This is a genomic window from Arthrobacter sp. K410C, assembly GCF_059090105.1.
This window is the reverse complement of the sequence record NZ_JBNHFJ010000007.1, coordinates 1-56,268: the sequence shown is the minus strand read 5'-3', so window position 1 is coordinate 56,268 and position 56,268 is coordinate 1. Positions and strand designations below refer to the sequence as shown.

51 protein-coding genes and 1 pseudogene (1 of these 52 only partly in view) are annotated in these 56,268 nt (G+C 66.9%); 21 read left to right on the top strand and 31 right to left on the bottom strand.

All coding sequences use genetic code 11. The features are described 5' to 3' along the window. Together AC5RU7_RS11955 and AC5RU7_RS11950 are read right to left on the bottom strand one after the other, a co-directional pair. Positions 1-138 carry the 5' end (the start) of a GNAT family N-acetyltransferase gene (locus AC5RU7_RS11955; protein WP_494052401.1) on the bottom strand. It extends 357 nt beyond the left edge of the window, so only the first 138 of its 495 coding nucleotides appear in the window; the start codon lies at positions 136-138; its stop codon lies beyond the left edge, outside the window. Beyond that, the gene (locus tag AC5RU7_RS11950; protein WP_494052400.1) at positions 135-1,004 is read right to left on the bottom strand and encodes a ribokinase; all 870 of its coding nucleotides are present in this window, start codon (positions 1,002-1,004) and stop codon (positions 135-137) included. Before AC5RU7_RS11950 ends, AC5RU7_RS11955 begins: the two co-directional genes overlap by 4 nt. A 151-nt stretch (positions 1,005-1,155) precedes the next feature. Between AC5RU7_RS11950 and AC5RU7_RS11945 the strand changes: the two genes are divergently transcribed. Next, a complete protein-coding gene (locus AC5RU7_RS11945) occupies positions 1,156-2,598 on the top strand; it encodes an MFS transporter (RefSeq protein WP_494052399.1) in 1,443 nt (480 codons plus the stop codon). 36 nt (positions 2,599-2,634) lie between these two features. Further along, positions 2,635-3,642, top strand: coding sequence for a nucleoside hydrolase (locus AC5RU7_RS11940; protein WP_494052398.1), 1,008 nt, complete (start codon positions 2,635-2,637; stop codon positions 3,640-3,642). Positions 3,643-3,676: 34 nt separating this feature from the next. Here AC5RU7_RS11940 and AC5RU7_RS11935 read toward each other — a convergent pair whose 3' ends face one another. The 3 genes from AC5RU7_RS11935 to AC5RU7_RS11925 form a co-directional block, all read right to left on the bottom strand. Then, positions 3,677-4,444: a VldE C-terminal domain-containing protein gene (locus AC5RU7_RS11935; protein ID WP_494052397.1), complete on the bottom strand. Its 768-nt coding sequence runs from the start codon at positions 4,442-4,444 to the stop codon at positions 3,677-3,679. Positions 4,445-4,452: 8 nt separating this feature from the next. Continuing rightward, positions 4,453-5,235 (bottom strand): GntR family transcriptional regulator, encoded by a 783-nt coding sequence (locus tag AC5RU7_RS11930; protein ID WP_494052396.1) that lies wholly within the window; start codon positions 5,233-5,235, stop codon positions 4,453-4,455. Positions 5,236-5,380: 145 nt separating this feature from the next. Then, positions 5,381-6,922, bottom strand: a complete 1,542-nt coding sequence (locus AC5RU7_RS11925; protein WP_494052395.1) for an alanine/glycine:cation symporter family protein — start codon at positions 6,920-6,922, stop codon at positions 5,381-5,383. A 265-nt stretch (positions 6,923-7,187) separates the two neighbouring features. Here AC5RU7_RS11925 and AC5RU7_RS11920 point away from each other — a divergent pair, with 265 nt between their 5' ends. Next, on the top strand, positions 7,188-7,829 hold the full coding sequence (locus AC5RU7_RS11920) for a class I SAM-dependent methyltransferase (RefSeq protein WP_494052394.1): 642 nt from the start codon (positions 7,188-7,190) through the stop codon (positions 7,827-7,829). Positions 7,830-7,886: 57 nt separating this feature from the next. After that, positions 7,887-8,366 carry a hypothetical protein gene (locus tag AC5RU7_RS11915; protein WP_494052393.1) on the top strand — a complete coding sequence of 160 codons (480 nt, stop codon included), beginning with the start codon at positions 7,887-7,889 and terminating at the stop codon, positions 8,364-8,366. A 20-nt stretch (positions 8,367-8,386) separates the two neighbouring features. On the opposite strand, the gene AC5RU7_RS11910 is transcribed toward AC5RU7_RS11915, so the two are convergent. Both AC5RU7_RS11910 and AC5RU7_RS11905 read right to left on the bottom strand, forming a co-directional pair. Then, positions 8,387-9,190, bottom strand: coding sequence for an alpha/beta fold hydrolase (locus tag AC5RU7_RS11910; RefSeq protein ID WP_494052392.1), 804 nt, complete (start codon positions 9,188-9,190; stop codon positions 8,387-8,389). 59 nt (positions 9,191-9,249) lie between these two features. Beyond that, positions 9,250-9,636 carry a TfoX/Sxy family protein gene (locus tag AC5RU7_RS11905; protein ID WP_494052391.1) on the bottom strand — a complete coding sequence of 129 codons (387 nt, stop codon included), beginning with the start codon at positions 9,634-9,636 and terminating at the stop codon, positions 9,250-9,252. 282 nt (positions 9,637-9,918) lie between these two features. On the opposite strand from AC5RU7_RS11905, the gene AC5RU7_RS11900 reads away from it, so the two are divergent. Next, on the top strand, positions 9,919-10,122 hold the full coding sequence (locus AC5RU7_RS11900) for a cold-shock protein (protein ID WP_009372930.1): 204 nt from the start codon (positions 9,919-9,921) through the stop codon (positions 10,120-10,122). A gap of 140 nt (positions 10,123-10,262) precedes the next feature. Here the strand turns inward: AC5RU7_RS11900 and ctaD are convergent, their stop codons facing one another. Further along, positions 10,263-12,011 carry an aa3-type cytochrome oxidase subunit I gene (ctaD, locus tag AC5RU7_RS11895; RefSeq protein WP_494052513.1) on the bottom strand — a complete coding sequence of 583 codons (1,749 nt, stop codon included), beginning with the start codon at positions 12,009-12,011 and terminating at the stop codon, positions 10,263-10,265. Positions 12,012-12,135: 124 nt separating this feature from the next. After that, positions 12,136-12,870 carry a FadR/GntR family transcriptional regulator gene (locus tag AC5RU7_RS11890; RefSeq protein ID WP_494052390.1) on the bottom strand — a complete coding sequence of 245 codons (735 nt, stop codon included), beginning with the start codon at positions 12,868-12,870 and terminating at the stop codon, positions 12,136-12,138. A gap of 189 nt (positions 12,871-13,059) precedes the next feature. On the opposite strand from AC5RU7_RS11890, the gene AC5RU7_RS11885 reads away from it, so the two are divergent. The 3 genes from AC5RU7_RS11885 (at position 13,060) to AC5RU7_RS11875 (ending at position 15,987) form a co-directional block, all read left to right on the top strand. After that, positions 13,060-13,605: a gluconokinase gene (locus AC5RU7_RS11885; RefSeq protein ID WP_494052389.1), complete on the top strand. Its 546-nt coding sequence runs from the start codon at positions 13,060-13,062 to the stop codon at positions 13,603-13,605. 35 nt (positions 13,606-13,640) lie between these two features. After that, complete coding sequence (locus tag AC5RU7_RS11880; RefSeq protein ID WP_494052388.1) at positions 13,641-15,044, top strand: GntP family permease; 1,404 nt, start codon at positions 13,641-13,643, stop codon at positions 15,042-15,044. Between the two features lie 118 nt (positions 15,045-15,162). Next, positions 15,163-15,987, top strand: coding sequence for an SDR family NAD(P)-dependent oxidoreductase (locus AC5RU7_RS11875; RefSeq protein WP_494052387.1), 825 nt, complete (start codon positions 15,163-15,165; stop codon positions 15,985-15,987). A 123-nt stretch (positions 15,988-16,110) separates the two neighbouring features. Here AC5RU7_RS11875 and AC5RU7_RS11870 read toward each other — a convergent pair. Continuing rightward, positions 16,111-16,293 (bottom strand): annotated as a pseudogene (locus tag AC5RU7_RS11870) (hypothetical protein); the annotation flags it as partial. Between the two features lie 440 nt (positions 16,294-16,733). Next, positions 16,734-18,140 (bottom strand): aminotransferase-like domain-containing protein, encoded by a 1,407-nt coding sequence (locus AC5RU7_RS11865; protein WP_494012189.1) that lies wholly within the window; start codon positions 18,138-18,140, stop codon positions 16,734-16,736. Here AC5RU7_RS11865 and AC5RU7_RS11860 point away from each other — a divergent pair. Together AC5RU7_RS11860 and AC5RU7_RS11855 are read left to right on the top strand one after the other, a co-directional pair. Beyond that, entirely contained in the window at positions 18,139-19,074 is a 936-nt protein-coding gene (locus AC5RU7_RS11860) for a DMT family transporter (RefSeq protein WP_494052386.1), read from the top strand. The genes AC5RU7_RS11865 and AC5RU7_RS11860 overlap by 2 nt on opposite strands. A 31-nt stretch (positions 19,075-19,105) precedes the next feature. Next, positions 19,106-19,726 carry an FMN-binding negative transcriptional regulator gene (locus AC5RU7_RS11855; protein ID WP_494052385.1) on the top strand — a complete coding sequence of 207 codons (621 nt, stop codon included), beginning with the start codon at positions 19,106-19,108 and terminating at the stop codon, positions 19,724-19,726. Between the two features lie 15 nt (positions 19,727-19,741). Here the strand turns inward: AC5RU7_RS11855 and rlmC are convergent, their stop codons facing one another. After that, positions 19,742-20,869 carry a 23S rRNA (uracil(747)-C(5))-methyltransferase RlmC gene (rlmC, locus tag AC5RU7_RS11850; RefSeq protein ID WP_494052384.1) on the bottom strand — a complete coding sequence of 376 codons (1,128 nt, stop codon included), beginning with the start codon at positions 20,867-20,869 and terminating at the stop codon, positions 19,742-19,744. A gap of 242 nt (positions 20,870-21,111) precedes the next feature. On the opposite strand from rlmC, the gene AC5RU7_RS11845 reads away from it, so the two are divergent. Both AC5RU7_RS11845 and AC5RU7_RS11840 read left to right on the top strand, forming a co-directional pair. Continuing rightward, positions 21,112-22,548, top strand: a complete 1,437-nt coding sequence (locus AC5RU7_RS11845; protein ID WP_494052383.1) for an amino acid permease — start codon at positions 21,112-21,114, stop codon at positions 22,546-22,548. Positions 22,549-22,695: 147 nt separating this feature from the next. Further along, entirely contained in the window at positions 22,696-23,466 is a 771-nt protein-coding gene (locus AC5RU7_RS11840) for an IclR family transcriptional regulator (protein ID WP_494052512.1), read from the top strand. A gap of 11 nt (positions 23,467-23,477) precedes the next feature. Here AC5RU7_RS11840 and AC5RU7_RS11835 read toward each other — a convergent pair whose 3' ends face one another. The 3 genes from AC5RU7_RS11835 to AC5RU7_RS11825 are packed head-to-tail and all read right to left on the bottom strand — an operon-like array spanning position 23,478 to position 25,525. Further along, a complete protein-coding gene (locus AC5RU7_RS11835) occupies positions 23,478-24,242 on the bottom strand; it encodes an IclR family transcriptional regulator (protein ID WP_494052382.1) in 765 nt (254 codons plus the stop codon). A 39-nt stretch (positions 24,243-24,281) separates the two neighbouring features. Next, positions 24,282-25,034 carry a cyclase family protein gene (locus AC5RU7_RS11830; protein ID WP_494052381.1) on the bottom strand — a complete coding sequence of 251 codons (753 nt, stop codon included), beginning with the start codon at positions 25,032-25,034 and terminating at the stop codon, positions 24,282-24,284. Then, positions 25,031-25,525, bottom strand: coding sequence for a hypothetical protein (locus AC5RU7_RS11825; protein WP_494052511.1), 495 nt, complete (start codon positions 25,523-25,525; stop codon positions 25,031-25,033). The genes AC5RU7_RS11830 and AC5RU7_RS11825 overlap by 4 nt, the downstream gene beginning before the upstream one ends. Positions 25,526-25,580: 55 nt before the next feature. On the opposite strand from AC5RU7_RS11825, the gene mmuM reads away from it, so the two are divergent. Both mmuM and AC5RU7_RS11815 read left to right on the top strand, forming a co-directional pair. Then, on the top strand, positions 25,581-26,540 hold the full coding sequence (mmuM, locus tag AC5RU7_RS11820; RefSeq protein ID WP_494052380.1) for a homocysteine S-methyltransferase: 960 nt from the start codon (positions 25,581-25,583) through the stop codon (positions 26,538-26,540). An 87-nt stretch (positions 26,541-26,627) separates the two neighbouring features. After that, positions 26,628-27,122 (top strand): hypothetical protein, encoded by a 495-nt coding sequence (locus tag AC5RU7_RS11815; RefSeq protein ID WP_494052379.1) that lies wholly within the window; start codon positions 26,628-26,630, stop codon positions 27,120-27,122. Positions 27,123-27,144: 22 nt separating this feature from the next. On the opposite strand, the gene AC5RU7_RS11810 is transcribed toward AC5RU7_RS11815, so the two are convergent. Further along, positions 27,145-27,696, bottom strand: coding sequence for a dihydrofolate reductase family protein (locus tag AC5RU7_RS11810; RefSeq protein ID WP_494052378.1), 552 nt, complete (start codon positions 27,694-27,696; stop codon positions 27,145-27,147). A 209-nt stretch (positions 27,697-27,905) separates the two neighbouring features. Here AC5RU7_RS11810 and AC5RU7_RS11805 point away from each other — a divergent pair, with 209 nt between their 5' ends. Further along, complete coding sequence (locus tag AC5RU7_RS11805; RefSeq protein ID WP_494052377.1) at positions 27,906-28,367, top strand: hypothetical protein; 462 nt, start codon at positions 27,906-27,908, stop codon at positions 28,365-28,367. A 17-nt stretch (positions 28,368-28,384) separates the two neighbouring features. Here AC5RU7_RS11805 and AC5RU7_RS11800 read toward each other — a convergent pair whose 3' ends face one another. The 4 genes from AC5RU7_RS11800 to AC5RU7_RS11785 form a co-directional block, all read right to left on the bottom strand. Then, positions 28,385-29,293: a GGDEF domain-containing response regulator gene (locus AC5RU7_RS11800; protein WP_494052376.1), complete on the bottom strand. Its 909-nt coding sequence runs from the start codon at positions 29,291-29,293 to the stop codon at positions 28,385-28,387. Continuing rightward, positions 29,290-32,289, bottom strand: a complete 3,000-nt coding sequence (locus AC5RU7_RS11795; RefSeq protein ID WP_494052375.1) for a hybrid sensor histidine kinase/response regulator — start codon at positions 32,287-32,289, stop codon at positions 29,290-29,292. Before AC5RU7_RS11795 ends, AC5RU7_RS11800 begins: the two co-directional genes overlap by 4 nt. A gap of 143 nt (positions 32,290-32,432) precedes the next feature. After that, positions 32,433-34,622 carry a sensor domain-containing protein gene (locus tag AC5RU7_RS11790; protein ID WP_494052374.1) on the bottom strand — a complete coding sequence of 730 codons (2,190 nt, stop codon included), beginning with the start codon at positions 34,620-34,622 and terminating at the stop codon, positions 32,433-32,435. A 166-nt stretch (positions 34,623-34,788) separates the two neighbouring features. Continuing rightward, on the bottom strand, positions 34,789-35,058 hold the full coding sequence (locus AC5RU7_RS11785; protein ID WP_494052373.1) for a GlsB/YeaQ/YmgE family stress response membrane protein: 270 nt from the start codon (positions 35,056-35,058) through the stop codon (positions 34,789-34,791). 221 nt (positions 35,059-35,279) lie between these two features. Here AC5RU7_RS11785 and AC5RU7_RS11780 point away from each other — a divergent pair, with 221 nt between their 5' ends. Continuing rightward, positions 35,280-36,146, top strand: a complete 867-nt coding sequence (locus AC5RU7_RS11780; protein WP_494052372.1) for an HAD hydrolase family protein — start codon at positions 35,280-35,282, stop codon at positions 36,144-36,146. A 6-nt stretch (positions 36,147-36,152) separates the two neighbouring features. Here AC5RU7_RS11780 and AC5RU7_RS11775 read toward each other — a convergent pair whose 3' ends face one another. Both AC5RU7_RS11775 and AC5RU7_RS11770 read right to left on the bottom strand, forming a co-directional pair. Beyond that, a complete protein-coding gene (locus tag AC5RU7_RS11775; protein WP_494052371.1) occupies positions 36,153-37,562 on the bottom strand; it encodes a UDP-glucose dehydrogenase family protein in 1,410 nt (469 codons plus the stop codon). Continuing rightward, complete coding sequence (locus AC5RU7_RS11770; protein ID WP_494052370.1) at positions 37,562-38,731, bottom strand: glycosyltransferase family 4 protein; 1,170 nt, start codon at positions 38,729-38,731, stop codon at positions 37,562-37,564. Before AC5RU7_RS11770 ends, AC5RU7_RS11775 begins: the two co-directional genes overlap by 1 nt. A gap of 261 nt (positions 38,732-38,992) precedes the next feature. Here AC5RU7_RS11770 and AC5RU7_RS11765 point away from each other — a divergent pair, with 261 nt between their 5' ends. Both AC5RU7_RS11765 and AC5RU7_RS11760 read left to right on the top strand, forming a co-directional pair. After that, positions 38,993-39,844 (top strand): PRC and DUF2382 domain-containing protein, encoded by an 852-nt coding sequence (locus tag AC5RU7_RS11765; protein WP_494052369.1) that lies wholly within the window; start codon positions 38,993-38,995, stop codon positions 39,842-39,844. Between the two features lie 471 nt (positions 39,845-40,315). Continuing rightward, entirely contained in the window at positions 40,316-41,629 is a 1,314-nt protein-coding gene (locus AC5RU7_RS11760; protein ID WP_494052510.1) for a cell division protein PerM, read from the top strand. 21 nt (positions 41,630-41,650) lie between these two features. On the opposite strand, the gene AC5RU7_RS11755 is transcribed toward AC5RU7_RS11760, so the two are convergent. Beyond that, entirely contained in the window at positions 41,651-42,082 is a 432-nt protein-coding gene (locus AC5RU7_RS11755; RefSeq protein ID WP_494052368.1) for a hypothetical protein, read from the bottom strand. Positions 42,083-42,121: 39 nt separating this feature from the next. Here AC5RU7_RS11755 and purN point away from each other — a divergent pair, with 39 nt between their 5' ends. Further along, on the top strand, positions 42,122-42,691 hold the full coding sequence (gene purN, locus AC5RU7_RS11750) for a phosphoribosylglycinamide formyltransferase (RefSeq protein WP_494052367.1): 570 nt from the start codon (positions 42,122-42,124) through the stop codon (positions 42,689-42,691). 116 nt (positions 42,692-42,807) lie between these two features. Here the strand turns inward: purN and AC5RU7_RS11745 are convergent, their stop codons facing one another. After that, the gene (locus AC5RU7_RS11745; protein WP_494052366.1) at positions 42,808-44,160 is read right to left on the bottom strand and encodes an MFS transporter; all 1,353 of its coding nucleotides are present in this window, start codon (positions 44,158-44,160) and stop codon (positions 42,808-42,810) included. Positions 44,161-44,302: 142 nt separating this feature from the next. Between AC5RU7_RS11745 and purH the strand changes: the two genes are divergently transcribed. Then, the gene (gene purH / locus AC5RU7_RS11740; RefSeq protein WP_494052365.1) at positions 44,303-45,988 is read left to right on the top strand and encodes a bifunctional phosphoribosylaminoimidazolecarboxamide formyltransferase/IMP cyclohydrolase; all 1,686 of its coding nucleotides are present in this window, start codon (positions 44,303-44,305) and stop codon (positions 45,986-45,988) included. Positions 45,989-46,122: 134 nt separating this feature from the next. Here the strand turns inward: purH and AC5RU7_RS11735 are convergent, their stop codons facing one another. Both AC5RU7_RS11735 and AC5RU7_RS11730 read right to left on the bottom strand, forming a co-directional pair. Then, complete coding sequence (locus AC5RU7_RS11735) at positions 46,123-46,320, bottom strand: hypothetical protein (RefSeq protein ID WP_494052364.1); 198 nt, start codon at positions 46,318-46,320, stop codon at positions 46,123-46,125. Continuing rightward, positions 46,304-47,263, bottom strand: a complete 960-nt coding sequence (locus AC5RU7_RS11730) for a trypsin-like serine peptidase (RefSeq protein WP_494052363.1) — start codon at positions 47,261-47,263, stop codon at positions 46,304-46,306. Before AC5RU7_RS11730 ends, AC5RU7_RS11735 begins: the two co-directional genes overlap by 17 nt. A gap of 331 nt (positions 47,264-47,594) precedes the next feature. Here AC5RU7_RS11730 and AC5RU7_RS11725 point away from each other — a divergent pair, with 331 nt between their 5' ends. Then, on the top strand, positions 47,595-49,814 hold the full coding sequence (locus AC5RU7_RS11725; protein WP_494052362.1) for an NADP-dependent isocitrate dehydrogenase: 2,220 nt from the start codon (positions 47,595-47,597) through the stop codon (positions 49,812-49,814). A 130-nt stretch (positions 49,815-49,944) separates the two neighbouring features. On the opposite strand, the gene AC5RU7_RS11720 is transcribed toward AC5RU7_RS11725, so the two are convergent. The 5 genes from AC5RU7_RS11720 to AC5RU7_RS11700 form a co-directional block, all read right to left on the bottom strand. Continuing rightward, the gene (locus AC5RU7_RS11720; protein ID WP_494052361.1) at positions 49,945-50,454 is read right to left on the bottom strand and encodes a hypothetical protein; all 510 of its coding nucleotides are present in this window, start codon (positions 50,452-50,454) and stop codon (positions 49,945-49,947) included. Next, complete coding sequence (locus AC5RU7_RS11715) at positions 50,451-51,719, bottom strand: serine/threonine-protein kinase (protein WP_494052360.1); 1,269 nt, start codon at positions 51,717-51,719, stop codon at positions 50,451-50,453. The genes AC5RU7_RS11720 and AC5RU7_RS11715 overlap by 4 nt, the downstream gene beginning before the upstream one ends. Positions 51,720-51,999: 280 nt before the next feature. Further along, positions 52,000-53,574, bottom strand: coding sequence for a hypothetical protein (locus AC5RU7_RS11710; protein ID WP_494052359.1), 1,575 nt, complete (start codon positions 53,572-53,574; stop codon positions 52,000-52,002). An 88-nt stretch (positions 53,575-53,662) separates the two neighbouring features. Further along, entirely contained in the window at positions 53,663-54,610 is a 948-nt protein-coding gene (locus tag AC5RU7_RS11705; RefSeq protein WP_494052358.1) for a hypothetical protein, read from the bottom strand. Positions 54,611-54,820: 210 nt separating this feature from the next. Continuing rightward, entirely contained in the window at positions 54,821-55,891 is a 1,071-nt protein-coding gene (locus AC5RU7_RS11700) for a Gfo/Idh/MocA family protein (protein ID WP_494052357.1), read from the bottom strand. Between the last annotated feature and the right edge of the window lie 377 nt (positions 55,892-56,268).

Here is a 56,268-nt window from a genome sequence, read left to right as displayed (position 1 = left end):
CCGGTGTTCCACGTCCTCGAGCACACCCATGTACGGGTGGTCGGCCGCGAAGTGCCCGGCGGAAAGGTAGGCGTCCCGCGTGACCCGCCGGACGTCGTCGTAATCCGCCGGGGCGGCCGGCCGGAACGTCAGAGTCATTGTCCGGCCACGTCCGCCCGCGAAACCCCCGCCATGTAGGAAGCGAGCGGGGCCAACGCCGGCTGGGACGACGGGTCGCCCACGGCATCGGCGCCCACGGCGTTGGCAACGGACAGCGCCGCGGCGTAGTCCAGCCCTGATCCGAGCGCCAGGACCAGGGCGGCGCAGAACGCGTCGCCCGCACCAACGGTGTTCACCACGGTCGCGGCGGCGGCCGGCGCCTCGGCAACCTTGCGCCCGCGCTCGAACATGGCGGACCCCTCGCCGCCGTACGTCACCGCCACGAGCTTCGCATCAGCGAGGGCGGGAATCAGGGCGTACTCGCTCTCGTTGACGATCACCAGGTCGCAGCGCTCCAGCAGTTCCGCCGGCAGGTCCATGGCCGGTGCCGCGTTCAGCACAAAGACACCCTGCGCCTTGCGGGCCGCCTCCTGCACCACGGGCAGGCCCACCTCCAACTGGCACAGCACTGTCTCGTCCGGGCCGAACTCCGCGCCGTCCAACGAGAGGTGCGAGTTGGCGCCCGGGCACACCACAATCTGGTTCTCGCCCTCGCGGTCCACCACGATCAGCGCGGTGCCGGTCGCCTCGGGCAGGACGGCCACGTCGGCGGTGTCGACGCCGGCACCCGCGAGGGCGTCCAGCATCCGCTGGCCCTGCGCGTCCTTGCCCACCGCGCCGACCATGCGCGCTGTCCCGCCGAGCCGCGCAACGGCCGCCGCCTGGTTGGCGCCCTTGCCGCCTGGCTGCTCGGACAGCACGCCGCCGCCGATGGTCTCACCGGCGGTGGGAAGCCGCTCGGCGGTGGCGATCAGGTCCAGGTTGATGCTGCCGACCACGGTGACGGCAGGAAGTCGATTGCTCATGGAAAGTCTCTTTCGGAGGGGTGCCGGAAGCGGCGGGAACAAAATTCAGTGTACGGCATGGGTTGTACTTGTTGGTCATACATGGTTGTATAACAACTCGAATCTTGCCGAAGGAAATGCAAGAACGCCTGCTCGAACAAAGGAGTTTGATGTGAACACCCCAGCCCCGGCGGCCGCCGCACCTCCCGCGGACGCCGCATCCGCCGTCGTCCTTCCCGACGGCGACGCCAAGTTCTCCGGCCGCCGCGCCGCCCTACTGATCTCCACCCTGCTGCTCGGCGTGCTGTCCTTCCAGCTCAACGCCAGCATGGTCACCCCCGCGCTGCCGCAGATCGCCGCCAGCTTCGGCCAGGCAGCCGACGCCGCCGCCCCCGTACAATCCATGTTCTTCCTGGCCGGCGCCATCGCCGGGCCGGTGATTGGCCGGTGGAGCGACTTCATCGGCCGCCGCGCCGCCCTGCTGCTGGTCCTCGGCATCATGGGCGCCGGCACCATCCTCTGCATCACCGCGCCCACGCTGGAACTGCTCATCACCGGCCGGTTCCTCCAGGGCGTCTCCAGCGCGGTCTTCGCCCTGGCCTACATCGTCCTCAGCGAGAACCTGCAGGCAAAGGTGTTCGGGACCTCGGTGGGCATCATCGCCGCCATTAACGGGGGAGTGGGCGGCGTGGACGGCTACGTCGGCGGCCTCATGGCCGAGACGCTCGGCTTCCGGTCCATCTTCGTCGTCGTCCTGGTCCTGACCGCCATCGCCGCCGCCTGCATCATCCGCATGGTCCCGGCCGGGCGTCCGAGCGGCGTCCGCGGCGCCATGGACTGGTGGGGCGCGGGCTCGCTCTCGCTGTTCCTGGTGTTCATCACGTACTTTGTCTCCGGCGGATCCGCCGCCGGCTGGACCGCGCCCGGCACGCTGGCGCTGCTGGCCGCCACCATCGCCTCCTTCGCCGCGTTCTGGTTCATCGAAAAGCGCCGCAGCCACCCGCTCATCGCCGTCCACCACCTGCGCTCCCGCCAGGTGTGGCCGGTCATCGCCACCACCGTCCTCACGCTCGCGGGCATCTTCGCGATCATCAACTTCACCGTGGTGCTGCTCAGCCAGGATGCCGACGGCGGCTTCGGGCTTTCGGCGTCCGTCTCGGCGCTGCTGTTCCTCACCCCCGCCGCGCTGATCGGCGTGTTCGCCGCGCCGCTCGCCGGCTGGCTGGCCGACCGCCGCGGCTGGATCAAAACCCTGCGCGCCGGAACCGGGCTGAGCCTGGCCTGCGCCATCGCCGCGGCCGCCTTCTCCGAGAGCCAGGTGGCGGTACTGGTGGCCGTCGCGGCCCTGGGCATCTTCTACAACGGCTTCTTCCTCACCGCCATCAACGGGCTCTCCGTGCTCCTCTCGCCCAAGGAAGCCCCGGCCGCGCTGCCCGGCATCAACGGCGCCTCCTTCGGCATCGGCGCGAGCCTCGGCGTCGTGCTCGTGGCACCCTTCGCCGCCCTGTCCACGTCCGCGGGGTACGCCACCGCCCTCTGGATCTCGGTGGGCATCACCGCCGCCGCGTTCATCGTCAGCCTCTTCGTCGCCGCCCCCAAGGGCGAGACCGTCTGACCCCTCATTCCCTCCACCGAACCTGAAAGAAGACCCATGACTGCCACCTTCCCGTTCTACCTGGACTGCGATACCGGGATCGACGACGCCCTCGCCCTGGCCTACCTGCTCGCCGCCCCGAACGCCGATCTGGTGGGAATCGGTGCCGTCAGCGGCAACGTCAGTGCCGCCGTCGGGGCCCGGAACACCCTCGACCTGCTCCAGCTCGCCGGCGCCGCGGACATTCCAGTAGCCCTGGGTGCGCACGATCCACAGGCCGGTTCCTTCGGGGGAGGGGCGCCCTGGGTGCACGGGGAGAACGGCATCGGAGAGGTGTCGCTGCCAGCCTCTCCGGCTCCGCTGGCTTCCGAATCCGCGGCGGAGATGCTGGTGCGGCTGGCGCGTACCTATCCCGGAACGCTGCGGGTGCTTGCCATCGGGCCGCTGACCAACATTGCCGAGGCCCTGCGGCTGGAGCCCGCGCTGCCTTCGCTGGTCCACTCCGTGACGGTGATGGGCGGGGCCGCGCTGGCCCCCGGCAACATTACGCCCGTGGCCGAGGCCAATATCCACAACGACCCCGAGGCCGCTTCCCTGGTGCTCGCCGCCGACTGGGATATCACCCTGGTGCCGCTGGACGTGACCATGGCGTCAGTCCTGGAGGAGCACCACCGGCAGGAATTGCTGGCGTCCTCCGCTCCAGTGCCGCGGGCGCTGGGGGAGATGCTGGGCTACTACTTCCGCTTCTACGAGGGCATCTACGGCCGGCCCTGCTCGGCGATGCACGATCCGCTGGCGGCGGCGCTCGCCGTCGGTGCGGTGCAGGCGGCGGTGGCACCGGTGGTGCGTGCCGCCGTCGACACGTCCTCCGGGCCCTCCCGCGGGCAGACGGTCTGCGACATGCGCGGGCTGTATGCCGGCTACCCGCCAGTGACGGGAGCGAGGTGCCGCGTGGTGCTGTCGCTGGAGGAGGACTTCGCGCCGCACCTCGTGGAGACGTTGCTTGGGTTCTTCGAGACTCCAGTGGTTGAGCCTGCCGGATCCCTGGTGGTTGAGCCGGTCTAAACCTCGATTGATGTGGAGGGAAGGGCAAGCTCCCTTAGCCGGGACTTCCGCCCAGCACGTCCACATGCACATGGTCGAGGTGGCGAAGGATCTCGTTGCCGGGTTCAGGTGCGTCGTAGTCCCGCCATTGCGCCCGGGAACTGTGTGCGCTCCAAAACCGGTCGTCGAAGATAACGTACTGGATGTACAGGTCCTCGGCGTGGGCGACGAGCCAGTGAGCCAGTATCCACCCCTGGCGACGGTTCTCCTCAGTCACGGGGCGGAAGAAGATGTCGATGGCCCGGCCGTCGTAGTGCGTGGAGTCCGCCCCGTGGCCCTGATCAACGCCGCCCGGGGCGAATCCGCCCAGGCTTTGGTTGCCGAACACCTCGGTCATTGCTGCGCGCAACTGCTCGGCGCGCGGTGTCAGGCCGGTGGCACCGATGTCTTCTACCGGCAGGTCCCTGGCGGCCGAGCCCCGGCAGGCCAGTGAAGGGCCGGCGCCGCCGGAAGGACCGCCGGCCAGCTGCTCCAGCACCGCCGCGCCGATGCCGGAGGTGTCCGGCGCTGCAACTCCGCGGGCCTGGAGTGCCACCGCTGTTGTGGCCAGCTTCGCTTGGTCCCGGCTCAGCCCCACTTCCCCCTCCGGGGTTTCGACCACGCACTCCGGCCGCCAGAGCAGGGAGCCGTCCTCGGTGCGCAATGCACTGAGTACGCCGGGGCCGAAGAATGCCAGCACTGTTGCGAGCCCTACGAGCAGGAAAACGCTCAAGAGCAGCTGACGCGCACCGTGCTGGCGCCGATCGGTTTTGTTGCCGGTCATCGGCAGCCTTAGGACTGGAACTGCTGCATCACGGAAAGGTGCCCGGCCCGGGCGGAGACCAGGCACTTGGCGAGGTAGAAGGGCCGGTTGTTGTGTCGGACGTACTGGGTGAGGACCAGTACCGGGTCCGATGGGCGCAGGTCCAGCAGCTTTGCCCGGCTCGGCCCTACCTGGCTCAGGCTGATCTGGCACTCGCCCGGCCCGGCTAACCTGCCGAGCTGTTTGTTGAGCCTGGCAAGCAGGGTGCCGGCGCCGTCGTCGTTAATCTCCAGGGGCGCGACGGGGCTCTTACCGAAGTTGATCGGCTGGGCGGTTACGTTTTCCTGCAGGTGCGCGATGGCTTCGCCGTCGCGGATCAGGACGGACTCCCAGAGCCAGCATTCCGTGCCGGGCTCGACGCCGATGCCGGGGGCGACGAATTCGGACGCGGCCTGCCGCACTACCTGGGTTCGTTTGACCTCCACCCGCTGGCCGGGGGAGCCGAGGACGTCCTCAAAGGGCTGGATGCGTTCGATGCCGATGCGGGGGAGGGTGTCCGAGACGAAACGCCCGACGCCGCGCCGCGCCCTGATCAGGCCGTCCTCTTCAAGCAGCATGAGGGCTTCGCGGACAACCGTGCGGCTGACCTTCATGTCGGCGCCTAGCTCGGTTTCGGTGGGGATCATGGAGCCGGGCGTGAGGAGGCCGTTGCGGATGGCCTCGGCGATGCGCGAGTACACGGCAACACGGAGCGGCGAGCCCGATTGGGCGGCCACCGGCTGGGACAGGAACCGGGCGGCGTCCTGGTGCACGTCTGCCTCGCTTTTCAGGTGGATTCGGGGATTCCAGCCTAACAAGTGCTACGCGTTTGTTGGACAAGCCGCCGACGCTAAAAGCAGTAAGGCCGTGCGCCGCGCGCTTCGCGCGGCACACAGCCTTACCCTTACCAGCTGCGGTCTAGCTGCGCGCCGATTCCTTCTCGCGCTCCGCCGGCTTGTAGGACTCCCAGAAGGTCGCCCCGGTGATGCCGAGGGGCCGCGGGTCGAAGACCGGGTCCAGGCCCAGCTTCTGCTGCCGCTCGAAGTCCTTCAGCGCCTTGAAGGCTGGCTTCTGCAGGACCAGGATGCCCACGATGTTCAGCCAGGCCATAAGCCCGACGCCGATATCGCCCATCACCCACGCGTCGGCGGCCGTGTTCACGCAGCCGTAGGCAGCGGCGACGAGGATGGCCACCTGCAGCGAAATGGTGGTCGCGCGGCCCAGGCTGGTCCGCAGGCCGGGAATCATCTTGGCCGAGGAGTTACCCAGGAGGAAGCGCAGGTTGGTCTCGGCCATGTAGTAGTAGGCGATGACGGTGGTCAGGCAGAAGAAGACCAGCGTGATGGCGATGAACGCGGCACCCACACCGGGGAAGACGGAGTCGAATCCGGCCTGGACATACTGCGGCCCGACGACGGCACTCGCCGTCAGCAGTCCGCCCTCGGCGAGGATCTCGCCGTCTTCGCTGCCGCCGGAGAAGATGCGGTAGGCGCCGGTGGAGAGGATCAGGAAGCCGGTGGCCGAGCACACAAACAGCGTGTCGATGTAGACGGCGAAGGCCTGGACCAGGCCCTGCTTTGCCGGGTGCGAGACTTCGGCGGCAGCGGCGGCGTGCGGGCCTGTGCCCTGGCCGGCCTCGTTCGAGTAGACACCGCGCTTGACGCCCCACATCACGGCCAGGCCGATGATGGCGCCGAGGGCCGAGTCCATGCCGAAGGCGCTGCGGAACACCAGCGAGAGGATCTCCGGCAGCTGGGCGGCGTTGATGACGACGACGATCAGGGCGAGGAGGATGTAGCCGGCGGCCATGAACGGCACCACGAATGCAGCAACGCTGGCGATGCGCTTTACGCCGCCCATGACGACGAGTGCCAGGAGGATGACGGAGCCGACGGCCACGGCCCAGGACGGGATGGTCCAGGCGCCGCTGATCGCGGTGGCCATGGAGTTAGTCTGGACACCCGGCATCAGAACGCCGCAGGCAAGGACGGTCACAGCCGCGAAGACGTAACCGTAGACCTTGAAGAAGCCGGCGCCCTTGGTGTGGGCGAATGCACGCGAGAAGTAGTAGGCCGGGCCGCCGCGGTACTCGCCGGTCAGCGGGTCGCGGGTCTTGTACATCTGGCCGAGGGTCGATTCAACGAAGGATGTGGATGCGCCCAGGAAGGCGACCGTCCACATCCAGAACAGGGCGCCCGGTCCGCCGAAGGCGATGGCGGTGGCGACGCCGGCGACGTTGCCGGTGCCGACGCGGCCGGACAGGGACATGGCCAGGGCCTGGAACGAGGAAACGCCCGAGGCGGACTTCTCGCCGTGAACCAGCTGCTGGAACATGCCCTTGACGTGGCGGACCTGAAGGAAGCGTGTCCGGACGGAGAAGTAGACTCCGGTGGCGAGGCAGAGATAGACGAGCCAGTCACTCCAGATCACGTTATTGATGGCTGATAAGGCATCGCTCATAAGTGTGGGTTCCCTCCATAAAGAGCGTGGCTGATGCGGGTGGTGCCTCTGCGCCGCCGTGGATGTCGTGGCGCGCACCACACAAAACCTGTGAAGCATCTCACAAAGTGGCGGGGGAGTCCATTTGGCCCTGCGGCAAGGGGTTACCCGTTCTTGGGGAGGCTGGGACCGCCCTCGTTAATTGGCCCAAAGAGCCTGCCCTGCCGGCACTGCCGTAAGGCGAATAATGGGTGCAGGCGGAAAGGGAGTGGTTGTGGAACCTGAGATGGAGCGTTTTCAGCACCCGCTCTTTGCCCGTGCCTTCGCACGGGGGGTGGAGGAGATGGACCGGCGCGGGGCAACCGAGCACCGCCGGCGCATGCTGGCCGACCTGCGCGGTTCAGTCATTGAGATCGGTGCCGGGACCGGATCCTCCTTTGCGCTGTACCCGCCCACTGTCACCCATGTCCTGGCGCTGGAACCTAACGACTACCTGCGGAACCTGGCCGTGGAACAGGCCGCCACTGCCAGCGTCCCGGTGACTGTGGTCTCCGCGGCTGCGGAGCACATCCCGGCCCGTAGCGGAAGCGCCGACGCCGTGGCTACGAGCCTCGTTCTGTGCAGTGTTGAGGTCCAGGCCGGCGTCCTCGCGGAGATCCGCCGCGTCCTGCGGCCCGGCGGAACCCTGGCCTACTACGAACATGTCCGTTCAGACCGCCCGCTCCTTGCTGCAGCGGAAGACCTGATCACGCCGGTATGGCGGCATTTCATGGGCGGGTGCCACCTCAACCGGGACACGCTCGCGGCGATCAGTGCAGCAGGCTTCACGGTCCAGGACAACGAGCGCTTCCGGTTTGTGGTGCAGCAGCTGAGCCCGCCCCTGACCCACATCCTGGGCACGGCCACGAGCCCTGCACCTCCCGACTGACGCTTGCGCGTCGCGTGGTGAGCTGCACCCGATTGAAGAAGACGGGGGCTTTGGACCTTGGCGGCAGTAGTCACCGCCGCACAGTTCACCGGGAACAGTGCGGCCGGAGCCTTCCTGTTCCTCTTCATGGGTGCGGGGTTCGCAGCCGTCTACCTTCGGGAGCGGGCCAATTGGTGGGCCCTGATCCCGTGCGGCGTGATGCTGACACTGGCACTGATCGTGACGCTCCCGCAGCAGCTGCAGGGCACGCCGGTCGCGGCTGTCCTGTTCCTTGGACTGGCGGCCACGTTCGGTTCGCTGTCCCTCGTCCCGGTCCGGACTGCTGACCGCACAGAACGCATGAAGTGGCCACTGATCCCGGCTGCCGTGCTTGCAGTGCTGGGAGTGATTTTCGCGCTGCAGTCCATGGCACAGCTCATCCCGATGGACTTCGCCGTCCCGGCAGTCATGATCCTCGCCGGGATCGCCCTGATGATATACGCCTACTTCGCCCGTCACGACAGGCAGCACAATATCCAGGGACCCAGCGCCGGCTGACCCGGCGCCCTGAAGTGGTTCTAGGCTGTCCTCGATTCCTCAGCCACGTTCCGTCCACCGGCTTCTTCCTCGGCCAACTCCCAATGCCGCCGGAGCCCTTCGGCGAGCCGCTGGGGTTCGATGCGGTGTGGCGGGTCGAAGTGGTGGCGCCGGGGGAACACTTCCAGGTGGAAGTCCGGGAAGAAGACCCTGGCAAGCCTTGTTGCAACGTCACCGTAGTCGTCCGGATGGCTCAGGCCGCCGAGGGCAAAGAACACCGGGTGGCTGAAGGCGGCCAGCCGGGACCTGTCCAGGTTGTAGTTTTCGAAGGTCCTGAGGAACGCCTTGATGCCTGCCGGCCGCTTGGCCATCCACGGCGGCGGGGGACCAGGCTCCGGCGGCGGAAGGACGACGTCGGGCCTCACCCCGAGCCGCATGAAGGCGGGCAGGAACTCCCCGGGAGAGAGGGCTTCCAGTTGCTTGTACCCCTTCCGGTGCTCTGCGTAGGCTGGGCTCCAGTCCCAGTTCCCCGCCCAGGCCGGCTCGAGCAGCGCCAGGCTCTGCAGCCTGTCGGGGTGTACGGCGGCCAACGCCAGCGCCACGGAGCCGCCACCCGAGTAGCCCGCCAAATGGAACGTGTCCCAGCCGCGCGCATCAGCCTCGCGCAGGACACCGTCGACCTCCGTGTCCAGGGTCCAGTCCGCGGGAGGTTGATCGTCCTTGTAGAGCTCGAGGTCTTTGGCGACCGCCTGGACACCGGGCCCGAGGGCCTCAACCAGGGCCGTGTAGGCCAGGTCTGCGGGCAGGACGGCGCCGGGTAGGAGGATGGCCCGAATCGGTTGCATGGGAAAACCCTACGCCGCAACCGACGGTAAACAAGGGGGGCTTCAGCAGCCGGCTGCCGCTACTTTTTGACGCTCTTCGGCGCCCGGACCTTGGGTTCCTTCGCCGGGAGCGTCGACACGAATTCGTAGGCCTTGGTGACCCAGGCCTTGGCCCGGGCGTCGTCGCCGTCGCCCTCCTCGTTCCACACCTCGGGGAGACCGGAGTAGCCGGCCATGGGGCGGTCGGCCGGGCCGAACGGGACCGTTCGCTCAGAGGATTCCAGTATCACCCGGTCCTCGTCCGAGAGCTTGACGCCGATGGTGGGGCCGAAGAGTCCGGCAAACATGTTGCCGTTGACGAACGCGCCCAGGTTGCCGAACATCGGCTTCACGACGACGCCGGGCTGGTCCGGCACCACCGACCGGAAGCGTTCCTTGGCTTCCTCGCTTGCCTTGGGCATCTCCATGGCTGGTTCCCCCGTTCAAAGAGTGCTGCTCGATGTGAGTGCAGACTATGCCCATTCGCCGGGCTGGTCGAGGGCCCTGCCGGTGCCCTGTGACCTACCCGGCTAGGCAAATCTGAAAAGTCCTGTAGTGTTGAGCCTGTTGTTGTGTTTATGCAGTTGGTAGTTCAGGCAGTACGCGCGGTCGAAAGTCCGTGTTCTTCTGAAGTAGCGGTTTTTGAACACCCCACACCGGAGGGCCCGAAAGTCGGGACGTTCCCTCCACCTTCACGAAGGACAAAAATAATGGCTACTGGCACCGTCAAATGGTTTAACGCTGAAAAGGGCTTCGGCTTCATCTCCCCGGACGACTCCTCGCAGGACGTTTTCGCGCACTACTCCGCGATCAACTCCAACGGTTTCCGCTCCCTCGAAGAGAACCAGAAGGTTTCCTTCGACACCGAGCAGGGCCCCAAGGGTCCCCAGGCCACCAACATCCAGGCTCTCTAATCACTTAGAGTTCCGGGACCGTTAGGTTTCCTGAAGCAGGGTTTGCCGCACAGGCAAGCCCTGCTTCTTTTTAACCCATCCTGCTTTACCTCCGGTGGGACCGCGGAAGATCCTCGGCACGGTTCGGGTTGGCCTGTTCCTCACTCATCAGGGCTTGGGCTACGCACGTCCTTCTCGCCGATATCGGCCGCACCCAGGGCGGCGGCTGCTGCGCTGTGCGTGGGCTCGTGCTCGCGGACGCGGATTTCAGGGTGGTGCAGGTCCAGTGCTGGGCGTTCCGAGCGGATGCGCGGCAGCGACGTGAAGTTGTGCCGCGGCGGCGGGCAGGAGGTTGCCCACTCGAGCGAGGCACCGAAGCCCCAGGGATCGTCCACTTCAACCTTCCGAGTGCTGCGCGCGGTGATGAAGACGTTCCAGAGGAACGGGATGAGCGAGGCACCCAGCAGCATTGACGAAATGGTGGAGAACTGGTTCATCCAGGTGAAGTTGTCCTCCACCAGGTAGTCCGCATAGCGGCGGGGCATGCCTTCCACGCCCAGCCAGTGCTGGATGAGGAAAGTGCCGTGGAAGCCCAGGAAGAGCATCCAGAAGTGGATCTTGCCCAGGCGCTCGTTCAGCATCTTGCCCGTGAACTTGGGCCACCAGAAGTAGAACCCGGCGAACATCGCAAACACCACGGTGCCGAACACCACGTAGTGGAAGTGGGCCACCACGAAGTAGGAATCGGACACGTGGAAGTCCAGCGGCGGGGAGGCCAGGATGATGCCGGTCAGGCCGCCGAACAGGAAGGTGATGAGGAAGCCGATGCTCCACAGCATGGGCGTTTCGAACGTCAGCGAGCCGCGCCACATGGTGCCGATCCAGTTGAAGAACTTCACCCCGGTGGGCACCGCAATCAGCATGGTCATGAACGCGAAGAACGGCAGCAGGACCGAACCGGTGACGTACATATGGTGCGCCCACACCGTCATGGAAAGCGCGGCGATGGAAATCGTGGCGTACACCAGGCCCTTGTAGCCGAAGATCGGTTTGCGGCTGAAGACCGGGAAGATCTCGGACACGATGCCGAAGAACGGCAGGGCGATGATGTACACCTCCGGGTGGCCGAAGAACCAGAACAGGTGCTGCCACAGAATGGGGCCGCCGTTCTCCGGGTTGTAGATGTGTGCACCGAAGCGGCGGTCCGCGCCGAGCGCGAACAGGGCGGCCGCCAGCGGCGGGAACGCCATGATCACCAGCACGGAAGTAATCAAAGTGTTCCAGGTGAAGATCGGCATCCGCCACATGGTCATGCCGGGGGCGCGCATGCAGATGATGGTGGTGATGAAGTTGACCGCGCCGAGAATGGTGCCGAAGCCGGAGAGCGTAAGCCCGAAGACCCACAGGTCCCCGCCCAGCCCCGGACTGAACGTGGTGTTCGACAGCGGGGTGTAGGCGAACCAGCCAAAGGATGCGGCGCCCTGCGGGGTAATGAAGCCGGACACGGCGATGGTGGAACCGAACAGGAAGAACCAGTACGCCAGGGCGTTGAGCCGCGGGAAAGCCACGTCCGGGGCACCGATCTGCAGCGGCATGACGAAGTTCGCGAACCCGGCAAACAGGGGCGTGGCGAACATGAGGAGCATCACGATTCCGTGCATGGTGAACAGCTGGTTGTACTGTTCCTTGGTCTGCAGGATCTGCATGCCGGGCTGGAAGAGCTCTGCCCGGATCAGCAGCGCCATTACTCCGGCCAGGGTGAAGAACAAGAACGACGTGATCAGGTATAGGAACCCGATGGTCTTGTGGTCCGTGGTGGTGATCCAGTTGACCACCACGCGGCCCTTGCTCCGGGGAACGACGGCAGGCGCCGTTACGGATCCTGTACGTGACTGTCCGGTGATGGCCATTTTCCACCTCACAGCTGTTCCTTGCACGGCAGGGCGACCTTGCTTGGGGCCCTACTAGCAGGCTACTCAGGATCGGGACCCCCGGAAAGGGGCCGGACGGATCCCTTGCTCCTCTGGCGGTTCCCTAGTGCAGCCCCATCGCCTCGCGCACTTCGTCCAGGATGTGGTGCATGGCCCGTTCTGCCACAACGGTGTCCCCGCGCGCCACCGCCGCCGCCACATCCTCATGCGCCTGCAGCGCCTCATTCCGCGGCTTGAACGGCATGAGCCCCTGCTTGGTGCGGCTGGTCAGTACCTCTGCCACCATGTCCTCCAGCGCCCGGAACATCTCGTTGCCGCAGCTCCTCAACAGCAGGCGGTGGAATTCGATGTCCGCGGCGAGGAAGGCCTGCAGGTCGCCCGCCTCGCCCAGCCTGCGCAGTTCAGTTCCAAGGGCAACGAGCTGGGCTCGTTCCGCCGCACTCGCCCGGCGTGCGGCGCCGGCAGCAGCGATGGGTTCGACGGCGATGCGCAGCTCGGTCAGGCTGCTGTACTGTTCGGCGCGCCGCTCGGAGGCAAGGCGCCACCGCACGAGCTTGGGATCGTAGACGTTCCACAGGTCCGGCTCCTGCACCACGATGCCCACGCGGCGGCGCGAGTAGACCAGGTTCATGGATTCCAGGACCTTCATGGTGTCCCGCGCCACCGTGCGGGAAATGCCGTGTTCCTGCTGCAGCCCTTCAAGGGTCAGCCGGCTGCCGGGGGCCAGCCTGGCTGAGGCAATGGCGATGCCAACCGCCTCCAGGACACGCTCATGCATTGCGGGGGACGCGCCGCCGTCGTTCACGTCACCCGCGTCCGGTACTGTCGCCGTCGACATTCTGTTCCGCCTTCCCGCGCCGAAGCGCATCCTCAGGATAGCGAAGAATGCTCGAAAGGTATGACTTGTGACACGGAAAGATAGTATCTGTGTCTATAAAAGGTGATACCTTATGGCGTAGCCCACTTCATCACGGGCGCGCAGCGAGCTTCTTCGAAAGCCAAAGACGTCTTCTCCGGAGGTATGAACATGCAGTATCCACCCACGCATCTCGTGGTGATGGGCGTTGCCGGATCCGGCAAATCCACCCTGGCGGCAGCCCTGTCCAACCGGCTGGGCTGGGCCTGTGCCGAGGCGGACGAATTCCACCCGCCGGCCAACATCGCCAAGATGACCCAGGGCATCCCGCTGCAGGACGAGGACCGCTGGCCCTGGCTGCGCCAGATCCGCGACTGGATGAGCGGGCAGGCGCAGGCCGGCTGCAGCACCGTCCTGACCTGCTCGGCGCTGAAGAAGAGCTACCGGCAGCTGCTGTCCCAGGCCGAAGGCAGGGTCCTCTTCCTCCATCTCGATGGCGCCGCGGACCTGATCAGCCAGCGCATGGAGGGCCGGGAAGGCCACTTCATGCCGCCCACGCTGCTGCCCAGCCAGCTCGCCACGCTCGAGGCGCTCAGCCAGGAAGAGCTCGACGCCGGCAGCCTCCGACTCGATATCTCCCGCTCACCGGAAGAGCTGGTTGCCGCCGTCGTGCAGGCACTGAAGCTTCCCTCCGGACAGGCGCCCTGCGACCCGTAAAGCCCCAACACAAAGTTCTGTTTCAAAGGAGAACCATGACCATCGAAGGATGGACCCAGACGCTGGGAGCAGGCCCCCTGCTGCTCATCGCCGCCGCCGCGATCCTCGCGCTGCTGTTCCTGATCATCAAGCTGCGCGTGCACGCCCTGATCGCACTGATCCTGATCAGCCTCGCCACCGCCTTCGCCACAGGCATCCCTGCCAACCAGGTGGTCCCGGTGCTGATCAACGGCTTCGGCACCACGCTTGGCACTGTGGCACTCCTGGTGGGGCTGGGCGCCATGCTCGGCCGCATCGTGGAAACCAGCGGCGGCGCCAAGGTGCTGGCCGACTACCTCATCGGCGTCTTCGGTGAAAAGCGCGCCCCGTTCGCGCTCGGCCTCGCCTCACTGATCTTCGGCTTCCCCATCTTCTTCGACGCCGGCCTGGTGGTCATGCTGCCGGTCGTTTTCGCCGTCGCCCACCGTTTGGGCGGGGGAGTGCTCCGCTTCGGCCTCCCCGCGGCCGGTGCCTTCTCCGTGATGCACATCTTCCTGCCGCCGCACCCGGGCCCCGTCTCCGCCTCCGCGTTCTTCGAGGCCAATGTCGGCTTGGTGACCATCGCCGGCCTTCTCGTGGCCATTCCCACCTGGTACGTCACGGCCTACCTGTACGGCCTGTACGCCGGCAAGAAGCTGGTCCTGCCCGTGCCGGAAATCCTGGGCCACGCCTCCGCAGAAGCCGAGTCCCACCCGCCGCGCTTCCGCACCATCGTGGGGCTGCTGCTCCTGCCGCTGGTCCTGATCTTCCTGAACACGGGCCTGAACACCCTCGCTACCGCCGGCGTCCTGCCCGAAGGAGTAAAGGACGAGCAGTGGTACCAGGTCCTGCGCACCCTCGGTGAAACCCCTGTCGCCCTCCTGATCGCGGTCCTGGTGGCGATGTTCGTGCTCGGCGCCAAGCGCGGCAAGGACGCCGGCGCACTGGAGAAACTGCTCGAGTCCTCCCTCGGCCCGGTATGCTCGGTCATCCTGATCACTGGCGCCGGCGGTATGTTCGGCGGCGTGCTCCGCACTTCCGGCATCGGCCAGGCACTCGCCGACGTCCTGGGCAACCTGGGTATCCCGCTGATCCTGGCAGGCTTCCTGATCTCCTCCATCCTCCGCATTGCCCAGGGTTCGGCAACGGTTGCCCTCACCACCACCGCGGGCCTCATCGCCCCGGCCGTGGCAGCGGCCGGGCTGAACGGCATGCAGGTGGCCGCCATGGTCCTGGCCGTGGCCGCGGGTTCCGTGGTGGTGTCCCACGTCAACGACTCCGGCTTCTGGCTGGTGGGCCGCTTCTTCGGCATGGACGTCAAGACCACGCTGAAGACCTGGACCGTCATGGAAACCCTGATCGGTGTGATGGGCTTCGCCATCGCCGCGCTGATCTTCCTGGTGGCCGGGCTGGCGGGCTGACCCTTCCCGGCTTGGTAGCCGCGGCGGTCCGTCGAGTGGGAACACCTGCCGGGCCGCCGTCGTTGTCTACTTTTGTGCGTCTCCGCCAGGTGCGCCGTCCCAGAACAAAGGAAACCCCTTGACTCCTCGCACCATCGTGATCACCGGCGCCAGCGACGGTATCGGCGCGGCATCCGCCCGTTCCCTTGTGAAGGCCGGGGAGCAGGTGGTCATTGTGGGCCGCTCGGCCGAGAAGACGCGCGCCCTCGCCAAGGAATTGGATGCGGACTACTTCCTCGCCGACTTCGCGGAGCTGGACCAGGTCCGCACCCTCGCCGCGCAGCTGAAGTCCGACTACCCGCGCATCGACGTCCTCGCCAACAACGCCGGCGGCATTATGGGTAAACGCAGCCTCACCGTGGACGGCAACGAGTCCACCTTCCAGATCAACCACCTGGGCCCGTTCCTGCTCACCACGCTGCTGATGGATACCCTCACGGCCAGCAATGCCAAGGTCATCAACACCGCCAGCGCGGCGAACGGCTTCGGCAGGTTGGACCTGTCCGACCTCACCGCCGAGCGCCGCTACTCCACCAACCGCGCCTACGGCACCGGCAAGCTCGCCAACATCCTCTTCACCTCCGAGCTGCACCGCCGGTTCAGCAACAAAGGAATTACGACGGCGGCGTTCCACCCGGGCGTGGTGCGCACCAACTTCGCGGCGGAGTCCACCAGCCCCTTCCGGCACGCCTACAAGACCCTGCTCAACCGGTTCATGCTGAGCCCGGAGCAGGGCGCGGACACCATGCTCTGGCTCATCAACGGCACGCCGGGCACGGACTGGACCTCGGGTGCCTACTACGCCAAACGCGCCCTGGCCAAGGCCAACCCGCAGGCCTACGAGGCCGAGCTGGCCCGGGGCTTGTGGGAGAAGAGCGCTGAACTGGTGCGCGCCGGCGACTAGAGGTTTCGGCCTGACCGGAATGCGCAACTTTTAGGCTCCAGCGCAGACGCAGACCCTGAAAGTCCGGGTGCGTCCGAGCCGAGCCAGCTCAAAAGCCGCGCATCTTGGTCGCCGCTGTGGCGGCTACTCGCACCCGACGCCGTCATTGTCACGGTCCAGCCCATAGGGGTCGCCGCCGATGACCTGCACGGGACCTCGCACATAGGCCGGTCCATTGCCACTTCCACCGGCGCAATCGACGTCCGAGGCAATGGGGACGCACCCGGAATAGTTCGGGTCGCAGCCCGAAGGTGCCGGGGGAGCGGGGGATGTGGCCGGTGCCGGAGCAGCGTGTTGCGATTCGGAGGGCGTTGCCGGGGCGGGAGCTGGGGTTTCAGGAGGTGCCGGGGCAGCAGGTTCAGGTGTAAGCGGCGCCGACTCGTCCGGCTGGGGCGCTGAACGATTCGGCTGATCAGCGACAACCGCACTCATGAAGCCTTGGGAATCGCTGCAACCGCTCAGCAGGAGGGCTGCAATGCAGGCGGCGGACAGGACTGCCTTCAGCCGCCCGCGTCGCCGGAGTGCAGCTGCAGCGGGTGGGCCCGGCTTCCGTTGGTTCGGCTCGAAGCGGTCCCGACTCGTATCCATAATTGCCCCCAAAACTCGTGCCGGCTGCCAAGTGCACGGCCAGCGTAGCTTTCACGCACGCGCGGAAACGGATTCAGGCGGAATCTTGATCGATTCCTGCGGGCTGCAGGTGGACAGCCCTAGCCCTGCCTGGCCAGTGACTCGCCGATGATCCGGGCGCCCTCCGGGTAGGCGCCCGGGTTGGGCCCCGCGAAATTCAGGCGGACGAACGCCCCGGCCGGTTCCGCGGGAAACCACTCCGTCCCGGCGGCGATGATCACGCCGTTGTCCTCGCAGTCGCGTGTCAGCCGGGGCAGGTCCGTCCCGTCCGGCATCCGTAACCACAAGTTCAGTCCGCCCTTGGGCAGGAGCTCGATGTGTGCCTGCGGAACGTGTTCACGGATGCTGGTCACAAGGAGGTCCCGCCGCGACTGCAGCTGCTGGCGCAGGCTGCGCAGATGCGTCTGCCAGCCCGGCTGCGTCACCACATCCAGCGCCGCGGCCTGCAGCAGCCCGCTCACGTACATCGACTCAGCCGCCCGGTGGGCCAGGATGCGCTCGCGTGCGGGCCCGCGGGCCACCACCGCCGCCACGCGGATGGCCGTGGAAACGCTCTTCGTCAGCGAGCGGATGTAGACCACGTGCCCCGCATCATCCCGGGTGGCCACCGGCACGGGGTCGGAGGTGATGCCGAAGTCGTGCGCCCAGTCGTCCTCCACAACAAATGCTCCGTGCGCCCGCGCCACCTCCAGCACCGCCTCCCCACGCCCCGGCGCCCACTGCGCACCGGTGGGGTTGGCATAGTTGGGCTGCGCGTAGAACACCCGCGCCCCGGTTTCCGTGAATGCCCGGGCCAGTTCTGCCGGAGCCGGTCCCTCGGGTCCGCTCGGCACCGGGACCACCCGCACACCGGTCTGCGCCGCGGCAAGGATCGCGCCCCAGTATGTGGGTGACTCCATCAACAGCGGCTGTCCGGCACCCACCAGCGCCCGGAAAATCGAACTGAGCCCGCTCTGGCTTCCGGGCAGCACGATCACATCATTAGGCATCGGGGGAGTGAAGCCGGCAGGAGTAGCGGAACCCAGTTCATGCGCGAACCACTGCTGCAGCTCCGGCATCCCGGCCGCCGGCGGGCGGGACAGTGCGGCGCTGCCGCGCGCGGCCCGGGTCAGCGCGCCCCGGACCAGCCGCTCGGGCAAAAGCTCCCGGTCCGGGTATCCCGCGTGGAACGAGATGGCGCTGTTCGGCACGTCGCGCATGGTGCTGGAGGAGGGCAGGATCGACGACGGCGAGCGCAGCGCCGCCGTCTGCCAGCCGTAGTCGGAGGGCCGGGCCGTCCGGACGGCACGCACGAACGTCCCCACCCCCGGCCGGCTCTCGATCAGCCCCTGCGCCGTCAATGCCTGCAGCGCCTTCTGCACCGTCACGGGGCTGGCCTGGTACTCCGCCACCAGCTGCCGGGTGGAGGGCAGCCGGGCGCCGGGGGCAGCAGCGGAAATCCAGCCGCGGAGTGCCAGGACGATCCGCGAACTGCTATCGTTGTTCATGAGAGACAATAGTAGCGCTACTGTCCAAGTCCGCCCACCGGTACCGCCCGGTGCAAAGGCGCAGACCGGGCTCTGGTGGGGACTCCTGGGCGTGGCGGCCTTTTCCTTCACCGTTCCCTTCACCCGCGTAGCCGTTGAGGGCCTGGATCCGCTCTTCATCGGCTCCGGCCGCGCGGTCATCGCCGCAGGCCTGGCCGCCGCGGCCCTGGCACTCACGCGGCAACGGCTACCCGGGCCCCGCACCTGGGCGAGGCTCGCGCTGGTGGCCGGAGGCGTCGTCGTCGGCTTTCCCCTCCTCACCTCCTACGCCCTGACCGCAGTACCCGCCGGGCACGGTGCAGTGGTTATCGCGCTTCTGCCCGCCGCCACGGCCACGGCCGCCGTGCTGCGGACGGGCGAGCGCCCGCCCCTGGCGTTCTGGCTGGTCGCAGGCCTCGGCTCGCTGGCGGCGCTCGGCTTCGCGTTCCTGCAGTCCGGCGGGATCGGGCACCTGCACTGGGCCGACCTCCTGCTGCTGGGCGCCGTGGCGAGCGCCGCGGTGGGCTATGCGGAGGGCGGCCTGCTGGCACGGGAGGTAGGTTCCTGGCAGACCATTGCCTGGGCCCTGGTCCTTGCCGCCCCGCTGATGCTGGCCCTTGCCGCCGTGTCCGTCGCGGACCGGCCCCCGCAGGCCACACCCGTCCAGTGGGCAGCCTTCGGCTACCTGGCCGTGGTGAGCATGTTCCTCGGGTTCTTCGCCTGGTACCGCGGGCTGGCCGTCGGGCCCATCGCCCAGGTCAGCCAGGTCCAGCTCCTCCAGCCCGTCATGAGCATCTGCTGGGCTGCGCTCCTGCTGGGCGAGGCCCTCACCTGGGCCACCGTCCTCGGCGGCCTTGCCGTGGTCGCCTGCGCCGGCGGCGCCGTGCGCGTCCGGCTGAACCGCCCCGCTTCCTGACAAGCCCCTGCCCAACCTGAAAGGACCCCAGATGTACATTCCCGCCCACTTCGCCGCCGGCCCCGACGCCCTCCAGCACCTCCTGTCCCGCCCTGCGGCGGCCAACCTGGTCACCATGACGGAGCATGGCCTGCAGGCCACGCTGCTGCCGTTCGTCTATGAACCGTCGGTGGGAAAGCGTGGCGCGCTGCACGCCCATGCCGCGCGCAACAACCCGCAGTTCTCCAGCCTGCCCGTTGGAGAGGCGCTCGCAATTCTTCAAGGGCCCGATGCCTACATCTCCCCGTCCTGGTACCCCTCCAAGGCCGAGCACGGCCGCGTGGTGCCCACCTGGAACTACTCCACCGCCCATGTGTACGGCCGGCTGGTGATCCATGACGAGGCCGGATGGCTGGCCCGGCATGTGCGGAGCCTCACGGATCTGCATGAGGAAGGGCGGGACCATCCGTGGAGCGTGGACGATGCACCGGAGCGGTTCATCGCCGGGCAGCTGCGCGCCATCGTGGGGGTCGAACTGCTGATCACCCGCATCGAGGCAAAGGAAAAGTTGAGCCAGAACCGCTCCGCAGCCGACGCCGGCGGAGTCATCGCCGGCCTGCGGGCAGCCGGGCAGGAAGCCAGCGCCGCCGCCGTCGAACGCGTGCGCGGCTGAGCCGCAGGGGAAAGGTCAGCTGGCGCGCTCCAGCAGGACCATCACCTCGTAGTGCATGGTCTGCGGGAACATGTCCAGGACCCGGGCACGCCGGGCCGTGAACGAGGGGAGCGCGGCCAGGTCACGGGCCAGTGACTGGGCGTTGCAGCTGGAGTAGACCACGTGCTGCACGTCCGAGGACTCCAGCCAGCCGCAGAGCTCCTTGCCGATGCCGCGCCGGGGCGGGTTGACGATGACCAGCTCCGGCGAACGGTCCGCCCCGAGGGCAAACGCGGTGGCATCGCCAGCCTGGAAACTCACGCGATCCAGGCCGGCCTCCTTGCTGCTGAGTTTGGCCGAGACGATGGCCTCCCGGCTTGTTTCGATCCCGGTGACGTCCCGTGCGGGTCCGGCGCAATGCAGGGCGAAACCGCCCACGCCGCAATACAGGTCCCAGACCGACGCCGGATCCAGCTCATCCACCCATTCCCGCCCCTGCCGGTAGAGCGCTGCGGCCATCGGGGTGTTCGTCTGGAAAAAGCTTTGCGGCCGCAAGTGCAGGTCCAGTCCGTTGAGCCGCATCCGCAGCGTGGACTGCTCCGTCAGCAGGATCTCGCGCTCGCCCTCCAGTACCGCCTTGTGTTCCGGGTGCAGATTGACCGAGACCACCTTCACCTGCGGCAGCGCGGCCAGGAGCGAGGGGAAGTGTTTCCGGATCCGGGGCAACAGCTGCTCGGAGCGCAGGACCAGGCGGAGCATCACCTCGCCGTCGGGGGACTCGGTGATGATGATGTGCTTGAGCTCGCCGCGGCGCTGCGGCACGTCATAGGGGGTCAGCCTCGCCTGTCCGATGAATCCGGCCAGCACCGGAAAGCAGGCCAGCAGCCCCGGCGAGCAGACGCCGCATTCACGCAGGTCCACGCCCTGGCCGTCGGCATCAAGGATGCCGATGGTCGGGTTTTGCGCCGTCCCGCCGATCACCATTTTGGCCTTGTTGCGGAAGCCGGACTCCTGGCTCCCGACGGGCAGCAGCCACTCCAGTTCGGTGTGCGGTGAGAGGAGCGTCTCGCAGTGCCACTGCTTGCCGGCGAGCTGCTGCGCGTAGGGCACGCCCATCTGGGTGCAGGAGCGGCAGGCGGCGGCGTCGAAGTAGGAACAATGCATGACCGGACAATTTTACCCGCCCGCGGAAACCTCGACGGCGGCACCCGGCCCAGCGCCGCCGTCGTACCCCGGTTCTGCGGCCGCAGCCGAAGGCAACGTAACAACGTGCAATATAAGCATGCATCCATGTATTTGGAGACCGTTTCTTCGCAAGCGTGCTAGTTTCGGCACTGCCGCCGTTCACTTCTTCGGTGACCACTGCCGCAGGCGCGCGGTGCACCACACCCCTACTGGAGACGCCCATGGAACCCTCATCACCGCTGACCCTGGCCTCACCGCCGGATACATCCCCAGCCGAGTCGGGGCTCCGGCGCTCCATGGGGCCGCGGCACCTGGTGATGATCGCCATGGGCGGCGTGATCGGTTCGGGACTGTTCCTGAGCTCGGGCTACACCATCTCGCAGGCCGGGCCGCTCGGCGCGGTCATCGCCTACCTCATCGGCGCCTTCGTGGTGTACCTGGTGATGGCCTGCCTGGGCGAACTCGCCATTGCCTACCCGGTGTCCGGCGCGTTCCATATCTACGCCGCCCGCTCCATCGGACCGGCCACGGGATTCGCCACGGCCTGGCTGTACTGGCTCTGCTGGGCCGTGGCCATCGGCTCCGAGTTCACCGCGTCCGGCCTGCTGATGCAGCGCTGGTTCCCGGACGTGGAGGTCTGGGTCTGGTGCCTGGTGTTCGCCGCGGTCCTGTTTGGCTTCAATGCCGTGTCCTCGAAGTTCTTCGGCGAGGCCGAGTTCTGGTTCGCCATTGTGAAAGTGGCCGCGATCATCGGCCTCATCGTCCTGGGCGGCGCGGCCCTGTTCGGCTTCCACCCGCTAAGTGCCGGTGGCAGCCACCCCCACCTGTTCGAGAATTTCAGCACCGAAGCCGGGCTCTTCCCGAACGGATTCACCGGCGTCCTGGTCACCGTGCTCGCCGTCTTCTACGCCTTCTCCGGTTCCGAGCTGATCGGCGTCGCGGCGGGCGAAACAAAGGACCCGGCCACCAGCATCCCCAAGGCAATGCGCACCACCGTGATCCGCCTGCTCATCTTCTTCGTCGGAGCCATCGCCGTCATAGCCGCCACCATCCCCTACACCGAGGTGGGACTGGACGAGAGCCCGTTCGTGACAGTGTTCTCCGCCGTTGGCATCCCGTTCGCCGCCGACATCATGAACTTCGTCATCATCACCGCACTCCTGTCCGCCGGCAACAGCGGCCTCTTCTCCTGCGCCCGCATGCTCTACTCCCTCGCCGACGAAGGCCACGCACCCCGCGCCTTCAAAAAGCTGACGCGCCGCGGCATCCCGCTGGTGGCACTCGCCGTCAGCATGGTGGGCGGCCTCGCCTCCCTGGTCAGCAGCGTGGTGGCACCGGAGACGGTGTACCTGGTCCTCGTGTCCGTGGCCGGCTTCGCCGTGGTGGGCGTATGGATGTCCATCACCGCCTCGCACTTCTTCCACCGCCAGGCGTTCGTCCGCAGCGGCGGCAACGTGGCGGACCTCGCGTACAAGGCCCCGCTGTTCCCGCTGGTGCCCATCCTGGCGTTCACCCTGTGCGTGGTTTCGCTGGTGGGCATCGCCCTCGACCCCACCCAGGTGGCCGCGCTCTACTTCGGCATCCCCTTCGTCGCTGCCTGCTACGCCTGGTTCCACGTCCGGCACGGGCGCAAGGCTGCCGCTGCCAGACAGGGCTAGGGACGGACGACGGCGGCCGCGCCGCAGGTGCGCTTCAGGCACCTGCTCTACTGGGCGCCGTCGTTCATTGTCCCTTTCTTCCCCGCCGGGCGTGGCGCTGCCGTGGAAGAATGGGGCGGGATTACCGGCCGGAAGGGGCATGTGAGCGTGGAATCGTCCGCCGAGGCGTCGTCGATGGCGCAAGGGCTGCGCCTTGTGCGGCTGGTGGCGGACCGGGAAATCCGCGGCCGGCAGCTGCTCGGGGTTTCACAGCTCGCCGCCGAGCTGGGCATGGACCAGAGCAGGGTCTCGCGGCTGGCCCAGGAACTGTGCGACGTGGGCCTGCTGGAGCGCGCGGACCGCGGCCCCTTCCGGACCGGCCCGCGTTTCTTCACCCTCGCCGCCTCACTCAACACCGGTTGGGTCCGGCAAGCGAAGACCGAGCTTGAGGCGCTAGTGGCCGCCCTGGGGCTCCGGGCAAGGCTCTCCGTTCGGGACGGCTTCCGCGTGGTCCTGCTCCGTGCCTCCAGCAACGACGCCGGTCCCGGAAGCTTCGTGAAGCCGGGGATGGTGACGCCGGTGTGGTGCACCGGTGCCGGGCGGGCACTGTTGTGGGACTTTGACCGCCCCGGCCTGGACGCGCTGCTCGGCGGGGTGAACTTTATCGGGATCGGCGGTCCGGGGGCTGCCCACACCACCGCCGAGGTCTGGGGGCTGATGGAACGGGACCGGGCCGCCGGGTTTGTTGCCGCCTACCAGGAATTCGAGCACGAGGTGGTGGAGATTGCCGTGCCGGTCCGCGATGCCGGCGGCCGCATCACCGCTTCGCTGAGTGTCCTGGGCAGCCGGGCCAAGCTGGCGTCCGGCGCTGCTCCTGCCGCCGCCGCTGCCCTCCACGGGGCCGCGGAGCGGCTCGGGGCATCTCCAGCCGCCGGCTGATCGGCTTGTAACTAGCCCTCGGGCTGGTAGCCCAACCGGGTCTCGAGCCACTGTCCCTGCGGCACCAATGCCGCGGCGCAGCTGTCCCGCTTCGGTTCCAGCCGGTCCTTGATGCCCACAATCTGCAATGCCGCCACTACGTCGCCCTTGAAATCGCGGACCGGGACGGCCAGTGAATAGAGCCCCGGTTCAGCCTCCTCGTCAACGATCGAGTAGCCGCGTTCGCGCGCTGCCTCCCGCCGGGCGAGGAAGTCTTCAATGCCGGTGGGAGTGTTGGGACCGTGGCGGACAAAATCGACGCCGGCAAACACCGTCCGCACTTCGGCCTCCGACGCTTCCCACAGGACGGCCTGCCCGGCGTCGCTGCAGTAGGCGGGGTACGGGCGGCCCAGCCAGGATCCCACCAGGTTGCTGCTGGCGGGGACGCTCTCACCGATGGTGACGGTGCTGTCACCGTGCAGCACCCCGAGGAAGCAAGCCTCATCAGTGGCTGAAGCGAGGCTGTCCAGGGCTGTGCCGCCGTCGGTCTGCAGCCGGCGTTCGGTCAGGATCTGGGCGTCGGTGAGGAGCGACCAGTCAAGGGCGTAGCTGCGGGACGTGCGCGAGAGGAAGCCCTCGTGCTCGGCGCTGCGCAGGTTGCGGGAAACCTGGCTGCGGTCCCTCCCCAGGTCCGCCGCGATGTCGGCAACCGTGCCGCCCGGAAGCCCTGCCGCATGCCGTGCCCCCACGGCCAGGACAGCCTGGATGCCACGGCCCATGCTGGAGGTTTTCGACATGGATGTGAGTCTAGTGGACCGGCTTTCCCGGCCACCGGTTCAGCAGATGGCAAACACCCGCGCCGGGAACCCGCTGCCGTCCAAAGGCTTGGCCCAGGTTGCGACGACGGCGGCTCCGGCCTCGGGTAGCCCGTCCAGGTTGGCCAGCAGTTCGATCTGCCAGCGGTCCTGCTCCAGCACATAGGTTTCCAGGCTGAAGTCCTGCCGGGAGGTGGCGAGGCCCGGGTCCGTGTCGGTCTGCTCGTGGCCGACAGCAGCAACGGACCGCTCGTTGACCAGGAAGGTCAGCACTTCCAGTGACCAGCCCGGTGTGTGGCTCAGCCCGTCAGCGTCCCGGTTGGCCATCGCCTCGGCGTCCGGCCAGCGGTGGCTCCAGCCGGTGCGGAGGGCCACGAAGCTGCCCGCCGGGATGGTGCCGTTGCGGCTCTCCCAGCCATGTACGTCCTGCAGGGTGGGGGTGGCATCCGGGTTGCCGGCCACGTGGTGGGAGATGTCCAGGACCACCAACGGCAGGATCATCTCCTGGACCGGGATCCGGTCCAGGGTCCGGCCGCCCCGAATGAAGTGCGACGGCGGGTCCACATGCGTGCCCCACTGGCCCACAATCGAATAGCGGTGGGCGGTGAAGCCGTCCCCCTTATCAAGGTCGAAGAGGGCTTCCCGCTCCTCATCCGGGAAAGCGGCGAAATGTGGCTGGCCGGGGTGAAAGGCGTGGGTCAGGTCAACGAACCGGCGGCCCGCGAGCACCTGCTGCAGTCCTTCCCACAGGGAGGTGGTGAGGGTTTCCGTCATGATGCTGCCGCTCCTTGGGTGACCGGTGCCAGTGCCGTGCTGGTTACGCTGAGGGGTCCTTCGAGTTCGATCACCGGAACTTCCCACGGGTGGATGTCCACGATCTGCCGCATGAACCGCTCAACGGCTGCGTCTTCCAGCGAGGCATCGAAGTAGGTGGTGAAAACGAAGGTGGGCGACAGGGTCTGTTCGCCGACGCGCCCCAGCGTGGGGTTGGCTCCCTCTGCTGTGGTGAACCCTTCGAAGCCAAGGCCGGATTCGAACACGTGCTTGTAGGTGCCAAAGTCGCCCAGTTCCTGGAACTGCGCCAAGGCCCGGAGCAGGGCTGCGATGCCCGGATCGTCCCGGAAGGCATCTGCTTCCCCTTGGGCCAGCTGCGCAAACGTGGTGCCGCTGATGGGCCAGTGGACGCGCAGCTTGCGCACCGCGTGTAGTTGAACGTCCAAGAAACTGTCCTCTTTCCTGCCGCCGGGCTGACGGCTGCCTGCCATCGTGGCAGAAAGAAACATTCATTACAAGCATAAGGAAATGCGTATGATGGCTGTCATGCCAGTAAACGCGTTGTCCTCCCTTCTCGAATCGGGGGAGTACCTTCCGTCCGACGGCGCCCTGGCAACAGAGCTCGAGGCCCGGGGCTGCAATCTGGACGACCCGTTGTGGTCTGCCAAGGTCCTGCTCGAACAGCCCCACCTGATCAGGGACGTCCACCGGGACTACTTTGCGGCGGGAGCGAGGATCGCCACCACTGCCAGTTACCAGGCCACGCCCCAGGGGTTTGCCCCGCGGGGGATCAGTGAGCAGGAGGCGCTGGGGCTGGTGGCATTGTCGGTCAGGCTTGCCGACGAGGCCCGCCGCGAACACCTTGCCGCCCACCCGGAAGCCAAGCCCTTGCTGGTTGCCGGCTCTGTCGGACCCTACGGCGCCTACCTTGCGGACGGTTCCGAGTACCGCGGGGACTACTCCCTGGCTCCCGCAGAATTCCGCGGCTTCCACTATCCCCGGATCGCAGCCCTCGTGAGCGCCGGCGTCGATGTTCTCGCCTTCGAAACACTCCCGTCCTTCGCCGAGGCGGAGGCGCTGCTGGCACTCAGCAAGGAGTTCGACGTCGACTCCTGGTTCTCCTTCTCGCTCCGGGACGGCGGACACATCAGTGACGGCACTCCGCTGACGCTGGTGGCGGCACTGCTGGACGGCGAGGCGTCCGTGGCAGCTGTCGGCGTGAACTGCGTGCCACTGGAGCTGGTCACCCCGGCGCTCGCCGCTTTGGGGGCGGCCACCAGCAAGCCGCTGGTGGCCTACCCGAACTCGGGTGAGACCTACGATCCCGGTACCAAGACCTGGAGCCCTGCCGCACCGTCCGAAGGCGCAGGGCTCGGGCATCCGGCAAGCCTTGCCGAGGGCAGGGCAACCTGGCAGGACCTCGGTGCCCGCATCATCGGCGGGTGCTGCCGGACAACCCCGGGTGACGTCGCCGCCGTCGGACGCCTGCTGTCCCCCAGGTACTGAACCGCACGTGTGACGGCCTCCTGTTTGCCGCCACGGGCGAGGGGTACGGAATGTCCTGTCACCGTTCCAGAGTCAACAGGAGGAGCAATGCCCCAATCACGCGGTCAAGTGTTACTTGCGGCGGCTGCACGAGGTGCTGTCTGCGGCCTTGCCGGCGTCGCGGTGATGACGGCGGGGGAGAAGCTTGAACAAATCCTGACCAAGCGTCCCAACTCCTACGTTCCCGCCCGGACACTGCTCACCCTGCTGCGGCAGCGGGCCGACGACGCGCAACAGCCCCTTGTTTGGAACCACATCATGCATTGGGGGACCGGCGCTGCTTTGGGGTCGCTGCGGGGGATCTGGGCCGTCACCGGCATCCGGGGTCCGCTGGCCCATGTCAAGCACACTGTCGTCCGGCTCGCGTTCGACCAGACGCTGGAAAACTCCACAGGCGCCGGCGCCCCGCCCACCAGTTGGCCTGCCAGGGAACAGCTGGTTGACGTGACGCATAAGGCCCTCTACTCGGTGGCCACCGGACTATTGGCCGACACCTGGATCCGGCCGGTCCTGGCATCCCGGCGAGGGACCGTCAGCCACTAGCCGGCGATGGCCTGCCCCGGCGTCAGCCCTCCAGCCGGCTGTAGGTGCTGAGGACGTTGCCCTTGCTGGTCCGCTTTTCGTCCTGCAGCACCAGCCGGGTTGTGGGATCGCCGTCCTCGAAGAGCCGGCGGCCGCTCCCGGCGATCACCGGGTGCGTCATCAGGGTCAGGGAGTCCAGCAGCCCGGCGAACAGCAGCTGCCGGGTCACGGAGATGCTGCCGCAGACGGCGATCTCACCGCCGTCGCGCTCCTTCAGCTTTGCCACAAACTCTTCCAGCGGGGCATCCATCAGGTGGGAGTTCTGCCATGCGAGCGGTTCGGTGAGGGTCCGTGAGGCCACGTGCTTCTCCACCGGGTTGATGAAGGCGGCAAAGTCCTCGTCCACCGACGCGTTCGGCCAGTAGCCGGCCCACTCCTGGTAGCTCACCCGGCCCAGCACCACGGTGTCCACGTTGTCCATCATCCTGGTGAGGCCTTCACCAAGCTCGTCATCGAAGCTGTCGAACTGGAATTTGTAGGGATCTGACACCACGCCATCCACGGAATGGAACAAGCCGGCAGTTACTTTGCGCATATGGAAAGCCTCCTAGAATCGGGCGGACAAACTCACCGTAACGGCGCTGCCCGCAGCGGGGAAGATCCAGACCAGCACGCCCGACCGCGGGGCCGCCAGTTATGTTCATCACTCAAAACGGTGTCTTGCCGTGTTTCGCCGCAAGCCAGCCCCATACTTGTGTTGATGCGGCCACTTTCCGCAGCCCCCGGCCAGGCAGGAGGAAGTGCATGGAAACCCTGAAAAAAGTCGTGACCAACCAGTATTTTCCCGCCGCTGCCGTATTGACGGCAGTGATTCTTTTCTGGGCCGTGGGACTGCTGGGCGGGCTGTCCCTGCTGCATAACAACCAGCCGCCGCTGACCACGCTGACCTGGATGCTGTTCGTCTACGGCGCCGCGGTGCTCACGCCCCTCGCGGGCATGCTGGCCGCCGCGGACCTGCTCCGCCGCTGGCGCCGCAACCGTGCGGCCGAGGCTGCTGAAGCTGCTGAAGCTGCCGACGGAGGTGCCGACGCCAGTGCGGCAGTTCCGGACCGTGCCGCTGAGGCAGCGCTTTCCGCCGAAGCGGCAGATCTGCGCCAGGAGCCGAACCCGTACCCGGAAGGCCCGGTCCAGAGGGAGGCGGCCGTGAAGAAGCCCGGCATCAGGAAGCTCGCCGTGAAGAAGACCGGCAGCAAGAAAGCAGCCTGACCGCGCGGGAAAGGCGGCTACCCGGCCAGTTCCACCCTGTCCCGGCCGGCCGTCTTCGCCGCGTAGAGCGCTGCGTCCGCAGCACCGAGCAGTGTCTCGGCGTCCCGGCCCTCAGCGGGGGAAAACGTCGAGATCCCGGCGCTGAGCCGCAACTGGCCTGACGGGTCGCCGCAGTGGGGGATGGCAAGATCCCGCACGGCGTCCAGCGCACGCTCCATGCAGGCCTTCGCGCGCAGCAGGCTCTGGTGCGGGAAGACCAGCAGGAACTCCTCGCCGCCGAACCGGTACACGCCGTCGGACTTCCGGGCCTGCCCCGCGAGGGCCGCGGCCACAGCGCGCAACGCAAGGTCGCCGGCCTGGTGCCCGTAAACGTCGTTGTAGGCCTTGAAATTGTCCACGTCGCACATGGCCAGGCTGTACTGCTCCCCGTAGCGGACGCTGCGGGCATGCAACTGTTCCAGGTCCTCAGCCAGCTTCAGCCGGTTGTGCAGCCCGGTCAGCGGATCAGTGCGCGCCTGCTGCGACAGCACCTTCCGGTAGTGGGCCAGGTCCGCATGCAGGGTGGTTATCCGCAGTGCCACCAGCAGCCTGGCCCGCAGCACGAATGGATCCAGCGGCTTGGTGACGTAGTCGTCAGCCCCGGCCTCGATCCCGGCCAGCACGTCATCACGGGAGTCCTGCGAAGTCAGCATCACAATGTACGTGTACAGGTCCGCGCCCCGGGACCGGATGGCGCGGCAGAGGGCCAGCCCGTCCATGCCGGGCATCATCCAGTCCGTAACCACCACATCCGGCTGCTGCTCAAGGTACAGTCCCCACGCCTCGTCACCGTCCGCTGCGGCCAGGCAATCGTGCCCGGCGCGCTCGACGGCGGCCTGGGCCACCAGCAGCGAACCCGGATCGTCATCGGCAACGAGGACTTTCATCCGTCCACCCCCAGCGCCGCATCGAGTTCAATATCCACCCGCCGCAGCTCTGCCTTGAGGCGGCGCAGCAGGTCCGTTCCGCCGTCGTGGTTTCCTGCCCGGCCCAGCCCTTCCAGGTCGGCGCAGATGGCGGTCGCCCTGCCGGCGCCGATGTTGGCCGCCGACCCCTTCAAGGCATGCGCAGCCTGCACCAGTGCCTCCCCGCCGCCGTCATCCAGCGCGGCCTGCAGTGCTGCCATCCGAGCGGGCACGTCCTTCCGGAACGCTTCCACCGTGGCCGGCAGCAGCCCGCGGCCGTCGTCGGGACCCAGGCCGCGGAGCATGGCGAGCCGGTCCTGGTCCACAGCCGGGGGCTCTGTGGCAGCGCGGGTGGCGCCGGCGGCTGCCAATACCTGGGCGGCCGGTTCAGGAACCCACCGGGCCAGTGCAGCCTGCAGTGCTGCCGCATCCACCGGCTTGGCCAGGTAATCATCCATGCCCGCGGCGAGGCACCGTTCCCTGTCCCCGTCCAGGGCGCCGGCAGTCATGGCGATGATCGGCAGGCGGAAACTTCCGTCGCGCGCGCGGATCACGCGGGTGGCCTCGAATCCGTCCATGACCGGCATATGGCAGTCCATCAGGACGGCGGAATAACGGGTGCTTGCTGTGGCGTCCACGGCCTCGGCCCCGTTGGAGGCAACGTCCACCGCGTAGCCAAACTTGCTGACCGTCGCCTCGGCCACCAGCTGGTTGACCTCGTTGTCCTCCACGATCAGGACCCGCCCGCGGTCGGGGCCGGTGCCCGTGATTGCCTCCTGGAGGCCGGAGGCCCCTGCCGGCTGCACGGTTTCGCTGCTGGACATGAGGCGGACAAGCCGGTTGTAGAACTCGGAGCTGCGCACGGGCTTCATCAGCCATTCGCGGACTCCCGCCCCGGTGATCTCGGCGGTGTTCACCTGCATGGTGGAGGTAAGCATGATCAGTTCAATGCCGGCCAGGCGGGGATCGGACTTCATGCGCCGGGCCAGCTCCAGGCCGTCGATGTCCGGCATACAGAAGTCCAGCACCGCCAGCTGGAACGGCTCGCCGGCGGCACTTGCTTCCCGGGCGCGGTCCAGTGCTGCAGCGGCGTCCGGAACGGCCTCCGGTTGCAGCCGCCAGCCGCGCAGCTGCGACTCCAGCACCAGGCGGTTGGTGGCGTTGTCGTCCACCACCAGGACGCGCAGGCCGTTGAGGAAGCCCGCAGCGGGAACGGGATCGGTGGACGGCGGCGCCACGGGCAGGGGCAGCCGGAACCAAAAGGTGCTGCCCTTCCCGGGGACACTTTTCAGTCCGATATCGCCGTCCATCGCCTCGGTGAGCCGGCTGCTGATGGCCAGGCCAAGGCCGGTTCCGCCGTAACGGCGCGTGGTGGAGGCATCCGCCTGCGAGAACGATTCGAACAGTTTCCGGTGGTGCGCGGGATCGATGCCGATGCCGGTGTCCCGGACTTCGAAGTGGACCACGGAAATGGTTCCGGGGGCGGCGCCGGGGTTCTGTGTTGTCACCCGGATGGACACCTCCCCGGATGCCGTGAATTTCACCGCGTTGGAGGCGAGGTTCAGCAGGACCTGCCGGATCCGCCCCGAATCGCCCTGCAGGCGCGCCGGCACATCCGGCTCGCAGTATCCGATCAGCTCCAGGTTCTTGGCGAGGGCCGGCTCGGCCAGGAGCCCGGCCACCTCTTCCACGAGGAGCCGGGGATCGAACGGACGGACATCCAGGTCCACCTTGCCGGCTTCCAGCTTGGAGAAATCCAGGATGTCGTTGATCAGGGCAAGCAGCGACTCGCCGGCGCCGCGGACCCCCTGGGCGTACTGCTTCTGGGTTTCGTCCAGCGGTGTTTCGAGGAGGAGTGCGGTCAGGCCCACCACGCCGTTCATGGGGGTCCGGATTTCGTGGCTCATGGTGGCCAGGAACTCCGACTTGAGCCGGCTGGATTCCATGGCCGCCTCCCGTGCCGTCTCCAGTTCCCGGGTCCTGGCCGCCACTTCCTCCTCGAGTCCGCCGGTGAGCGTGATGTTCTCAAACACAATCAGCACCTGCCGTATCAGGGCGGATACCAGCACGGCGGCTCCCACCACCAGCGGGAACGGATCGTGTGTGGCCAAATCAGGCCCGGCCAACAGGATCACGGCCGCCAGCAACGGCCCGTATGGCAGCAGTTCAAGCGCCAGCGTGGCACCCTTCCCCACCGGGCCTGGCTTGTCCTCATCCGGCACCAGGGTGGCAAAAGCGATCAGGAGGAAGGCGGCGACCCAGCCCAGAGTGAGCAGCGAACCGGTGGCCCCGGTGAAGCCGTCAAACGTCATTCGCACATAAATGCTGTCCGTGACCGCAAGGACCAGCATGCCGCCCCCGAAGCACAGGAAGGGAAGCCGCTCCCCGGGCTGCCGGCGCATGGCCAGGACCAGCACCAGGGATGTGATCACCAGGTCCACCACGGGGTAGGCCATGCCGGTGAGCCGGGCCAGGGCGTCCCCTTCTGCATTGAACGCAGCTCCGAGCACCGTATACCAGCTGACCACCAGCAACGAACCGGCGATGACCGCGGCGTCCATCAGGGCCCGGTAGAACGCTACGGGGTTTCCCGCCCGCCTTGCGAAGGCGAATATCGCGATGACGGCGGGCACCGCGTAGCCGATAAACCCGGCGTCGGCCAGCGACGGGAAGGGATAGACGTGGTTGAAGGCCAGGCCGTAGTACGTATACACAGCCATGCCGGCGGCCCACACGAATACCGCTATGGCCATGAAGGTCCAGGCCCTGCCGTTCACTCCGCCCAGCCGGGCTGCGCGCGCGCAGCTTGCCCCTGCCAGCAGCGATGCGGCGAGAATCAGGAAATCTCCTGTCACCAGCGCATGCAACGTGCCGCTGTTCGCGGCGAAGTACAGGCCCAGCGCCGCAAGCCCTGCTGCCACCAGCAGGGCAAGCAGGCCCAGCCGTGTCCTGCTGCCCGTGGTGGGACTACGTTCCAAGAGACCAGCCTGAGACACGGACAAACCCTTCCCCCTACCGGCGCCCTGAGCCCCCAGCCGGGCCCACCCGAGACCTGGGTGGAGACGCCTCCCTATGGTATCCCTCACACCTTAAGGGCGGGCGGGCTGCCTGTGCCTGGAACTTACCTACCCTTGAGGGCCTGGAGGGCTTCCTCGGCCCGCCGCAGGGCGTGGTCCAGACGTTCACCTGGCTCGGGGAGCGAGAACAGGTACCCCTGCAGGGAGTCGCATTCCAGTGCTGTCAGGTAGTCCGCCTGCGCCGCCGTTTCTACGCCCTCCGCCGTCACCGTCAGGCCGAGGCTGTGGGCCATGTTGATCATTGAGCTAAGGATGGGCAGGCGTTCCTCGCCGGTGCGGACCATGGACACGAAGGTCTTGTCGATCTTCACCGTATCCACGGGAAGGTCCTGCAGCCTGCCGAGGGAGGAGTAGCCGGTTCCGAAATCGTCCAGGGCCACCCGGGCGCCGGCGTCGCGCAGCGAGCTGAGTTGTCTGATCAGGCTGCAGTCGGCGTCGAAGAACACGCTCTCGGTCACCTCCAGCACCAGCTGGTAGGCCGCCACACCGCTGGCCTCCGCAAGGTGGAGCACCCCTTGGGCAAACTCAGGGTCCTGGAGCTGGACCCCGGAGACGTTGACTGCGAGGGACCGCGAGGGATCCTCGCTGAGCCACCGTGCCAGCTGCACCATCCCCAGCGCCATCACCTCCGCACCGATTTCGTTGATGAGTCCGGTGCGCTCAGCCAGCGGGATGAAGATCGACGGCGGGACCCGCTCGCCGCCGCGGTCCCACCGGGCCAGCACCTCGAACTTCACCACTTGCCCCATGCGGTGCGACACGATGGGCTGGAAGTCAACGGTGATCTGGCCGCGAGGAACGGCCAGCTGCAGGGCGCTTTCCATGTCCGTGCGCTGCACGAGTGCAGTCATCATGTCCGGGTGGAACCGCAGGAACCGGTTCTTGCCGGCGGCCTTCGCCGCGTACATCGCGATGTCCGCCTGGCGCAGGAGTTCGGACGGGCCCACGCTGTCCTGGGCCAGCGATGCGAGCCCCAGGCTGAGGCGGGGGCGCAGCACCGTGCCGTTGATGGTCAGCGGTACATGCAGGCAGCGGACTATGCAGGCAGCGATGTCATCGGCGTCGGGGCAGGCGGTGAGCAGCACCACGAATTCGTCGCCGCCCAGGCGTGCCACGACGTCGGCGGTGGGGACGCAGCCGCGGAGCCGGCGCGATACTTCGATCAGCATGTCGTCGCCCGCCTGGTGGCCCAGGATGTCGTTGACTTCCTTGAAGTCGTCGAGGTCCAGGAGGAGGACGTCCACGGCCTTCAGCCGCGGCTCCTGCAGCGCCTCGGCCAGGGAGTCGTTGAAGACTGCCCTGTTGGCCAGCCCGGTCAGGGGGTCCTGGAAGGCCATGGCACGGAGTTTTTCTGTTTGCGCCGCGAGGTCCAGCATGGCCTGCTGGGCCTGTTCCTGGGCCTTCCGCCGCGGCGTCACATCGCGGAAGCTCCATACCCTGCCCACAACGTTCTCGCCCACCCGCTGCGGCCGGGAGTACCGCTCGAAGGTCCGGCCGTCCTTGAAGTCCAGGACGTCGTGGCTTTCGGCTGCCGGGTCCTCTTCCAGCTTTGTCAGCCGGGCCATGAAGGCAGCGGGGTCCGCCAGCTGCGAAACGATCAGCCGCATAATGGGTTCTTCGCTGTCGCCCTTTAGGAGCTCCGCCGGGATGTTCCACATGGTGAGGAACTGGTCGTTAAAGCCGGCCACGTGTCCCTCGGAACTAATCACCAGGATCCCGTCGGCGGTGGACTGCAAGGTGGCCGTGAGCAGGGACATGGCCTCCCGCAGGTCCGCGTCCGCGGCCTGGCGGTGTGACGTACTCCGGACGGACAGCAGCAGGCACGTTCCGGCGGGCATCCCGCCGTCGTGCCCCGCCTGCGTGGGCTGGATTGCCTGGCCCGCTGCCTCATCACGCCCGCCGGAAGGAACCAGGGAACACGCCACCTCCGCGGGGAATTCCGTACCGTCGCGATGCTTCCCCCGGATCTCCACGGGCGATGGGTAGCGGCCGGGCTCGAGGGTAAGCCGGCGGAGCAGACGGTCCACGTCGTCACCGAACCCGGGGGCCAGCAGCGTGCGGTAGTTGCGCCCGGTCAACTCCTCGGGTGGAAACCCGAAGAGCCGCGCCGCCGCGGCATTGGCCACGGTGATGGTGCCGTCCGCAGAAAGGGCCAAAAGGGCGTCCGGACTCGCGTCCAGGACCGCACTGAATGCCCGGACCGCCAGATTTTCCGCGTGGCTTGAATCAGCCATGAGACCACCCCCTCGCACATCATAAATGCGGACCCGGGACTATCGCCCGGAAAGGGGAAATCGGTTCCCATTAAGTTATTTGGAAGTTTGCTCTCGGAAAGCCGGGACGCAAAAACGCCGTCCCCCGAAATGGAGGACGGCGTTTTGCGTTGGGAATTATGGTGAGCTACACCCTGCGGTGGCTGCGGTTCGTGACCATGCCGTAGACCAGCAGGACGATGATCGAGCCGAGGATGGCCAGCAGCCAGGTGCGGATGTCAAAGAATTCCGCCAGCCCGCCACCGAAGATCAGCGAACCGATCCAGCCGCCGAGGATGGCCCCGACAACCCCGAGGACCATGGTGATCACCCAGCCGCCGCCCTGGCGGCCCGGCAGGATTGCCTTTGCAATAGCTCCGGCGATCAGGCCCAAAATGAGAAATCCGAGAATGCCCATGTTGTCACTCCTTAGTCAGTAAGTTGTGCCGGGCCCCCATATTCCGGTGTGCTAATTCAATCAGTGTGCTTACTTGCCTGCAAGGCTTCAAACATCACAGGATGACTATCACTTTGCCCGTCGGGCCGCAGGGTTTTGGGGGACCTGAACGGCAATAATCTGCCGCGGTTCCCGCCTTGGATAGGATGAAACGGTCCCCGTAACAGACCAAGGAGTCCGGCATGTCCAGCCAGCGAACCGTCCGGCCGCGTGCCATCTTCCTCGACATCGACGGTACCTACGCCGACCACGGGCTGGCCCCGGAAGCCCACGTTGAGGCCGTCCAGGCCGCGCGCCGGAACGGCCACCTGGTGTTCGTCTGCACCGGACGCCCGCTGTCCATGGTCCCCGGCCACATCCTGGCGGCGGGATTCGACGGCGTGATCACCGGCGCCGGCGCCCGGGTGGAAATGGACGGTGAGATCCTCAAGGACTCGCGCTTCGAGCCGGACGTCGCTGCCCGCATCGTCGAGACCCTGGACGCCAACAACGCCGCCTACATCCTGGAAGCACCCGAGGCCCTGCACGGACGCACCGGCGTGGACCAGCGCCTGCGGGAGGTTCTGGGACCCATCTTTGCCGGACGCCCGCAGCACGACGGCGTCCTGAGCACCGACGTGGATCCCCTTGAAGACATCCTCGGACCCATGCAGTACAGCGACGACCTCAGGTCCGTTTCCTTCGCCAAAATCTCCTGCTTCGACTCGCCTGTGCCGTTGACCGGCCTCATGCACGACTTCGGTCCCGGGGTGGGGCTGATCCCGAGCTCCCTCTCCGCACTGGGTGACCGCGCCGGGGAGATCTACATGGCCGGAACCCACAAGGCGTTGGGGATCCAGGTGCTGGAGCAGCGCCTGGGGCTGAAGCGGGAAGACATTGTGGCGATCGGGGATAGCGCCAACGATATCGAGATGCTGGAGTACGCCGGCACGGGCATCGCCGTGGAAGGCGGCCACCCGGGCGTGCTGGCAGTCGCAGACCGGGTTACCCCAGGCCCCGCCGGCAACGGCGTGGCGCTCGCGTTCGCCGAACTGGGGCTGCTTACCTAAGAGGTTTTACCGCGCCCGGGAGGCCGGTACGCGTTCAGCGGCAGGTGCGGCAGGTGCGGCACTGCCGGTTGACGTCCCGGCCGCCGAACCCAGGCCGCGCACCACCCAGCCGCCTGCGTGCCAGGCAGCGGCGTCCAGCACATTGCGTGCGTCCAGCACCACCCGCCGTCGGACAAGCCCGCCGGCAACGGTGGGGGAGAGCTGCCGGTATTCGTCCCACTCCGTCAGGAGCAGCACCAGTTCCGCACCCTCGAGCGCACGTCCGGTGGAGGTTTCGAACCGCAGCCGGGGGTACCGCCGCCAGGCATGGTTGACCGCTTTGGGATCCGTCACCGTCACGTGTGCCCCTGCGGCCGCAAGCCTGTCCGCCACGTCAAGGGCGGGGGAGTCCCGGATGTCATCCGTGTCCGGTTTGAAGGACGCCCCCAGCACGGTCACCGAACGGCCGGCCAGGGTTCCGCCGCAGAGCTCCGCTGCCAGGTCCACCGTCCGGGACCGCTGCCCAAGGTTCACCGAGTCGACCAGGCGCATCCAGTCCTCCACGGCAGTGACGCCGTGCCCGGCGGCCTGGGACCGGAAGCTGCGGATATCCTTGGGCAGGCAGCCGCCGCCGAAGCCCAGCCCGGCATGCAGGTACCGGTTCCCGATCCTCGGGTCCAAGCCCATCGCCTCGCTGAGTTCGCCCACGTCCGCCCCGGAGGCGTCGCAGAGTTCGGCCACGGCGTTGATGAAGCTGACCTTGGTGGCCAGGTACGCATTAGCCGCGGACTTGATGAGTTCCGCCGTCGCGAAATTGCAGACCAGCCGCGGAATCCCGGCCCGGAGCAGCGGCTCATACACCGCATCCAGCGCGGCCGTCACGCCCAGCGGCGCGCCGGTGGACGGGTTGAACGCGGCGGTCCGGCCGCCGTCCACGCCGTAGACCAGCCGGTCAGGCACCAGCGAGTCCTTGACCGCGGTGCCCTGGCGGAGGAATTCGGGGTTCCAGCCCAGCAGCACGTCCGGCCGCCGGGCCAGGACGCCGCGGAGCATCTGAACGGTGCCCACGGGCACGGTGGATTTACCGACGACGACGGCGCCCGCCGCCAGGTGCGGCAGTAGCGTTCTGGCGGCGGAGACCAGGAAGGTGAGGTCGGCGGCGTCGGACGTTTTGTCCTGGGGAGTCCCGACGCAGAGGAAGTGGACCTGCGAATCCTTGGCATCCGAGGCATCCGTGGAGAAGCGCAGCCTGCCGTTGCTGCGCCCGTCCTGGAGCAGTTCGTCCAGTCCGGGCTCGTGGAAGGGAGCGGCCCCGCGGCCCAGCTGTTCAACTTTAGCTGGATCGACGTCGATGCCCACCACCGTGTGGCCCATCGAGGCCAGAGTGGCAGCGTGGACGGCACCAAGGTAGCCGCAGCCGATGACCGAGATTTTCACTATGCTGCCCCTGTCTTTGAAGCGGATGTCCAGGACCCGGATGCCCGTGCCGCCGGTGCGTCCGCCAGGACGTCCTCGTAGTGGCGGACCAGTTCGGCACAGAGTGCAGGCCAGGTCCTGTCCTGTACTGACGCATGGGCCGCAGCGGCGAACGCCCGGCGCTTCGCGTCATCACCCATCAGGTCCAGGACGCGGGCGCGCAGGGCGGACAAGTCACCCGGTTCGTAGAGCCAGCCCGTCCGGGAGTTCTCCACCAGGTCCAGGGGGCCGCCGCGGCCCGTGGCCACCACCGGCACACCCGACGCCATGGCCTCCTGGATGGTCTGGCAGAACGTCTCGAACTCGCCGGGGTGGACGAACAGGTCGAAGGATGCCATGGCGCGTGCCAAGTCCTCGCCGCCCAGGAATCCGGTGAAGGCGGCAGCCGGCAGGGCTTCCTCCAGTGCGGCCCGCTGGGGACCGTCGCCCACGATCACCAGTTTCGCGTTGGGTATCCCGGCGAGGGCTGCGAGGTCCTCAACCTGCTTCTCCACGGCGAGCCTGCCAACGTAGCCGATGATCCGCTCGCCGCCGGGGGCCACCGAAGCCCGCCACCCGTCGTCGCGCTTTTCCGGCGAGAACCGGGCGGTATCCACGCCTCGGCGCCACATCTGCACCCGGGGGATGCCGCGGCCGCGCAACTGGTTCAGCGCGAACGTGGACGGCACCAGGGTGCGGGAGGCCAGCAAATGGATGTTTTCCACGCGGTTCCAGGCCCAGTTCTCCAGGAAGGGCACACCGTAGCGGGCCGCATAGCTGGGAACCTCTGTCTGGTAGATGGCCACGGTGGGGATCCCCAACTGACGTGCTGCCTGCGCCGCCCGCCAGCCGAGGACGAACGGTGAGGCAAGGTGGACAACGTCCGGTGCGTAGTCGGCAAGGATTCTCTTGACCCGGTACACACCGCCCATCGCCACCCGGACATTCGTGTATCCCGCCAGCGGCACGGCGGGCAGCCGATGGACCTCGGCACCCTTGACCTGATCGGGCGCGTCTCCGTCCTGGGTGGACGGCGCAATGACCAGGACGTCATCGCCCCGGTCCTGCAGGTGGTCCAGCACCCTCAGGATGGAGTGCGTTACCCCGTTCATCAGCGGCAGGAATGATTCAGCAACAATTGCGATCCTCACCCCACCACCGTGGGCTCCGGCCCTGACGTGGCGGGGGAGAACGCGTTACCCGGAGGGAAAGCTTGGGTGAACGGCAGGCGGTCCGGTTTAAAAAAATTACTAAGTAGGCTTTGCATATGATGCTAAGCATGCTTACGGTAGAGGGGCAGCCAGCACAAAAGCCTCAAGCAGCCGGGGCTCGGCCGGAGAGCGGGCAACCCCTGCACCGGACCATCCGCAGCTGGTGAAAACCCAGTGCAACGACACATCCAAGGAGACGTCATGCTCAATCGGGAAAACATTGAAGACCTGCTCAACCGGAACGGCAACGTCATCGGCTCCGATGGCGAGAAGATCGGTTCGATTGGCCAGCTGTACGCGGACGACGACACGGGTGAACCGACGTGGGTCACTGTGAAGACGGGGCTCTTCGGCACCTCCCAGTCCTTCGTCCCCGTCGAAGGCGCGCACACCCAGGGCGATGACCTGGTGGTTCCGTACACCAAGGAACACGTCAAGGACGCACCCCGCGTGGACGTGGACGGCCACCTCACCCCCGAGGAAGAGGATAGCCTCTACACCTACTACGACCGCGGAGCCCGCACCTACTCCGAGTCCCGGAATGATGTGGACCTCCAGGGCGATGCCGACCTTAACACCGGCACCCCCACAGCCGGCATCGGCCGGGACCGCGACTTCACTGACCGCGACACCGATCGTGGAACGGTGGGTCACGACACCTCGGGCCCCAACACCGACGATGCCATGACCCGTTCCGAGGAACGGCTGCACGTCGGCAAGGAACGCGAGGCCACCGGACGTGCCCGGCTGCGGAAGTATGTCACTACCGAGAACGTCACAAAGACTGTTCCCGTGCAGCGGGAAGAGGTGCGCCTGGAGCGCGAGCCCATTACGGACGCCAACCGCGGCGCTGCAATGTCCGGGCCGGACATCAGCGAAGAAGAGCACGAGGTGATCCTCCATGAGGAGCGCCCCGTGGTGGAGAAGGAAACCGTGCCGGTGGAGCGTGTCCGCTTGGACAAGGACGTGGTCCAGGAGGACGTCCGGGTCGATGAGGAAGTCCGCAAGGAACAAATTGATGCTGACGGCGTGGACCGCGACCGCCGCCTCTGAGTGAACGGAAGCCAGAGGTCCTGACACCCCGCTGACAGCGGGCAGGTCCGGACCTGCGACGATTCGCGAAAGTAACAGACGACGCCGGGAGCCTACTTGGGGGCTCCCGGCGCCGCTGTGCTTGCAGAAATATGAAAACGCTGGTGCAGCCTCCGCCGAAACGGTGACTGCACCAGCCAGTAGGACGAATATCTTCAGAACTTAGTGTTCATCTCTCATTCGCGGCTCCTGTTTCCCGGCTTACGGTTTCCGGGCCCTCGCTGGCCTGCTCGCGATGCTGCTGTTCGATCACACGACAGGGGCCAGGCGTACTCTCGATGCACCCTTGGGGTGCCGGCGCTTGCAGTAAATCCCATTTTACGGCGGACCCCTGTAAAAAGCGCCGGGAAAAGCCATGTAAGTCTCGGTTGATGCGGCCCGGGAGCCTGTCGCTTCCGGGCCTGGCGGACCCGCCGTGACACCATGGACACGATGAAACTGCGCGCCGACCAGACCGGAGACCCTGGCCTCCCCATGCCCCTGTGGCTGCAGGGTGCCCTTGAGACAGCCCAGGCAGCGGTCATTTCCGCGCTCGTGGTGATCGCACCGATCATTGCCGTCTGGGCGACTGCAGGCTTCCGGGACGGGCAGTTCGAAACTCTGGCACGGCTCGCCGGGCAGTCCTGGCTGCTGGTCCACGGAGTGCCGCTGGCACTCACGGCCGCGGGATCGGACACCGCGGCCCGCGGTGACGCCGGCCTCCTGACGCTCGTTCCCCTGGGGCTGACCCTGATCCCGTTCCTGCTGGCGTGGCGCGCGGGCCGGCGCCTGGCGCGGGCGTCCTACACGGACCAGCTCTGGCAGGCGCTCCTGGGATCGTGGCTTGTCTACTCCGCCTTTGGTGCCGCTACCGGATTTGTCTGCCGCACGGCCGACGTCGGCATTAACCTGGGGCACGCGATGCTGTTCCCCCTGATTCCCTACGCCCTGGGAATGGTGATCGGCGCCCGCCGTGAGGCAGGGTCCTGGAGCCGGCTGATCGGCGTCGACGCCGTGGACTGGATTTCACGCACCAGCCAGCATTCCCGCTGGGCCGGCTCGTACCTCGCTTCCGCTGCCAAAGCCGGTTTCGTTGGCGTCGTGTCCGCCCTGGCACTTGCCTCGGCGTTGCTGGCCGTGGACTTGTTCATCCACTGGAACCTCGTGGTCGCCGTCTATGAAGCGCTCGACGCCGGCGCCATCGGAGGCGCGGCACTCACCGTCGCGCAACTCGGCTACCTGCCCAACCTGGTGGTCTTCGCCCTCGCGTGGACGTCCGGCTCGGGCTTTGCGATGGGGGTGGGCTCCCAGGTTGGTCCGCTCGGCACCGCCGTCGGACCGCTGCCCTCCATCCCCGTCCTGGCAGCGATTCCGAGCGGGCCGCTCGATTATGCCTTCGTTGCCCTGATCGCCCCGGTTCTTGCCGGTGTCCTGGCCGGGTGGTGGTTCCTGCGGGAAGGCGAAAACCACTTTGACGAGTGGCTTTCCATCAAGGTCCGCGCGCGCTGGTTTACGGCCACCGTCTCCACCCTGGTGCTCGGCGCACTGACCGGGCTCGCGGCCGGGCTGCTGACCATGGCGCTGGCGTGGATGGCGCGGGGCTCGGCCGGGATCGGACGGCTGACGGAAATCGGGCCCGACCCCTTGTGGACGGGAGTGTGGGTGGCAGCCGAGGTGGGGGCCGGCGTCGTTATCGGCTACGCAGCCGGACCCTGGCTGGAACGCGAGCGGGCCGCAAAAGAAGCGGATGCAGAACTGATCCACTAGCGTGGATGCCCCTTGTGGGTGCTAGGGGAGCTGGGGGGGCAGCGACTTCTCAAGCTGTACCCGGCACGCAGTCTGGGCCTGGTCCGTCAGCGCCCGGCCCACGCACGCCTGGTAGTCACGGATTTCCCCAAAGAAAACTGCTGTAACAACGATCAGCAGCACCAGGATGGCCGCAACCACCATCCCTGAGATGGTGCCGATAAGGACTAGTTTGGACTCCCGAAACCTCGCTGCCCGGATCAACAGCACCACCCCCAGGGCCAGGCTGGCGGCCGTGAGGATGGCTGTCAGCCAGAGGTAGTTGACGTCCAGCTGGTAGACGAAGAACGCGCCCAGGACTGAGACGACGAACATCCGGAACAGCGTGTGAGTCCTGGCGAGCGAGGCTTTTGCCGCCTCGCTGAGCGGAGCTCTGGTCCGCTGCTGCTGCGCCGGTTCGGGGTTGCTGTTCATGTTTTCCAGCCTACGCGAGGCTGCCCATAAGCTAGACCAATGCGCATCGTAGTCCTCGTTTCCGGCACCGGGTCCAATCTCCAGGCAGTAATTGACGCGGTGAAGGCCGGCGAACTGGACGTGGAAATCGCCGCTGTGGGGGCCGACCGCCCGGGGACGTACGGCGTGGAGCGCTCCGCCGCCGTCGGCATCCCAACGTTCGTGGTGGACTTCAAGGCCTACCCGGACCGGGCGGAGTGGAACAGCGCGCTGACAAAGGCTGTGGCTGCCTTCGAGCCTGACGTTGTGGTGTCTTCAGGGTTCATGCGGATCGTGAGCCCGGAGTTCATCGACGCGTTCAACGGTAAATACCTGAACACCCACCCGGCGCTGCTGCCCGCCTTCCCGGGCGCCCATGGCGTGCGGGACGCGATGGCGTACGGCGTGAAAGTTACCGGCTGCACGGTGCACTGGGCCGACGCCGGCGTGGACACGGGCCCGATCATCGCCCAGGAAGCCGTGGCCATCGAGGACGCCGACACCGAGGAAACCCTCCATGAACGGATCAAGGTGGTGGAGCGCCGGCTGCTGGTCTCCACCCTGGCAGACCTCGCCGCCGCCCGGTCCTGACCCGCCGTCGACGCGCAGGTTACTTGTCGACGCGCACACGCATTGGCCGCACCCAAAATACACGGTGCGTAAGTGCACATGCGTGTCGGCCCCGGATGAGCGCGTCGAAAGCAGCCCTACTCGAGGCGGCGCTGCTTGGTCTCTGGGGAGAAGAACGCCATCCACAGCACCGCCAGCAGCACCAGCCCGCCGGCCAGGGCGAAGGATGTTGCGAGCCCCAGCTCGGGCCAGAAGTAGTTGGCGAATATGAGCGGGCCGAAGCCTGCGCCCAGCCGTGAGAACGTGGACGCCCAGCCGAAGCCGCTGCCGCGCAGCTCCGTGGGGTAGAGCTCGGACACGTAGGCGTACAGCACCGGAATGGCCACCTGCACCACGAACCCGAACACCAGCAGCCAGAACACCGCCGCTGTGGGGATGTCCACCACGAACGCCACGATCACCAGCGTCAGTGCGGATAGCGGACCGGTGATGGCCAGGATCCACTTACGGCCCACCCGCTCCACCAGGAGGGCGGCCACGATCACACCCAGCAGGCCGACGGCGGCCATGGACGCGGTGGTCACGAACGCCTTGTACTCCGCGAAGCCGGCGCCGATGAGGATGCGCGGCATCCAGGTCAGGGACAGGTAGTAGACCAGCAGGATGCTGAAGAACAGCGCCCATGCCGCAGCGGTGATCTTCCAGTTGAACTGCCACACGGACCGCAGCTGGGTCCAGGCGCTGCCGGCGGAGAGCCGCGGTACGTCCTTGGCGTCCGGCAGGCTGTAGGCGCGGGGCTCGGCCCCGGTTGCTTCCACCAGGCCGTCGATGACCTTGGCGGCCTCCTCCCGCCGGCCCTGGCGGATCAGGAACAGCGGTGACTCCGGCACGCTCCGCCGTACCCAGAAGACGAGCAGTGCTGGCAGGACCATCACCAGCATGGTGAAGCGCCAGTCGCCATACAGGGCCACCAGGCCGGCCGAGACGAAGCCCGCAAGCGCGGCTCCGATGGGCCACCAGCCGTCCATGGCGGTCAGCACCTTGCCGCGCTGCTTCCGTGGCGTGAACTCACCCACCAGTGCGTAGTCCACGGGAATGCACCCGCCCAGGCCAAAGCCGGCCATGAACCGGAACACACAGAACCAGATGAAGTCGGGGGAGAAGGCGCCGAACACGGTGAAGAGCGAGAAGATCAGCAGCGTGGCCGTGAATGCCTTCTTGCGCCCGATGGTGTCCGCGATGGTGCCCCAGACGAAGGCGCCGAGGGCCATGCCGATGAGGTTGGACGTTCCTACCCATGCCACTTCACCCGGAGTCAGTGCCCAGTGCGTGGAGAGCAGCGGAATGAGGATGCCGTTCAGGGTCACATCCCAGGCATCGAACATGAACCCGAGCCCGCCGATCAGGAAGATCCTGCCCTGGACTTTCCATCGCCAGGGCAGTTCCTGGACCACCTGCTCGCCGCTCGGCACAGTGGTGTAAGTATTCATCGCAGCCTCCTGGGAAAAACTCTAGCCGGGCCCACTGGCGTTCACACTCAGGCTGACACGCGGGGCAACCTGCGCTTCGCGATAAACTGGCCCTATCCCCACCAACCGCGGCACTGTTCCGCGAGATAAGACGGAGACATTTGTGAGCTTCACGCAGCATGAGCGCGTATCCATTGACCGTGTTCCCATCCGCCGGGCGCTGATCTCGGTATACGACAAGACCGGTCTGGAGGAACTCGCCCAGGGCCTGCACGCAGCGGGAGTGAAGCTGGTCTCCACCGGCTCCACGGCCAAGAAGATCGCCGCCGCCGGCATTCCTGTCCAGGAGGTTGAGGAAGTCACCGGCTCGCCGGAGATGCTGGACGGCCGCGTCAAGACGCTGCACCCGCGGGTCCACGGCGGCATCCTGGCGGACCGCCGCGTGCCCGCCCACATGGAAACGCTCAGCCGCATGGAGATCGAACCTTTCGACCTGGTGGTGGTGAACCTCTACCCGTTCGTGGAAACCGTCAAGTCCGGCGCGGCCCCGGACGACGTCGTCGAGCAGATCGACATCGGCGGCCCCGCCATGGTGCGGTCGGCAGCAAAGAACCACGCCGCCGTCGCGATTGTGGTGGACCCCTCCTTCTACGGCCAGGTGGTTGCCGCGGCCGGGGAGGGCGGCTTCGACCTGAAGACCCGGCGCCGGCTGGCCGCCAAGGCGTTCGCCCACACCGCTTCCTATGACAACGCCGTGGCCACCTGGACGGCCAGCCAGTTCCTGGACGAGGACGGCGACGGCGTCATCGACTGGCCCGCCTACGCAGGCCTCTCGCTGGAGCGCTCCGAGGTCCTGCGCTACGGGGAGAACCCGCACCAGCAGGCAGCCCTGTACGTGGACAAGGCCGCACCGGTAGGCATCGCCCAGGCAGACCAGTTGCACGGCAAGGCCATGAGCTACAACAACTTCGTGGACGCCGACGCCGCCCTGCGCGCAGCCTTCGATTTCAGCGAGCCCGCCGTGGCCGTCATCAAGCACGCCAACCCCTGCGGCGTGGCCGTGGGATCCGCGGACGCCGCCGACCCCATTGCAGATGCGCACGCCAAGGCCCACGCCTGCGATCCCGTTTCCGCGTTTGGCGGCGTGATCGCAGCCAACCGTCCCGTCACCGCCGGCATGGCCAACACCGTCAAGGACATCTTCACCGAGGTGGTCATCGCCCCGGGCTTCGAGCCGGAAGCCGTTGAGATTCTCTCCAAGAAGAAGAACATCCGCCTGCTCGCCCTGCCCGAGGGTTACGGCCGGTACCCCACGGAGTTCCGCCAGGTGTCCGGCGGCATGCTGGTCCAGGTCAGCGACAAAGTGGACGCCGACGGCGACAACCCCGCCAACTGGACGCTCGCAGCGGGTGAAGCGGCGGACGAGAAGACCCTCGCGGACCTTGCGTTCGCCTGGACCGCCTGCCGGGCGGCGAAGTCGAACGCCATCCTGCTTGCCGCTGACGGTGCCGCCGTCGGCATCGGCATGGGCCAGGTAAACCGCCTGGATTCGTGCCGCCTGGCTGTGGAGCGGGCCAACACGCTGGGCGTGACGGTGGAGTCCGACGTCGACGGTGCCGGCGGCGCGTCCAACGCCAGCGGTTCCAACGCCCCTGAGCGTGCCCGCGGGGCCGTTGCCGCCTCCGACGCGTTCTTCCCGTTCGCCGACGGGCTGCAGATCCTGATCGACGCCGGCGTCCGTGCCGTGGTCCAGCCCGGCGGTTCCGTCCGGGACGATGAAGTGATCGCGGCAGCCAACGCGGCCGGCATCACCATGTACTTCACGGGTGCGCGCCACTTCTTCCACTGATCCCCACCGCCTCCCTAACCTCGCTGCCTCTCGGCCAGGGAACCCGGGCGGGGCGGCCCCAGCGCCTGCAGAATGGACGACGGCGCCTGTCCCCGCGAAGGGGACAGGCGCCGTCGTCGTTAAGGGCAGATGGTCTAGGACCCGGCTTCACCAGCGTCCGCGTCCCTCTGCTTGAGACGCGGACCCTCCGCCGGAAGCCGGAGCTCCCGGGGCTTGGCTTCTGCCATCCGCTGCCTAGTCCAGTACTCGAGGATCTCCTCGTGCGTCTGCGTCACGTCGCTGCGGGTGACCGAAGGGTCCTGGCCGGATTCGTTGCTAGGAGAGTGCTGCACTTTGGTATGTCGCCTGGATGGCCGTGCCCCAGTAGGGGCCGTACATGATGTTGGAGCCGGTGTAGCCGTAGCTGTTAACGGAGTTCTGGACGCCGGAGGAGCTGGTGCCGATGAACCACGGGCCGCCCGACGAGCCGCCGGTCATGTCGCATGGGATGCCCTGCGTGCCGAACTGCGGGTTGTTGCCGTCAGGGCTGGCCGTTCCGGTGCAGCTTTTCAGGGTCTCGCCGTTGAACGGCTTGGCCGCGGGGTAGCCGAAGGACTTATAGGTGAGGCCGTACGCCTGGTTGAAGGCGACGCCGGACCCGCCAACCACGTCGGTCAAGTTCTGGTTGTTCAGCCGGTTCATCACGGCGAAGCCGGTGTCGTAGGCCATGTCCCCGCCGGCGCTCCACTGAGTGGGGGCGAAGTACTTCCGAGCTGTCCATTTTCCGTACGGCGTAGCCCCGTTGTCGTAGGCAGGAACAAAGATGAAGTTCGTGGCGAAAGCACCCGGGCCCTCGTTGAGGCAGTGCCCCGCGGTGGCTACCGTGCTCTTATTGACCGACGACACCGCGTTGGCAGAGCACACATAGTTTGCGCCACCCAGAGTGAAGAAGACCTTCCCGATGTGCTTCACCGGGGCCTCACTGGCAGCGATGGTCTGTTTGCCGCGGGTGGGGCTGACCTGCGAGCCCTTTCCCTTTTCGACGGGAACAGCTGAGCGGTTGCCGCGTTCCAGGGCCTTGCCGGCCAAAACATCGCCCGGGATGGCGCCCTTCATCTTGTCCGCCGTCCAGTATTCGGCCGCGCCGGTGCCGTCGACTGTGACGCTGGCGATGGCCGGGGTGTTCTTGTCTTCTGTGGCCGGTGCGGCTGAGGCTCCGCCGGCCGTGGCAACTGCCAGGACGGCGGCGGCGGAAAGGCTCAGGAAGCACGAAGCGAGAGACCTGGTGCGTGTCATTGGTGTCCTGTCTGAACGGGGTATCGGCCCCGGCGCGGGCCGGAGAGTGACGTAGCGAATTTACCGTCGCATGACAAGTTTGTAAATAGTAGTGACGTATCATGTAGGGCCCTGTGCCCGTTATCGGCGCGGGAAGGCAGGCTTATTCCGACGGCGGGAGGGCACGCGGGTGCGTGCCGCCGTCGGCTGTTCTGCATCGCTGTAATCCTACTCACCGCGGGGTAATCAAGCGGCGCCGGTAAGGTTCAAACCCGCGTCCTCGGGTAAGTTGTAGATGGTGAAATAGACCGACATTTCACAACCAAGCCGACCCACAGGGAGACGCCCGCGCATGTCCAAGATTATCTACACCCACACCGACGAAGCGCCGATGCTGGCTACCTATTCGTTCCTGCCCATCATCGAGGCGTTCGCTTCGACCGCAGGTGTGGAGGTGGAGACCCGCGACATTTCGCTCGCCGGCCGCATCATCGCCGTGTTCGGTGACTACCTCACCCCGGAGCAGCAGATCGGTGACGCACTTGCTGAACTGGGCGAACTGGCGAAGACGCCGGAAGCCAACATCATCAAGCTGCCGAACATCAGCGCGTCCATCCCGCAGCTGAAGGCCGCTATTGCAGAGCTGCAGGGCCAGGGCTACGCACTGCCGGACTACCCGGACAACCCCTCCTCGGATGAGGAGACGGCCATCCGCTCCCGCTACGACAAGATCAAGGGCTCGGCCGTGAACCCGGTCCTGCGCGAGGGCAACTCGGACCGCCGCGCTCCACTGTCCGTCAAGAACTACGCCCGCCAGAACCCGCACTCCATGGGGGCCTGGACCGCAGACTCCAAGACCAACGTGGCCACCATGGGCAAGGACGACTTCCGCTCCAACGAGAAGTCCGTGGTCATCGAGTCCGAGGGCACCATCGCCATCCAGCTGGTCCGCGAAGACGGCTCCGTGAAGGTCCTGAAGAAGGCCTTCCCGGTCCAGGCCGGCGAGGTTGTGGACGGCACCGTCATGCGCGCCGCCGCACTGGACGAATTCCTCAAGGCCCAGGTTGCCCGCGCCAAGGAAGAGGGCGTGCTGTTCTCCGCACACCTGAAGGCCACCATGATGAAGGTTTCCGACCCCATCATCTTCGGCCACGTGGTGAAGGCCTACTTCTCGGAGCTTTTCGAGACCTACGGCAAACAGCTCGCCGCCGCCGGCATCAGCCCGAACAACGGCCTGGCCGCCATCCTGAGCAGCCTCGAAGACCTGCCCGAGGACGTGCGCGAAGGCGTCCAGTCGCTCATCAAGAAGGGCCTCGAAGACGGTCCCGCGCTGGCTATGGTGGACTCGGACAAGGGCATCACCACCCTGAACGTCCCGTCCGACGTCATTGTGGACGCGTCCATGCCGGCCATGATCCGCAGCTCCGGCCACACGTGGGGCCCGGACGGCAAGGAAGCCGACACCCTGGCCGTCCTGCCGGACAGCTCCTACGCCGGCATCTACCAGGTGGTCATCGATGACTGCCGCGCCAACGGCGCCTATGACCCCACCACCATGGGGACCGTGCCGAACGTTGGCCTCATGGCGCAGGCCGCAGAGGAATACGGCAGCCACGACAAGACCTTCGAGATCCAGGAGCCGGGAACCGTCCAGATCGTTGACGGCTCCGGCAACGTCCTGATCGAACACCAGGTCTCCGAGGGCGACATCTGGCGCGCCTGCCAGACCAAGGACCTCCCCATCCGCGACTGGGTCAAGCTGGCCGTCACCCGCGCCCGCGCCTCCCAGACCCCCGCCGTGTTCTGGCTGGACGAGGAGCGCGCCCACGACGCCAACCTCATCGCCAAGGTCAACGAGTACCTGAAGGACCACGACACCGAGGGCCTGGACATCCAGATCATGTCCCCGGTCAAGGCCATCGCCTACACCCTGCAGCGGATCCGCAAGGGCGAGGACACCATCTCCGTGTCCGGCAACGTCCTCCGCGACTACCTCACGGACCTGTTCCCCATCCTGGAACTGGGCACCAGCGCCAAGATGCTCTCCGTTGTTCCGCTAATGAACGGTGGCGGCCTCTTCGAAACCGGCGCCGGCGGTTCCGCGCCGAAGCACGTCCAGCAGCTCCTGAAGGAAAACCACCTGCGCTGGGACAGCCTCGGTGAGTTCCTGGCCCTGGCCGTCAGCTTCGAGCACCTGGCCACCACGGCGGGCAACGCCCGCGCACAGGTCCTCGCAGACACCCTGGACCGCGCCACCGGCACCTTCCTGCTGGAGAACAAGTCCCCGAGCCGCCGCGCCGGCGAGCTCGACAACCGCGGCAGCCACTACTTCCTGGCCCGCTACTGGGCCGAGGAACTGGCCAAGCAGACGCACGACGCCGACCTCGCCGCCGCCTTCAGCTCCGTCGCCGACGAGCTGACCTCGAAGGAGGACACGATCGTCGGCGAGCTGGCCGAGGTCCAGGGTTCGCCCGTGGACATCGGAGGCTACTACCATCCGGACGACGCCAAGGCTTCGGCAGTGATGCGCCCGTCGGCCACCCTGAACAAGGTCATTGCCACCCTGAACTAGGTGAAGCGCTGCCGCGGCAGCCCTAAAGACAAAGCAGGCGGTGCCCCGGTAAACGGGGCGCCGCCTCCTTCGTCATGACAGGTGAATGGTGGCTGCGCTGTACTGAACCCGGATCAGAGCCTGCAGCGGCTTAGTCGTTGCCCTTGCCCCTGTCGTCCCTCTTGTCGTCCCTCTTGTCGGCCTCCTGCGGCTGGGGCTCCGGCACCGGAGCGGGTGCCGGCTCCTGGACGGCCGGGGGAGGAGCCTGGGTAGCGGCCTGCTCAACTGCGGCCTGGTCAGCTGCCGCCTGCTCAGCCGTGGCTTTATCCGCTGCAGCCTTTTCCGCGGCGGCTATTGCATCCTCGAGGTCTGCGCGCACAGCAGTGGCGATGGTGGTGATGCTCCGCCGTCGTTCCTCGGAAATATCGCCCATTGCCTGGGCAGCTTCAAGCTCGGCTTCGAGCCCGTCCAGGGCCTTCAGGGCTGTCGCAGGGTCGCTTTGCGACGAAGCCTGCGTCACCTCAAGGACCCGGGCCTGGAGCTGGCGGGCAGCATCACGCTGCAGTCCCGTTTCCGCGGTAGCGCAGCCGGTGAGCAGGCTTGCTGCCACCAGGGTGGCTGACCAGGCAAGGGCCAGCCGGTTGCCCCGGTTAAACCTCACGGTTCCACGCTTTTCTGCAATTCTTCCAAATGCTCACCCAGGACGCCGGTCACCTCGGGATAGGGCACGACGTCGGCGGGAGCCTGGGCGTTGAGGGTCATCAGGACCGCGGCGACAGCCGCGGCAACCACCACCAGCCCCATGACCACGGCCAACCAAAAGCGCTTAGTCCGGGTTTGCGGATGCAAGGAAGGTCCTGCGGCAGGATTGTCAGCCGGTGCAGGCTGGACGGCCTGCGGTTCAGGGCGGGCTGCTGCGGATTCTTCCTGTGCTGCTGCAGGTGCGGGTTTATCGGGGGAAGCAGCCGCCTCGCGGATCTCTTCCACCGATTCCTCGGCAGTGATGGAAGGCGGGTGGAAAGGCATGGCGGGCAGTACCCTGGTTGTTTCCGGCGCCAGCTCCCCGGGGGTCGAGGCCGGTGACACCAGAGCCTGCCGCAGCGCGGTTTCGATGTCCGCGGCGGCTGGCCGCTCCAGCGGCTCGATGGCGGTCATGGAGCGGATGAGGTCTGCCCATTCGGAGGGGACGTCGTCCGGAATCTCGGGTGCCCGGTGCAGGCGGGCAACCGCAGACTCCACCGCGCCGCCCGGGTACTCCACCGCGCCCTTGATGCATTCCAGAAGCACGAGGCCCAGCGAATAAATATCGGATGCGGGGGTGAGGGGCTGTCCCATGGCCTGTTCAGGGCTGAGGTACGCGGCCGTTCCCACCATGGTTCCGGTCGCCGTGAGCCTGGTTGAATCGGCGATCCGGGCGATGCCGAAGTCGGTCAGCTTCGGGCGCAGCGGCTCGCCGGGACGGATCTGGACCAACAAGATGTTCGCGGGCTTGATGTCCCGGTGAATAATGCCGAGTCCGTGGACGTAGGCCAGGGCGTCGGCGATGCCCGCGCCGATGACGGCCAACTCCTCCAGCGGGACGGTGCTGTGCCGGATCCGGGTGCGCAGGTCCTGGCCCTCCACCAGTTCCATGGTGAGGAACGGGCGGGGCTCGTCGGGTATGCGGTCATCGATCCCGGCGTCGAAAAGGGTGACCAGGCCCGGATGATTCAGTGTGGCCAGAAGCTGGATTTCCGCTTCCTGGCGCTTTAGTTCATCGGCGTCCGGGGCCTGCGGTGCGAAGAGCTTGAGGGCTACATCGCGGCCCAGGTTTTCGTCCCGGGCACAATACACGGATGACATTCCGCCACGGCCAATAACTTCACCCAACCGATAACGTCCGCCAACCACTTCATTCGTAATGGAGCTAGGCGATTCCGCCACCATGACCGTTCCTCCCGGTGCGCTGCGGCACTGTCGTACTCAAATTATACGGGGGCTACGGCCGAACTAGCGATTGGTCCGGATGTACCGGTGGGGGCATACCGGTGGTCCGGAGGCGAAACAGGTGCTTTCGCCACCGGACCACCAGCCACAAGGACATGTGTGCTGAGGACATGTTTGCGTCTGATTTTGGCGCTTCTAGGCGGCCCTCCTCTCCTTCAGCCTGCTGGTTGCTGCCGCTTCAGGTGCATGGCGCAGGCGTTGTCTGATGCCTTTAGTACGGTTAGGACACCTTGCGCTTGCGAAGCATCAGGAGTCCGGCCACCAGCAGCAGCAGGGCGAGCGGGACCAGCGAGGCGTCCATGCCCGTGTTTGCCAGGGTATTGGCGGCCCGGGGCTGCACGTTCCGCTCGGTGGTGTCCGCTGCAATGGCGCCGCCCACCGCGGTGGAACCTGCCGGTGCTACGGAGAAGCTGCCGGTCCCGGCGGTGGCAGTGCCCCCGCCGTTGGCGCCGTTGTTCGTGCCCGTGGTGCCGTTGTCGGTACCATTTCCGCTGCCGGAGCTGTTATCGGTGCCGGGGTTGTCCGTGCCGGGATCAAGGGTGCCAACACCGCCGGTGTTGCCGTCACCCGGAGTGCCGGTGCCCGGGTTTTCGGTGCCGTTGCCGCCGCCCACGACGCCGATACCCAGGTCAATCCCGAGATCGACACCTGCATCGAGACCGCCGTTGCCGCCGGTGGTTCCGTCGGTGGTGCCGGTTCCGAGGTCGAGGCCGAGGGCTACGTCAACGGCGGCATCCAGGCCTCCAGTGGTTCCGTCCGTACCCGTCACACCGCCCAACCCCAGGGCTACGTCGGCGGCAACGGCTGCATCTGTTGCTACGCCATCTCCGCTACCGACGCCCAGGGTGATGTCAGCTGCTGCAGCCCCATCAGTGGCGCCTGTGCCGGTTCCGGTGGCTGTGCCGAGGGCAAGGGCAGCATCGGCTACGGCCACGTCCGTTGCGGTCGTATCGGCAACCGTTCCGGTCCCGAGGCCGACGGCGACATCGGCTGCAGCGGCGACGTCGGTGGTACCCGTGGCGGTGCCGAGGGTGAGGGCGGCGTCTGCGGCTACTGCCACGTCCGTCGCGGTCGTGTCGGCACCGTTTCCGGTCCCGAGGCCGACGGCGACATCCGCTGCAGCGGCGACGTCGGTGGTACCCGTGGCGGTGCCGAGGGCGAGGGCGGCGTCTGCGGCTACGGCCACGTCCGTCGCAGTCGTATCGACAATGGTTCCGGTTCCGAGGCCGACGGCGACATCGGCTGCAGCGGCGACGTCGGTGGTACCCGTGGCGGTGCCGAGGGCGAGGGCGGCGTCTGCGGCTACGGCCACGTCCGTGGCGGTCGTGTCGGCAACCGTTCCGGTTCCGAGGCCGACGGCGACATCGGCTGCAGCGGCGACGTCGGTGGTACCCGTGGCCGTGCCGAGGCCCAGATCAACGTCGGCGACAGCGGCCAGGTCAGTGGCGCCTGTGCCGGTTCCAGTGGCGGTGCCCAGGGCGAGGGCGGCGTCTGCGGCTACTGCCACGTCCGTCCCGGTCGTACCGACAATGGTTCCGGTTCCGAGGCCGACGGCGACGTCAGCTACGACGGCGGCATCTGCTACGGCGGCGACGTCCGTTGAGCCGGACGGCGTTGGGTCACCCAGCAGGCCCAACGACGTCGTGTCAGCGGACGCCGCCGCCGAGATGAGGGCGGAAGCGGAAAGATCCGATCCGCTAGTGGTGTCCGCAGCGTTTGCCGCAGTGCAGCCGACGGCTAGGAGCCCGCCGGCAAAGAGGGTGCCAAGCAGCCCCCTGCGAAGGTTGGAACTCATGGTGATGTCTCCTGAAAGAGTTGAGGTTCGGGCGCTGGTCAGCTGCCCGTATGGCCACGTGCTGCCCGAAAGGGCAGGGTGGACTCAACTAGTCAGGAGAAGAACCGGGGTCGAAGGACACCGGTGCGGGAGCGTGCTCGGGAGCATCGTCGGCGAGTACTGCGCCGACATCAGGAAGCTTGAAGTCGAAGGAGTTCAGCCACGCGGCGGAGCCGGAAGAACCGGCGGGGGAACGGCTGCTGCCGCTGCCTGAACCGGGCGCAGCCGGGACCTGGGCAGGGTGCGGTGAGGCCTCCGTCGTATCGGGCTGGTCACCAGTCATTGCAGGCACGGTGCGGCCGGCCGGGGGAACGGCAGATGTGCCCGCGAGAGCGGTTGCCTCCGTGCCGGCCGTTCCTGCTCCCCGAATGGTTTGATCAGCGCCAATAGCGCCGTCGCCGGCAGGCACCACATCGGTCACTGCAGATGCGCTTCCGGAATCTGCAGGTACGGCCGGAAGGACGTCCAGAGCAGGTTCTTCCCCGGCTGCCACCTCGGGCAGTTCGGGAACCGGAACAGGAAGCGGAGCAGTGCCGGTCACAACATCCGCTACTGGCTGCAGTACGGGCTCAAGTGCAGGAAGAGTCTCAACGACCGGTGGCACAACAGTTTCCACCACGGCGGTGGTTGCGCCGTCGGCAATCTGTGCAACTGGCGCGGAAATGGCATCAACGGTGCCGGCCGGAACCACCTGGTTCACCACCGGTACGGAGGCAACGAGGTTATCCGCCACAGTTGAGACCTGCCCCGCTACGGGTTGGAGCAGGCCGGCCGCAGGTGGCGCCGCGGGGACCTGGACAGGTGGTGCGGGCAGTGCCGGGACAAGACTCTCCGTCACCGACTGCGTTGAGCTGGTGACGCCCCCCAACAGGGATGATGTGTCCGGAAGCAGGTCTGCAGAGGCGGACGTCGCCGAGAATGTCAGCCAGGTGAAGGCAGCGGCGCCGGCCATAAGGACCGGCCGCAGGGCACGCCACGGTGAATGAGCTTCACCCACGCGTACCACCCCCAGTACTGCTGCATTCGACGATGCCTATAGCGTAAGACCGGATATTGCGGAAAGTCTAGGGAGTTCTAAAACAAATCGACAAACTCAGAACATTCCCGGGTAAACATCATGACAGCTCGCAAATGTCCGTCATGCAAATGTTTGCAGGAGAAAAACAGGCAGGCGTTCTAATGCGAATCAGCCTCTCAGTTATGCCCTTCAGTGGCTGTCATTCGGGTAGCTGACGCCGAGCTGTGCACGCACGCCATCAAAGAGGCGCATCGTGTTCAGCGAATCCTCGAGCGGCATCACGGGGCTTTCGGTGAGGCCCTGCTGGATGCAGCGCGTCACCTCACGCAGCTCGTAGGTGTAGCCCTTGCCCACGACGTCGAAGGTCTCGGTCCTGTGGTCGGTACGGCCTGTGACAACGCTGAGTTTGTGGGGGTTGTTGATGGACCCGATGCTTTGCAGGAAGCCGAGGTTGCCGGCCACGGTAGCGGTGCGTGGACCGTGGGACAACAGCGATGAGGTGAGTTGGACCTGCGCGCCGTCGCTGTAGCCAAGGGTCATCGCGTTCTGGGCGTCCACGCCGTCGTCGTTGACGAAGCCTGTGGCGCTGACCGTCTGGGGAAAGCCCAGGGTTCCCAGCGCCCAGAGCAGGGGGTAGACCGAAATGTCCAGGAGTGCTCCGCCGCCGTCCCCGCGTGCCCACAGTCGGGAGGTGGGGGAGTACGGAGCGGGGAAGCCGAGGTCGGCCGAGACCCAATGAAGGTCTCCGAGTTCGCCGGAGGCGGCAATCTCGAACGCCCGCTGCATGGCCGGCAGGAAGCGGCTCCAGACTGCCTCCATCAGGAACAGGTTGCGGCTCCGGGCGACGTCGATGAGCTCCGCGGCTTCGCGGGCATTGACGGTGAATGCCTTTTCGCAGAGGACGTGCTTGCCGGCGTTGAGGGCCGCGAGGACAATCTGGTGGTGCTGGGCATGCGGGGTGGCGACATAGACGACGTCCACCGCCTCATCGGCGAGCAGTCGCTCGTAGCCGTGCACGCCGTCGTCGTCCCCGTATGCAGTGAAGACGCCGTACGCCGCGGCGAAGGCGTCTGCCGTCCCCTGGCCCCGGGAACTGACCGCATAAAGTTCCGCGTCCTCCAGCAGGGCAAGGTCCTGGGCCACTGACCGGGCAATGCCGCCAGTGGCGATGATTCCCCAGCGCAGGGAGTCCCCGGTGGCGGAACGGGGGTCCGTGTTGGGCTGGCTGGACAGCCACGGCGTGGCGATGGGCGCGCTCATGGCCCAATCCTGTCACAGCGCTGCGGAAGGGTTTGCTGTTTACCCGCCAAAACTGCGCCGGCGTTCGGGAATGGGCCGCCGGAAGTGAGAGAGCGTTCGTCAGGAGGGCCCCAGAGGTGGAGCGGCAGCTTTGGGTCGGGGCCCGGCGGATGCCTACAGCTATAAGGCATTCACCACCCCGCAGGCAGTGCGAAACCACGCGCTGCAGTTCACGGGCCCGGGAGTGCTGGCCGCAAGCGGTAAAGCTCCTGCAACATGAGGAAAGCCCGGGCCTCCGAAGTGAACTGCTCCCCGAAAGTTGGACTGAGAAATCGGTCCTTCTATCGGGGAGCAGTTTTATGCAGGAGAGTAGTTCGTTATCTGATGAACAGCGCGAG

Bases quoted from the DNA above. Each gene is read 5' to 3' on its own strand.
- AC5RU7_RS11700 (WP_494052357.1), bottom strand. From the start codon at position 55,891: ATGAGCGCGCCCATCGCCACGCCGTGGCTGTCCAGCCAGCCCAACACG.
- AC5RU7_RS11885 (WP_494052389.1), top strand. From the start codon at position 13,060: ATGCAGTATCCACCCACGCATCTCGTGGTGATGGGCGTTGCCGGATCC.
- AC5RU7_RS11815 (WP_494052379.1), top strand. From the start codon at position 26,628: ATGCCCCAATCACGCGGTCAAGTGTTACTTGCGGCGGCTGCACGAGGT.
- AC5RU7_RS11725 (WP_494052362.1), top strand. From the start codon at position 47,595: ATGTCCAAGATTATCTACACCCACACCGACGAAGCGCCGATGCTGGCT.
- AC5RU7_RS11835 (WP_494052382.1), bottom strand. From the start codon at position 24,242: ATGTCGAAAACCTCCAGCATGGGCCGTGGCATCCAGGCTGTCCTGGCC.
- ctaD (WP_494052513.1), bottom strand. From the start codon at position 12,011: ATGGCCATCACCGGACAGTCACGTACAGGATCCGTAACGGCGCCTGCC.
- AC5RU7_RS11860 (WP_494052386.1), top strand. From the start codon at position 18,139: ATGAGAGACAATAGTAGCGCTACTGTCCAAGTCCGCCCACCGGTACCG.
- AC5RU7_RS11890 (WP_494052390.1), bottom strand. From the start codon at position 12,870: ATGTCGACGGCGACAGTACCGGACGCGGGTGACGTGAACGACGGCGGC.
- mmuM (WP_494052380.1), top strand. From the start codon at position 25,581: ATGCCAGTAAACGCGTTGTCCTCCCTTCTCGAATCGGGGGAGTACCTT.
- AC5RU7_RS11950 (WP_494052400.1), bottom strand. From the start codon at position 1,004: ATGAGCAATCGACTTCCTGCCGTCACCGTGGTCGGCAGCATCAACCTG.
- AC5RU7_RS11925 (WP_494052395.1), bottom strand. From the start codon at position 6,922: ATGAGCGATGCCTTATCAGCCATCAATAACGTGATCTGGAGTGACTGG.
- AC5RU7_RS11830 (WP_494052381.1), bottom strand. From the start codon at position 25,034: ATGACGGAAACCCTCACCACCTCCCTGTGGGAAGGACTGCAGCAGGTG.
- AC5RU7_RS11730 (WP_494052363.1), bottom strand. From the start codon at position 47,263: ATGACACGCACCAGGTCTCTCGCTTCGTGCTTCCTGAGCCTTTCCGCC.
- AC5RU7_RS11920 (WP_494052394.1), top strand. From the start codon at position 7,188: ATGGAGCGTTTTCAGCACCCGCTCTTTGCCCGTGCCTTCGCACGGGGG.
- AC5RU7_RS11880 (WP_494052388.1), top strand. From the start codon at position 13,641: ATGACCATCGAAGGATGGACCCAGACGCTGGGAGCAGGCCCCCTGCTG.
- AC5RU7_RS11745 (WP_494052366.1), bottom strand. From the start codon at position 44,160: ATGAATACTTACACCACTGTGCCGAGCGGCGAGCAGGTGGTCCAGGAA.
- AC5RU7_RS11800 (WP_494052376.1), bottom strand. From the start codon at position 29,293: ATGAAAGTCCTCGTTGCCGATGACGATCCGGGTTCGCTGCTGGTGGCC.
- AC5RU7_RS11805 (WP_494052377.1), top strand. From the start codon at position 27,906: ATGGAAACCCTGAAAAAAGTCGTGACCAACCAGTATTTTCCCGCCGCT.
- AC5RU7_RS11765 (WP_494052369.1), top strand. From the start codon at position 38,993: ATGCTCAATCGGGAAAACATTGAAGACCTGCTCAACCGGAACGGCAAC.
- AC5RU7_RS11780 (WP_494052372.1), top strand. From the start codon at position 35,280: ATGTCCAGCCAGCGAACCGTCCGGCCGCGTGCCATCTTCCTCGACATC.
- AC5RU7_RS11810 (WP_494052378.1), bottom strand. From the start codon at position 27,696: ATGCGCAAAGTAACTGCCGGCTTGTTCCATTCCGTGGATGGCGTGGTG.
- AC5RU7_RS11760 (WP_494052510.1), top strand. From the start codon at position 40,316: ATGAAACTGCGCGCCGACCAGACCGGAGACCCTGGCCTCCCCATGCCC.
- AC5RU7_RS11935 (WP_494052397.1), bottom strand. From the start codon at position 4,444: ATGACCGGCAACAAAACCGATCGGCGCCAGCACGGTGCGCGTCAGCTG.
- AC5RU7_RS11900 (WP_009372930.1), top strand. From the start codon at position 9,919: ATGGCTACTGGCACCGTCAAATGGTTTAACGCTGAAAAGGGCTTCGGC.
- AC5RU7_RS11865 (WP_494012189.1), bottom strand. From the start codon at position 18,140: ATGAACAACGATAGCAGTTCGCGGATCGTCCTGGCACTCCGCGGCTGG.
- AC5RU7_RS11825 (WP_494052511.1), bottom strand. From the start codon at position 25,525: ATGGCAGGCAGCCGTCAGCCCGGCGGCAGGAAAGAGGACAGTTTCTTG.
- purN (WP_494052367.1), top strand. From the start codon at position 42,122: ATGCGCATCGTAGTCCTCGTTTCCGGCACCGGGTCCAATCTCCAGGCA.
- AC5RU7_RS11790 (WP_494052374.1), bottom strand. From the start codon at position 34,622: ATGGCTGATTCAAGCCACGCGGAAAATCTGGCGGTCCGGGCATTCAGT.
- AC5RU7_RS11710 (WP_494052359.1), bottom strand. From the start codon at position 53,574: ATGAGTTCCAACCTTCGCAGGGGGCTGCTTGGCACCCTCTTTGCCGGC.
- AC5RU7_RS11905 (WP_494052391.1), bottom strand. From the start codon at position 9,636: ATGGAGATGCCCAAGGCAAGCGAGGAAGCCAAGGAACGCTTCCGGTCG.
- AC5RU7_RS11845 (WP_494052383.1), top strand. From the start codon at position 21,112: ATGGAACCCTCATCACCGCTGACCCTGGCCTCACCGCCGGATACATCC.
- AC5RU7_RS11855 (WP_494052385.1), top strand. From the start codon at position 19,106: ATGTACATTCCCGCCCACTTCGCCGCCGGCCCCGACGCCCTCCAGCAC.
- AC5RU7_RS11755 (WP_494052368.1), bottom strand. From the start codon at position 42,082: ATGAACAGCAACCCCGAACCGGCGCAGCAGCAGCGGACCAGAGCTCCG.
- AC5RU7_RS11940 (WP_494052398.1), top strand. From the start codon at position 2,635: ATGACTGCCACCTTCCCGTTCTACCTGGACTGCGATACCGGGATCGAC.
- AC5RU7_RS11910 (WP_494052392.1), bottom strand. From the start codon at position 9,190: ATGCAACCGATTCGGGCCATCCTCCTACCCGGCGCCGTCCTGCCCGCA.
- rlmC (WP_494052384.1), bottom strand. From the start codon at position 20,869: ATGCATTGTTCCTACTTCGACGCCGCCGCCTGCCGCTCCTGCACCCAG.
- AC5RU7_RS11715 (WP_494052360.1), bottom strand. From the start codon at position 51,719: ATGGTGGCGGAATCGCCTAGCTCCATTACGAATGAAGTGGTTGGCGGA.
- AC5RU7_RS11785 (WP_494052373.1), bottom strand. From the start codon at position 35,058: ATGGGCATTCTCGGATTTCTCATTTTGGGCCTGATCGCCGGAGCTATT.